The organism is Carnobacterium sp. (genome assembly GCF_049673005.1).
Taxonomy (GTDB): Bacteria; Bacillota; Bacilli; order Lactobacillales; family Carnobacteriaceae; genus Carnobacterium_A.
In genome coordinates this window covers 1-57,671 of sequence record NZ_JBATXB010000111.1, presented here as the reverse complement: position 1 = coordinate 57,671, position 57,671 = coordinate 1, and the positions used below count along the sequence as shown (strand labels likewise).

Sequence of the window (57,671 nt, the reverse complement as noted above, 5' to 3'; positions counted from 1 at the left end):
CAAACCAATCTTCTAGTTTATTAGATACAACTGGTTACAATCATACATTTTTTATGGAACAGTTAGAAGCAATAAAAAATGACGATTCTGTTAAAGGGATATTGTTATCGATAAACTCTCCTGGAGGAGGTACATATGAAAGTGCACAAATAAAAGATAAAATAGATGAGCTACAAAAAACTACTGAAATTCCATTATACGTTTCTATGGGGAATGTTGCAGCTAGTGGGGGCTACTACATCGCAGCATCTGCAGATAAAATTTTTGCTTCTAATGAAACGTTAACAGGTTCTATTGGTGTAATCATGAGTAATTTAAACTTAAGTGAACTATATAAAAAAATAGGTATTGAAGATACAACTATAAAAAGCGGACAGTACAAAGATATAGGCTCTACAAGTAAAAAAATGACAAAAGAAGACCAGCTTATTTTACAAAATTTAGTTGATGACTCGTATAATCGTTTTGTTACTGTTGTAGCAGAAGGTAGAAATAAGGATATTAAAGAAGTTAAAGAGTTAGCTGATGGAAGGATTTATGACGGAGCTCAAGCGAAAAAAGTCGGATTGGTTGATCAAATAGGTTACCAAGAAGAGGCATTAGAAGCATTAAAAAAAGACAATCAAATTGAAGATGCAGAAGTTTTTCAGTATTCAACTGGATCATTGACCTTTAAGTCTTTTATAAATTCAAAAGTAAGTCAGTTTAAATCTCAAAAAAACACATCAGAAAAAGTAATAATAGAAGTAGCAAAAGAACTTAGCGATGCTAAATCTCCAAGAATGATGTACTTATATGGAGGTGAATAGAATGGATAAACTCTCTAAAGCAACTGGAAAAAGTATAACAAAAGAATTGGATTTAGGTGAATTAAAACAATTTTTGGTGAAGGAAGAAGAAGATATTAGACAAAAAAAACGGTTAACTCAATTTAATAAAGAAAATGAAAAAGAAGCTGAAAAACTAGATAATGAAGAAGATAAAAAAGCAAAAGTAGAAAAGTCAATGAAAATTCGTACTCCTGAAGAATTAAGAAAGGAACGGAGATTGTATTGGCAAGAACAACAAAAGAAGCAACAATTAGAAAAAACGCCGTTTAATTTTTATCCTGCTTATTTTTACGGAGGTTTCTGGTTTAGATTATTTGCGTATCTCATTGATCTATTAGTTATTGGAAGCCTGAATCGGTTGATTATCTATTCTTATTTCACGCTAACTAATACAGAAACTAGCACAGAATTCTTTTCTTTATTTTCGATTAGCCAGTTAATTGTATTTTTATTGTATTTTATTCTAATGACAAAACTAACTAATGGACAAACAATAGGGAAAATGATTTTTGGACTTAGAGTTGTTTGTTTTAAAGAAGAAAAATTAAGCTGGGTAACCGTTATAGTAAGGGAAGGTTTTGGAAGGTTTATTTTAAAAACAATAAATATTTTATATCTATCTATTATTTTTACAAAAAGAAATCAGCACATCATTGATTTGCTTACTGATACTTCAGTTATTTCAGAAAAAACAGTTCATGCAATTGAGTGGTATAAATCTGAACATTCTATGAGTTTATATTAAACAATCTTTTTTTAAATTTGTTCTTTTGAGTAAACTGTCTTACAATGTAAAGGAGTTTAAAGAGAAGATAGGAGATTAGATATTATGGTATTGTTAGGATCGCATGTGTCGATGAGCGGGAAAAAAATGTTGCTTGGTTCGGCAGAAGATGCAGCGAGTTATAATTCAAGTACTTTTATGATATATACTGGAGCACCACAAAATACAAGAAGAAAAGCGATAGAGGACATGAACATTGAAGCCGGAACAGCCTTTATGAAAGAGCACGGTTTATCCGATATAGTTGTTCATGCTCCTTATATTATTAATTTAGGCAATACTTTAAAACCTGAAAATTTTTCTTTTGGTATTGAGTTTCTTAAAGCAGAAATAATACGAGCCGAAGCACTAGGTGCAAGGCAGATAACAATGCATCCGGGAGCTCATGTTGGTGAAGGGGCCTCAGCAGCGATTAAACAAATTATTAAAGGATTAAACGAAGTACTACACAAAGATCAACTAGCACAAATTGCATTAGAAACAATGGCAGGAAAAGGAACAGAAGTAGGTCGTACGTTTGAGGAGTTAGCTGAGATTATTTCCGGAGTAACAATGAATGACAAATTGTCAGTGACAATGGATACTTGTCACATCAATGATGCAGGATACAACGTAAAAAACGATTTTGATGGTGTCTTGCAAGAGTTTGATGAAATTATTGGATTAGAAAGATTAAAAGTCATTCATGTCAATGACTCTAAAAATCCTCAAGGTAGCCATAAAGATCGGCATGCTAATATTGGTTTTGGAACAATTGGATTTGATGCATTAAATGCAGTAGTACATCACCCGAAACTACAATCATTGCCAAAAATTTTAGAAACTCCCTTTGTTGGAGAGGATAAAAAGAATAAACTGGCTCCTTATGGTCATGAAATTAAGATGTTAAAATCTCAAACGTTTAATCCTAATTTGTTAGAGGATATACTAAATCAAAAAGAATGTTAATAAAATAACTAAGATAAAATGAATTTGATCCAAAAATATTAAATTTCTAATTTTTTTGGTTCTTTTCATTTTTTTAGTAGTTAATTTGTGGCATAATTGATTTGAAGGAAAAACAATGAGGTTTAGTAAAATGATAAGAAATATAAAATTTTCCTACTAAAGTCTCATTTATTTTTTTACTTTTTCAAGTATGATTAAGAGGAGTTAAAATTAACATAGGATATAAACTAATCTATTTAAGAAAGAGGGAGTTTAAAAATGAAAAAAGGAATGAAAATAGCTATTGGTGTTGTAATAGCGCTGTTACTATTAGTGGTACCTTTTATTAGTTCATATAATGGGTTGATACAAGAAGAAAGCAATGTTGATGTTGCATGGTCTCAAGTTGAGTCACAATTGCAAAGAAGGAATGATCTGATTCCAAATCTAGTTAATTCAGTTAAAGGAGCAATGGAACAAGAGAAAGCTGTGTTTGGAGATATTGCTGATGCACGAGCAAAATTAAGTGGAGCTGGTTCTGTTGAGGAAAAAATTGATGCGAACAACGAAATTTCTTCAGCTTTATCACGTTTATTAGTTGTCGTTGAGAATTATCCTGACTTAAAATCGAATCAAAATGTTACTGCTTTAATGGATGAATTGGCTGGAACAGAAAATCGAGTAGCTGTCGAAAGACAACGCTACAATGAGTCCGTTCAAGGCTATAATAATAAAGTTAAACGTTTCCCAGGTTCTATAATAGCTAGTATTACTGGTTTTGAAGAGAAGCCTTACTTTAAAGCTGTAGAGGGTGCTGAAACTGCTCCAGAAGTAAATTTTGAGTAGGTTAAAATATTTCATTAAGTCAAATTGTTTATTTAAAGGAGGAAAATATGTGAAAACAGACAAGAGAAGTAAGAAAATAATTTACTTTCTAGTCGCATTCAGTTTAACTTTTCTTTACTTTAATCCATTAAAAACAGTAGCGGTTTCTAATTTACCAGAACCCACTAAAAATTTTTATGTTTCTGATGAAGCTAACATGTTGTCACCAGACACTGAGAAATTTATAATTGATGTAAATAAGCATTATGAAGAAACTGAAGAAAAACCACAACTTGTCGTAGCAACGATTGATACTCTTGATGGCGATACTATAGAAGATTATAGTGAGAAGCTATTCCAAAAATGGGGTATTGGTGGTAGTGAACTGGACAATGGAGTTTTGATTTTGATGAGTAAGCAAGAACGTGAAATTCGGTTCGAGGTGGGTTATGGATTAGAAGGAGCGTTAACGGATAGTGGTACTGGAGCTATCTTAGACCGGAACATAGATGATTTAAAAAACAATAATTTCGATAAGGCTTTAAAAAATATTTTTACAGAAACTTCGGTTAAGGTAAATAAAGAATATAATTTTGATAATGATGTCATATTTTCAGGTTATAATGTAGACGAAACAGCCTATGAAGATGAAAGTGACGGTGGTATATCTACTGTCTTTATTATTTTAATTATTTTTTTCCTTGTAAGTAGTTTCTTTTCGGGCGGCAGTGGTGGCGGTCGAGGTGGACGTCGTTCAAACATACTGCCATTCCTAATTGGTATGTCTGCTGGTGGACGTGGCGGACGTGGCGGCGGATTTGGTGGTGGCGGATTCGGCGGTGGCGGTGGATTTGGCGGCGGCGGAAGCTCTGGCGGCGGCGGTTCTAGTCGTGGATTCTAGTAAGAAAACCCAAAAAAAGAGAGATAATAAAAAAATTATCTCTCTTTTTTTTCGATTTATATTTTTTTTCGTTAATTAGAATGTTCTCTTTTTTGAATCTAATTGTAGTGTATTAACAATAATAGCTGCAGTTTCTTCAATTGATTTAGTTGCTACATTTATAACTAAACAATTTAATTCATCATATAACTTTTTAGCAAAAGCTAGTTCTTCATCAATACGATCAATTTTTGAATAGCCTGTTTCTGGATTTAATCCATAAGCAATCATTCGCTCACGTCGGATAGAATTTAGTACACGTCGGTCATTTGTTAAGCCAACTATTTTTTTGGGGTTCACTTTCCAAAGAGTATCTGGAATATGAGCCTCAGGTACTAAAGGTAGATTTGCAACTTTGTAGTTTTGATTAGCTAAGAACATACTCAATGGTGTTTTAGAAGTGCGAGATATTCCCAATAATACGATATCAGCTTCTAGAAAACCTTTCGGATCTCGTCCATCATCATATTTCACTGCAAATTCGATTGCACTTATGCGGTCAAAGTAATTATCATTTAATTGATGCAATATCCCTGGTTCTTCTAAAGGTTTAGTATTTGTACGTTGCTCGATTTCTTTAACAACAGGATTTAATACATCAAAACAGAATAAATCATTATTTTGACAATAATCAACAATTAAACTAGATAATGTTGGTGAAATTAAAGTGTGAATAACTAATGCATTATCTTTTTTAGCTTTTTCTAGAATCGAATAAAGAGTGTCCTCTCCTCTTATGAAAGGGTAAGCAGACACATTAGCATCTACTCCAGGGAATTGCGACATTGCTGCTTGCCCTAATGTGTTAGCTGTTCCGCCAACAGAATCTGAAATAATATAAAGGTTAATTTTTTTTTGCTTTTCCAATACGTTATCCCTCATTTCTTATAGAAACTCTCAATAAAATACAATTTAAGTAGTTAGTAACGATTATAACTGATTTGAGTAAATAAAAGAAGTAAGTTACAAACAAACAATAAAAACAGGCTGTTTGCCTAATAGAATAGAAATGAGTTATACTGATTTGTAGTTACGATCCAAGGGAGATGTTTAGAAAATGACAGCAGTTGAAAAAGCCATTAAAATTTTAAAAAAAAATGGTTATAAGTACACGGATAAACGCGAACAAATGTTATCCATTTTCGTCAATGAAGATCGCTACTTGCCAGCTAAAGAAGTGCATTTGATGCTAAAAAAAAATTATCCAACTATCAGCTACGATACTATCTATCGTAATTTATATACTTTTGTTGACTTAGGTGTATTAGAAGAAACAGAATTAAATGGAGAAAAAATGTTTCGTTTTGGATGCATGCACCAAGGACATCATCATCATTTTATCTGCACGAATTGCGGAATGACTAAAAATATTGAAATGTGTCCAATGAATTTTTTTGAAGAACAGCTTATTGGATGTGAAATTGAGTCACATCGTTTTGAAATATTCGGTAAATGCAAAGAATGTTCCGCTAAAAATAATCTTTAAATAAATTTTAATAAAAATAGTGTCTAAATAAAGCGTTTTAAAGATGTTTTTTCATTTTTTTAAAGAAAAATCAAATACTTTGTTGACGTAAAAAAATACATTCGATATAATAAGGAAGGACGGTTCTTAGTTTGTACGATAATAATGGTGTACAAACAAATGACGGTTACTTTTAAAAGCACGGAGGGAGGGAATTTACTATGTCAAAAACAGTTATTAAGAAAAATGAATCTCTTGATGATGCTCTTCGTCGCTTCAAACGCTCCGTTTCCAAAACTGGTACTTTGCAAGAAGCCCGTAAACGCGAATTCTACGAAAAACCAAGTGTGAAACGTAAGAAGAAATCTGAGGCGGCTAGAAAACGTAAGTTCTAATCAGATAACGCATAGGAATTGAGGGTGAGAAAGTCTTGTCACTTCTAACAACCATAAACGATGATATCAAAACTGCTATGAAAGCTAAAGATAAAAACACTTTAGCTGTTTTACGCATGCTAAAAGCAGCGTTTCAAAACGAAAAAATTAAGACAGGTAATGAATTAAGTGAGGATGAAGAATTAACACTTCTTTCTCGCGAAATGAAACAAAGACGTGAATCTCTAGTTGAGTTTGAAAAAGCTAATAGAGAAGATTTGGTTGAGCAAACAAATAATGCAATCAAACTCGTTGGAAAATATTTGCCTCAACAACTTTCTGAAGAAGAATTGCAAGTGATTATATCAAAAGCTATTTCTGAAGTAAATGCTACGTCAATGAAAGATTTTGGTAAAGTTATGGGTGTTATTATGCCGATAACAAAAGGCAAAGCTGATGGAAATACAATTAATCGCCTAGTTAAAGAGCAATTGAACTAAATACTAGTAAAAAAGTAAAAGATTATTCTTTTGCTTTTTTATTTTACATATAAATTAATATCTTACTTGTGGTAAAATGATAATGTATTTACTAATTTTATTAAAGATTAAACTAGTATCAAAAGGGGTGTTGACTATTTGTCTAATAAATCAGAGGAAACTTATAACTTTGAATTAAATGAAACAGAAGATTTACATGCTTTGTTTGGAGTTCAGGATAAAAATTTAAAGTTAATTGAAGATACGATGGATGTAACAATAAGTAGTCGAGGAAATAAAATAGAGGTTTTTAGTAAAGAGTCTCTAGGTCATACGGTTGAAAACATAGTAGCAAAATTACAAGAGTTAATAAATAAAGGCATTTCTATTAGCGACCCTGATATTATAACGGCTACTAAGATGGCGAAAGATGGTACCTTAGATTATTTTTTAAGTATGTATGATAAAGAAATCGGTAAAAATTTTGAAGGAAGTCCCATACGTGCAAAAAATTTCGGGCAACGCAACTATGTTAAATCAATTACAGAACATGCAGTTACTTTTGGTATTGGCCCTGCTGGGACAGGTAAAACTTATTTAGCTGTTGTTATGGCTATTAATGCTTTGAAGAACGGGGAAGTAAAAAAAATTATTTTAACTCGACCGGCTGTAGAAGCGGGAGAACATTTAGGGTTTTTACCAGGAGATTTAAAAGAAAAAGTAGATCCTTACTTAAGACCTATTTATGATGCTCTATATAATCTTTTTGGCTTAGAGCATACAAATCGTTTGATGGAACGTGGAGTAATTGAGATTGCACCTCTTGCTTATATGCGTGGGCGTACATTAGAAGATGCTTTCGTAATTTTAGATGAAGCTCAAAATACGACTGTTTCACAAATGAAGATGTTTCTAACGCGTCTGGGATTTGGATCACAAATGGTAATAAATGGAGACATTACTCAAATTGATCTTCCTAGAGGAACGACTAGCGGTTTAATTCATGCTGAAAAAATTTTGTTTCAAGTTAAGAATATACATTTTGTTTATTTTGATTCTAAAGATGTTGTAAGGCACCCAGTTGTTGCGAGTATTATAGAAGCATATGATGAAAAAAAGAAACTTGATTAATCATTAAGGTATGATTGGTTTCAGTTAGGATGTGAATAAATGCGAGAACGTTTGATAGCTATGCAAAATAAAATGGGAAAGATGTATGTCCCTGTCGTGTTATTCCTTTTTTCTACTGTTCTTTTTTTAATTATGTTCAGTAGTGTAGAACCAAAAGTATTAGATATCAAACTTTACCAAGTTGCAGATGAAACGATTCGTGCACAGTCCACTGTTGAAAACACTGAGAAAACGATTGAGAATCGACAAATAGCAGCTGATAATGTTGCTCCAGTTTATTCTTATAATGCTGACCTGAATAGTATCCAAACTGAAAAAATACATGTTTTGTTTGCGACAATTAGAGAAACAAATAAGTTAGCTGAAGAACAATACCAAAAAAAAGTAAAAGAGGAAAAAGATAAGGCTGAATCTAATAAAAAAACAGATAGCGAAACACCTGCTGTTAATACAAAAAGACTAACACCGAATGAAAAGATGACTATTTTTAACGCTAGTTTAATAAATAACGATGAAGAAACAAGAGAATTTATTTCTTCATTGCCAGAGTGGTCAATATTAGAACTACTCGGAGCAACTGAAGGAATAGTCAACCAGATTGAAAAAGCAACAACCCAAACTCTTTCGGAGGTCATGTCAACATCTATCAGAGTTGATGAGTTACCAAGAAAAAAACTAGAAGCAACTGATAGTCTTGATTATTGGGCATTTACAGCTGACCAGCAAAGGATAGCAAGTTTAATCTTGGACAATTCACTAGTAGAGAATAATGTGTACAATAAACAAGAAACAGAAGAACAGCGTGAGAGTGCAAGGAATTCTGTTCAACCAGCCTTAATTTTGCAAGGTCAAGTGATTGTGCAAGAGGGTCATGTTATTGATAATAATGTTATGAAACAAATTGAATTGCTCGGTCTATTAGATAATAAATCCTCTTATCATCTGTATTACAGTTTATTTCTAATTTTGCTAGCACAATCAATTGTTTTACTTTATTTTGGGGAAAATAAAAAAAAATCTGTATTACAAAAAGGTCAAGAATTAACTTTGTATGCCTTAGTTACAATTAGTGCATTATTAATTTTGAAATCGTTGTCGCTAATACAACAATCTGGTTTATCGAATATCAGCTTATTGTTTCCAGCTGCATTAGCGCCAATCTTATTAACTACCTTTACAACTAAGCGGTATGGAATAATTTCAAATTGTTTTTTAGTCGCCTTTTCATTGTTTTTATTTAGAGGGAACTCAGGGGCTAGCAGTACAATTATTTTAACGTTATTTTATTTATTTAGTGGTATGATAGGGACGATGATAACCAAAAGAAGAATTTTTGATCAGTTTTTTAATACACTTATATGGATATCATTAGTTAATTTATTGTTTATCAGCTCTTTTATTTTCTATTTAAATTTACCATATTTCTCTAAGGACTCTTTATTCATTATCTTATTTTCTTTAGGTAGTGGCTTACTTTCTTATTTTTTAGCTGTTTTATTAGCACCGTACATTGAACTTATTTTTACGGAGAATGCTATTTTGACCTTAATGAAGCTAGAGAACCCTGCTAATCCTTTGCTAAAAGAACTTGTTACTAAAACTCCGGGGACATACCATCATAGTTTAATGGTCGCCAATCTTAGTGCTAATGCCGTAGGAGCGATTGGTGGAGATTCGTTATTTGCGAGAGTTGCTAGTTATTACCATGATGTTGGTAAACTTAGGCATTCTCTTTTCTTCGTAGAAAATTTATCTTCAGGTATGGAAAATCCTCATAATTTGTTAACGCCGTTTGAAAGTAGAGATATCATTTTTGGACATGTTAGTGAAGGTGTAAAGATGTTACAAGAAGCTAGAATGCCACAATCAATTATAGATATCTGTGCCCAACATCATGGAACGACATTAATGAAATTCTTTTATGTAAAAGCTAAGGAATTAGATGAAACGGTTCAAGAATCTGAGTTTAGGTATCCTGGTCCTAAACCACAAACAAAAGAAGCGGCCGTGATAAATATAGCTGACAGTGCAGAAGCGGCAGTAAGATCAATGCCAAATCCTACTAAAGAAACAATAGAAAAATTTGTTCATCAGCTGATTAACAATAGAATGACTGATGGACAGTTTGATGAATGTACAATATCAATCAAGGAACTAAAACTAGTAGAGAAATCAATTTCAGAAGGACTAATAGGCACATTTCATTCGAGAATTGAATACCCTAGTTTGAAATAAAAAGATATCCCGAAAAATAACGAGTGAGTTTTAATGCATTTAGGAGGATAAGTACCATGGAAATCGATTTATTCGATGAAACAAATAAAATTACTAAAGAACAAAAAGGAATGGTTGAATCAATCTTAGAATTTTCTGGGAATTACATCCATTTAGAAAAAGAGACTGAAATGTCTATATTATTTGTAGACAATGAAAAAATACAAGAGATTAATCGAGAATTTCGTTTTAAAGATCAACCAACAGATGTTATTAGTTTCGCTCTTGAAGATGAGGTTGAAAATGATTTTGTATTAGATATAGCGAGTTTTGAAGGAATAGTAGCTAGAAATATTGGTGATATTGTTATTTCTGTTGATAAAGCAATTGAGCAGGCTAACGAGTATGGACATTCACTCGATCGTGAGCTTGGTTTTCTTGCTCTTCATGGATTTTTACATTTAAATGGATATGATCATATGGAGCTAAACGATGAAAAAGAAATGTTTGGCTTGCAGAAAGAGATACTGGACGCCTATGGCCTGGAAAGATAATAAAGAGGTGTGTAAAAACTCAAGGTTTATCGATTCGTTTAAATATGCGTTCAAAGGAATTCAAACAGTATTTCAAGAAGAGCGGAATATGCGTACTCATCTTATTTTAGGGATTGCTGTATTGCTAATTTCATCTGTTTTAGATTTAACACAAAATGAATGGCTATGGATAATATTAAGTGTTTTTTTAGTTTTAGTCATGGAAATACTAAATACGATTGTTGAAAATGTCGTAGATTTAATAACAAATAACCAATACCATCCCTTAGCCAAAAAAGCTAAAGATATGGCAGCGGCAGCAGTTCTAACGACTGCATTTTTTTCGATTATTACAGCATCTATTATTATCTTACCTAATATTTTAGAACGATTCATTTGAAAAGGAGAATTAAATTATGGAAAACAATGAAAAGATAACACTACAGTTAGTAAAAGAAGCTACAGAAATGTTAAATAATGCCTATGTTCCTTATTCAAAATTTCCAGTAGGAGCATCGCTTGTAACAGATGATGGGACCATCTATAGTGGGTGTAATATTGAAAATGCTTCTTATGGACTAAGCAACTGTGCTGAACGTACAGCTATTTTTAAAGCCGTTTCTGAAGGAAAAAAATCATTCAAAAAACTGGTTGTTACAGGGAAAACAGCTGGTCCGATATCTCCTTGTGGCGCATGTAGACAAGTTATGGTAGAATTTTGTGAACCGGATATGCCGGTATTACTAACAAACATAAATGGAGATAAATATGAAACTACGGTAAAAGAACTTTTACCTGGAGCGTTTCAATCGGAGGATATGGTTTAATGGAGAATAATAGAGAACACACATCAGGATTTGTTTCGATTGTAGGACGTCCAAATGTAGGTAAATCAACTTTGCTTAACAGAGTGGTTGGTCAAAAAATTGCTATCATGAGCGATAAAGCTCAAACAACAAGAAATAAAATTCAAGGTATTTATACAACAGACGATTCACAAATTGTTTTCATTGATACTCCTGGAATTCATAAACCTAAACATCGTTTAGGAGATTTCATGGTAGAATCTGCTTTAAGTAGTTTAAGAGGAGTAGATGTAATTCTTTTTATGGTAAGTGCAGTAGAAAAACGTGGTCCTGGAGATAATTTTATTATTGATAAATTAAAAGAAAGCAATACTCCTGTATTTTTATTGATAAATAAGATTGATGAAATACATCCTGATAAGTTGCTTGAAATTATTGATGATTATCGAACTCAAATGGAGTTTGAACAAATTATTCCAATATCAGCTACCGAAGGGAATAACGTGGAAACATTACTTTCTGAAATTCTTAAGTATTTGCCTGAAGGACCTCAATTTTATCCTGAAGACCAAGTTACAGATCACCCTGAGTACTTCATTGTTTCTGAGTTAATACGCGAAAAAGTATTGCAATTAACACGTGAAGAGGTTCCTCATTCTGTTGCAGTAGTGGTTGAAAGCATGCAAAGAAATGAACTTGGCAAAGTCCAAGTACATGCAGCAATTATTGTTGAACGTTCGAGTCAAAAAGGGATTATTATCGGAAAAGGCGGTAAGATGCTAAAAGATGTTGGGATTCGTGCTCGTCGTGATATCGAGGTCCTATTAGGAGATAAAATTTATTTAGATCTTTGGGTAAAGGTTCAAAAAGATTGGCGTGACCGTCAAACGAATTTACAAGATTTTGGTTACCGCAAAGAAGACTACTAACCTTATTTTTATTCGTATTAAGTAAAATCTCACTTATTTTAGTGAGATTTTCTTTTCTACTTAGATTATGGGGTCTAAAGTTGATCAGGAAGGAGATAGTAGCTTGTCTGAATTACAAGAAACAGAAGGTATTGTTATCTCAGTTCGTAATTATCGAGAAAGCGATAAGCTTGTTAAGATTTTCACATCACGTCTCGGAAAAAGAATGTTTTTCATTAAAGGTTCTAGAAAATCAAACAGTAATTTAAAAGCTGCTATACTCCCTTTTACGATGGCAACTTATATTACAGATATTAAAGATACTGGCCTTGGTTTTATTAGAGATGCTAAGGACTTGGCTCACCTTAATCAATTGCACACAGATATTTTTTTGAATGCATATGCAACTTATATACTTAGCCTAACTGATATTGCTATAGAAGACGGTGTGCCAGATCCAACCTTATTTTATAAGGTGAAACAATTACTATTAGAAATAGATAGCGGCACAGATCCTGAAATACTAGTGAATATCTTTGAAGTGCAAGTTTTACCTTATTTTGGAGTTGCTCCTGAGTGGAGAGGCTGTCGTGAGTGCGGAAAAACAACAGGCTTGTTTGATTATTCTGGGAGTTATGGAGGTTTACTTTGCCAAGCGCATTGGAGCTTGGATAAGCATCGTTATCATGCTAGTCAACGTGCGATTTACTTCTTGCGTTTATTCTCAATTGTTTCAATGGATCATTTAGGGACAATAAAAGTAAAAGACGAAACGAAAAAAGAAATTAGAGTTGTTCTAGATATGATTTATGATGAATCTGTAGGTATAAAACTTAAGAGTAAACGATTTATTGATCAAATGTACCAATGGGGAGATTTATTGATAGATAGAAAACCAGAATAGACTAATTCACTTCATTAATTTTTTTAAAGAAAAGATTGACAAATGTTTCTCTAGAAGGATATGATGGTATTAATAAAATAAACAGCGTAGAAAGAAAGAAGTAGATTTTTAATCATCTTGTTTAGCGATTCTGGGATAGTGGAAGCCAGGACTAGTGAGAAATCGAAAGGCATTCTTGAGCTGTCTAATAAAGATGCTAGTATTTATTACTGGAATTAGGGTGGAACCGCGATGATAAGTCGTCCCTATGTTGATGTTTGTCAACATAGGGACGACTTTTTTTATTTTATATTAAACTATTTGAAGGAGTGTTTTTAATGAAAAAAGAATCGTTAACATTTCAAGAAATCATTTTAACTTTACAAAATTATTGGTCAGATAAAGGTTGTTTACTAATGCAGTCTTACGACACAGAAAAAGGTGCGGGAACGATGAGTCCTTACACATTTCTAAGAGCAATTGGTCCTGAACCATGGAACGCTGCTTATGTTGAACCTTCAAGACGTCCAGGAGATGGACGTTATGGCGAGAATCCAAATCGCTTATTTCAACATCATCAATTCCAAGTAGTTATGAAGCCTTCTCCTGAAAATATTCAAGAACTTTATTTGGATAGTTTGGTTTTATTAGGTATTGATCCTTTAAAACATGATATCCGATTTGTAGAAGACAACTGGGAAAACCCTTCAATGGGTTGTGCTGGTTTAGGTTGGGAAGTATGGCTTGATGGAATGGAAATTACTCAGTTTACTTATTTCCAACAAGTTGGTGGTTTAGAATGTTACCCAGTTACTAGTGAAATAACCTATGGACTAGAACGTTTAGCTTCTTATATTCAAGAAGTAGACAGCGTTTATGATATTCAATGGACTAAAGGAGTAAAGTATGGCGAGATCTTTATTCAACCTGAATATGAACATTCAAAGTATGCGTTTGAATACAGTAACCAAGATTTGTTGCTACAATTATTTGATGATTATGAAAAAGAAGCTACTGTTCAAATTGAAGCAGGCTTAGTTCATCCGGCATATGATTATGTTTTGAAATGTAGTCACACATTTAACTTATTAGATGCACGTGGAGCGGTCTCTGTTACAGAGCGTGCGGGCTATTTAGCACGAATTCGTAAGATGGCAAGAGCAATTGCTCAAGCCTTTGTTACTGAACGAGAAAAATTAGGTTATCCATTGTTAAAAGTGAAAACCAATTCTATTGAGGAGGTAAATTAATATGACTAAAAATTTATTGCTAGAAATTGGCTTAGAAGAAATACCGGCACATATTGTATCACCAAGTAGCCAACAATTAGTTCAAAGAATGAAACAATTTTTAGATGAAAATAGACTGAGTTACGGTGAGGTTTTGCCTTTTTCAACACCCAGAAGACTAGCTGTTATTGTTAAAGAATTGTCTGATAAACAAGCGAATATAGAAGAATCAGCTAAAGGTCCTGCAAAAAAAATTGCGTTAGATGCCCAAGGAAACTGGAGCAAAGCAGCAATGGGATTTGTTCGTGGTCAAAATTTAAGTACGGAGGACATTTATTTTAAAGAAATTAATGGCGTTGAGTATGTTCATGTCGATAAATTTATTGAAGGTCAAGCAGCTAAATCTATTTTAACGGGCTTAGATAAGGTAATTACATCAATGTCCTTTCCTGTAAGCATGAAGTGGGCTGACTACCACTTTAATTACATCCGTCCGATCCACTGGATTACAGCGATGTTAGATGATGAAGTTATTCCATTCTCATTACTGGACATTCATACTTCCAACACTAGTAGAGGTCACCGTTTCCTTGGTGAAAACGTAACATTCGCTACTGCCTTAGACTATGAAAAAGAGTTAGAAAAAGAGTTTGTCATTGCTGATAGCACTAGACGCCAAAGGATGATTGTATCTCAAATTGATACCATTGCAAAAGAGCGTGATTGGTCTGTTTCTGTTGTTCCCGACTTATTAGAAGAAATAACTAATTTAGTCGAATATCCAACCGCTTTTTATGGGGAATACAATCCATCTTACTTGGAAATACCAGAAGAAATCTTAATTACTTCTATGAGAGATCACCAAAGATATGTAGATGTTGCTGACCATGCAGGTAATTTATTGCCTTATTTTATTTCTGTTCGAAATGGAAATGCTGAATACATTGATAATGTAGTTAAAGGGAATGAAAAAGTTTTAACGGCTCGCTTAGAGGATGGATTATTTTTCTATGAGGATGATAAAAAATTAACAATAGAGGAATGTGTAAATCAATTAAAAAACGTAACTTTTCATGAGAAAATCGGTACGGTTTATGAAAAAATGCAACGCGTTCGCTCTTTTGCATCCGTTATCGGCACAACAGTCGGTCTGACAAAAGACCAATTAGCTACCCTTGATCGTGCAGCAGAAATATATAAATTTGATTTAGTCACGAACGTCGTTGGAGAGTTTCCAGAACTTCAAGGAATTATGGGAGAAAAATATGCCTTATTACAGGGCGAGAGCCAAGGGGTTGCGACAGCAATACGGGAGCATTACTTACCTATCTCAAGTGATGGAGAATTACCTGGAAGTTCCATTGGTGCTGTTTTAGCTTTAGCTGATAAATTAGAAAGTATTATGTCCTTCTTTGCCATTGGAAAAATACCAACAGGATCTAATGATCCATTTGCACTAAGACGTCAAGCATATGGAATAGTTCGTATTGTTGAAAATAAAAAATGGTTTTTCCCAATGAATACACTGAGGAAAGATATTTTAGATAAACTATCAACTAATTCAAAATTAGTGATTCCGGATTATGAAAATACAAGCTTAGAGTTAGTTGATTTTATAAAAGCTCGCTTGCAACAATTTATGCGTAAAGAAGAGTTGCGTTATGATATTATTGAAGCATCTTTAAATTCAGACCAAGAAAATGTGATGGATATTTTAGAAGCAAGTCATTCTTTAGAAAAGCACCTGAAAGATGAGTCTTTTAAAGCTACTATAGAATCATTAACACGTGTTTTGAACTTATCAAGAAAAAATAAAGGATCTATTGATTTGTTAAATTATAAGATTGATTCTTCTTTATTTGAAACAGACTCTGAAATTAATTTGGCTACTCAAATTGAGAAAACGAAAAGTGTGTTTTATAAATTAAAAACAGAAGATAAATTTGAGCGATTAGAAAGCTTGCAGCCTTATATAGATGCTTTCTTTGATGAAAACATGGTTATGGCTGATAATGAAAAAGTTCGAAATAATCGTTTGGCTTTGTTAGGGGAAATGGCTATATTTACTCTTTCCTTTGCAAGTATCGATAAATTAGTTGTTAAATAGAAAAATCGAACAAAAATTAAATTTTTGTCCCACTAAAGATATACTTTCTTTAGCGGGATTTTTTTTAATCAACTTTTATTATTTTGATAGGAGGAAGAAATATGCTGAAGAGAAAATCTATTTATGAAGATGTCGAAAAGCACGATTACTTTCGAGTGTTAGTAGATCATATTTGGCCAAGGGGTGTTTCTAAAGAAGAGGCTTAACTTGATGAATGGAAGATAACGCGCTCTTATGAAAAATTAAGCAGTGTAAAATGAAAAGAGAGTCGTTTTACCTTTCATTTACGCTGTTTGTTACTTATAATAGATAAAGGAATGAATAAAGGAGGATTTCATGTTAAAACAATTTTTTGATTATTACCGCCCTTATAAAAGATTATTCTATCTTGATTTTAGTTGTGCTATTTTAGCTGCAACGTTGGAGTTGGCTTTTCCGGTAGTTGTGAATCGTGTAATAAATGAATTACTCCCTACAGGAGATTGGGCGTTGATTGTAACAGTCTCGCTTTTGCTGTTATTTCTATACATGGTAAATACAGTTCTCCAATACATTGTCGTCTATTTTGGTCATACATTAGGAGTAAATATTGAAACGGATATGCGTCGAGAACTTTACACGCACCTTCAAAAACAACCTTTTAGCTACTATGATAATAAAAAGACTGGGAAACTAATGACACGATTGACAACCGATTTATTTGAAATATCAGAGGTTGCACATCATGGACCAGAAGATATTTTTATTACTTTAATAACCTTAATCGGGGCTTTTGGTATTATGTTAACCATTCATGTTAAGTTAGCTTTGGCTACAGTTGTTATGATTCCATTTATTATGATTGCGTTAATCATTTTTAATAAGAAGATGACAGCTGTTAATATAGAAATTTTCCAAAACTTAGGACGATTTAATGCAGGGATTGAAGCTTCTGTCAGCGGTATTCGCGAAGTTCAAGCTTTTGCGAATGAAACATACGAAGCTGGACGTTTTGAAGTGCTAAATCAAACGTATAGGAAATCAAAAATTTTGTTCTATAAAATGATGGGTATTAGTTCTTCGTATAATTACTTTCTCATTCGTTTAATTAATTTATTTGCTTTATTTTTCGGAGCTTTTTATACAATTAGAGGAGAAATCAATTATGGGGACTTTGTTTCATTTATATTGTTAGCAAATATTTTTGTTCGTCCAATTGAAAAAGTGAATACAATGATAGAAAGTTACCCTAAAGGGATTGCGGGATTTAAACGTTTCCGAGAAGAGTTAGGGAAAAAACCGATGATACAAGATAAAGAGGATGCTAGAGTTCTGCCGCTAGTAAAAGGAAATATCGAGTATAAAAATGTTTCATTTTGGTATGACTCATCAAATAAAGTCTTAGATCATATTAATTTATCAGTTACTGCAGGAGAAACGATAGCATTTGTAGGACCTAGTGGAGCAGGTAAGACGACTATTTGCAATTTATTGCCTCGTTTCTATGAAATTAATGCAGGAGATATTTTGATTGACGGAATAAATATTCAAGATGTGACGATGGAATCATTGAGAAAACAAATAGGCATTGTACAACAAGATGTATTCTTATTCCCGGGAAGTCTTCGTGAAAATATCCTATATGGCAAGTTGGATGCGAGTGAAGATGAAGTGAATGAAGCAGTTCGTTTAGCACATTTGGAACAAGTTGTTTTAGAAATGCCTGAAGGATTAGATACAATTATAGGAGAACGTGGTGTTAAGTTATCTGGAGGACAAAAGCAGCGTGTATCTATTGCTCGAATGTTTTTAAAAAATCCAGCCATACTAATATTAGATGAAGCAACATCTGCCTTGGATACTGAAACAGAACAAGCAATCCAAGATTCACTAAATTCTTTGTCTGTTGGAAGAACGACTTTGGTTATAGCTCATCGATTAGCGACGATTAAGCATGCTACAAGGATTATTGTTGTGAATGAAACAGGAATAGCTGAAGAGGGGAGCCATCAAGAACTGATGGCTTTAAACGGATCCTACCGTAGACTTTATGAAGCACAATTTTTAGCTTAACTGGGTATAACATAAAGCACAAAAAAATCGAGCCAAGTGAAGTTAGTAGAAACTTATTTAACCCGTTCATTTAATTACTTATTTAAGAAGCAATAACTTGATAATAGCGTTGTTGCTTCTTAAATTGAAAGGAATGAGAATATGGAGCCTATTACAAGAAGAAATAAAATCGTAGCTGCTTTAAAAAAAAACAAAACACCCGTAAGTGCTTCTGTGCTAGCAAAAAAATTACACGTTAGCCGTCAAATTATCGTTGGCGATATTGCTTTAATTAGAGCTACAGGAATTGATATTACAGCAACACCAAAAGGATATATTCTAACGGTTGAAGAAAGTATAGATGAACGGTATATAAAGAAAATTGCCTGTGCACATAAAGCCGAAGAAACAAAAAAAGAATTATACGCAATAGTGGATAATGGTGGGGAGTTATTAGATGTTATTGTTGAACACCCTATTTATGGTGAATTAAAAGGACAGTTGAATATTAGCTCACGATATGATGCCGATCTTTTCCTTGAAAAAATTAGTAAATCACAAGCCTATTTGTTATCTGCTCTTACACAAGGGATACACCTTCATACAATTGCTTGTAAAGATGAGAGTGTTTTTGAGCGAATTTCTGAACAGTTATCGGCTGAAAGGTTGTTATATCAAGCTTAAATTGGTGTCTGTCAAGCGAAAGTTAAATTGGTGTCTTGACATCTAGTTCAATTCCGATATAATATAGTTGTACAGGTGTCTTGACACCTAAAAATTATACAGAGTTGGAGATGTTCAAATGCAAACAAAAAGTGTCCATAGATTAACCATTTCTGCCTTACTTATAGCAATCGGTATTATGATTCCCATTGTTTCCCCTGTTAAAATTATATTAGAACCTGCTTCTTTCACTTTAGGAAGTCATGTAGCAATATTTATCGCTCTATTTATTTCGCCTGCTATAGCAGTTTTCGTTGCGCTTGGTACGGCTATTGGTTTTATGATTAGTGGATTTCCTTTAGTTGTTGCTTTAAGAGCTTTGACTCACGTGATATTCGCGATAGTGGGAGCATTTTGGGTACAAAAACACCCTAATATGCTTGAAAACCCATTAAAAACTCAACTATTCTCTTTTTTTATCGGCGTGGTTCATGCATTAGCAGAAGTAGCCGTTGTTTCATTTTTCTACTTTGGCGGGAATGTAACAGATACATACTACAATCAAGGATTTATACAATCTGTTTTCTTTATGGTAGGTATTGGTACAATCGTGCATAGCATGGTTGATTTTGGGATTGCTTCTCTGATATGGAAATCTTTAAGTACAAGAAAAAGTTTTATTTCGTCTATTATGAAAGTTAAAAATTAAAGCGAGTCGATAAGTTGTTTACACGTGTTTTTTATGATATAATAAATATTGAATATTTCTGTCTACTGACAATGGATAAACCGAGTCGCACTGATGTATTCAGTGCGACTCTTAATGACTTGTCTAGGTAAGCAGAAAGTACGCTTTATCTGACTGAAGAGGTGAGTGGTTTGGCAACAAGGATTCCTGAAGAAACCGTCAATAAAATCAGAAAAGAAACCAATATTACTGATATTGTCAGTCAATACGTACAACTTAAAAAAAAAGGTAAAAATTTTTTTGGTTTTTGTCCATTTCATGATGAACGAACGCCATCATTTTCTGTAACAGAAGAAAAGCAAATTTTTCATTGCTTTAGTTGCGGGCGAGGTGGAAATGTTTTTTCTTTTTTAATGGAGGTAGATGGCTTAACTTTTCCTGAAGCTGTACTAAAAACAGCTGAACTAAGTCAAATTGAGATTGATGAATCATTAGTTATCGGGGGACAATCAGACTCTCGAAATAAAGACACGAAAAAAGACTTTCTTCTTAAAATTCATGAAGAAAGTCTTGAATTATTCCATCATATCCTATTGCAAACCACTGCGGGCGAGGAAGCTTTAGCTTATTTGTTAGGACGGGGATTAACTCAAGAAACAATCGAAACTTTTGGTATTGGTTTTGCTCCACATGAGCGAACTTTGTTGCAACAATATTTAGTGGGTAAAAAATATCCAGAAGAATTGCTCAAAGAATCAGGCTTATTTATTGAAAAAGAGAATGGAGATATAATTGATCGGTTTTTTAATCGGATAATGTTTCCAATACGCAATCAACAAGGGAAAGTCGTCGGTTTTTCCGGTAGGCTGTTTGAAAAATCAGATTTCGAAACAGGACCTAAATACTTAAACAGTCCCGAAACGTATCTTTTTAACAAACGAAACGTATTATTTAATTTTGATAAAGCTCGACCTGCTATTAGAAGAGAAAAAGAGGTTGTTTTATTTGAAGGTTTTATGGATGTTATTGCTTCTTGGCAAGTAGGAATCCAAAATGGTGTAGCGTCGATGGGAACCAGTCTGACGAATGAACAAATTCTTATGCTTGGAAGAATAACGGATGAAGTTTTAGTTGCTTATGATGGGGATGAAGCGGGTGTTGAAGCTGCAAAAAGGGCAGCTGATTTACTAAGTGAACAATCAGATTTCGATTTGGCTATTTTATCTTTTCCAGAAGGAATGGATCCTGATGACTTTATCAAAGAAAAAGGCGCTACAGCTTTTAAAGAACTTATTTCTCATGGGAGAGATACACTATTCAGCTTTAAGATGAAATATTATCGACGCAATATTAACTTAAAAAATGAAAGTGAGCGGCTTGGATATATAGAGAAGCTGTTGACTGAGATGCTGACAATTACTTCTGCGGTTGAGAGAGAAATGTATATGAAGCAGCTAGCAGCTGAATTTGATATCTCAATAGATTCTTTGAATGAGCAATTTCAAACAAAGTTCTATGAGCAGCAAAAAAAACGCTCTTCTAAAGAACCTAAAAAGATTATTCCTAGTCCTGATATTCGTTCAACAGTTTTTCCTCAAGTACATCACCAGAGAGAAAAATTAAATTCAATCGAAAGAGCGGAACAATTGTTGCTCAATCGATTGTTTCATTTCGAAGAAGTTAGGATCCAAATTAGAAATCTATCAGAAGATTTCCATTTCGTTCATGATGACTACCAAATGTTGTATTTGTATTTTGAAAATTTTCAAGAGCATGCGCAACAAGCATCATCCGATACTTCTACAGAGGCGTTTATTGATTTTGTGAAAGAGCCTAGTTTAAAAAACAAAATCGTAGAAATCGAGTTTCAATCTCTAGGTGTTGAGATCAGTTCGCAAGAGATAAAAGACTATATTGATGTGATATCAAGAAAATCATTGTTGGAAACACAGCTAAAAGAAACAAAAAACGCAATGACTGAGGCTGCTAAAAAAGGCGATCAAGCTCAATTAAGAATATTGATGATTGAGATTGTCAATCTGTCCCGCTTATTAAAAAATGGATAGTATAAAGAATAAAAGTGAGACTGAAAAAGGGGAGGCATTTTTTTATGGCTGAAGAAAAAAAAGTACCAACATTATCTTATAAAGATGCAGTAAAGGCATTTATTAAAGAGTTTAAACCTAGTGGAACGGTTCATTATGATGAGCTAACAAATACATTAGCGACTCCTTACACGCTAGATGCGGATAAAATGGATGCACTTATTCAACAAATTGAAGACAGTGGAATTGGTGTTGTTGGAGATGACGGCGGTCCGACAGTTCGTCAAATGTTAGCTAAAGAGCGTAAAGAAGAAGCTGAGAAACCAGAAGATTTAACTGCTCCTCCTGGGGTTAAAATTAATGATCCCGTCCGCATGTATTTGAAAGAAATAGGGCGAGTGAATCTATTAACAGCTGCTGAAGAAGTTATGCTAGCTAAAAAAATTGAAATAGGCGATCAAGAAGCTAAACAACGTCTAGCAGAAGCTAACTTAAGGTTAGTTGTTAGTATTGCTAAACGTTACGTAGGTCGTGGCATGCAGTTCTTAGACCTGATTCAAGAAGGAAATATGGGTTTAATGAAAGCTGTAGAAAAATTTGATTATACAAAAGGATTCAAATTCTCGACGTATGCTACTTGGTGGATTCGTCAAGCTATAACACGAGCTATCGCTGACCAAGCTCGGACAATTCGTATTCCAGTGCATATGGTTGAAACTATTAATAAATTGATTCGTATTCAACGTCAATTATTACAAGACCTAGGTAGAGAACCTACACCTGAGGAAATCGGTGCCGAAATGGATCTTCCTACAGAAAAAGTACGTGAAATCTTAAAAATTGCTCAAGAACCTGTATCGTTAGAAACTCCAATTGGAGAAGAAGATGATTCACATTTAGGAGATTTTATTGAGGATCATGACGCTACAAGTCCGGCAGAGAATGCAGCTTATGAGTTATTAAAAGAACAACTTGAAGATGTATTAGATACTTTAACAGACCGAGAAGAAAATGTATTGCGTTTGCGTTTTGGTCTTGATGATGGTCGTACTAGAACTCTGGAAGAGGTTGGCAAAGTATTCGGTGTAACTCGCGAACGTATTCGTCAAATTGAAGCTAAAGCTTTACGTAAATTGCGTCATCCAAGTCGTTCAAAACAGTTGAAAGATTTCTTAGAATAAAATTTATAGCTAAACAGCCAAGTTTATGGATATTCCATTTGCTTGGTTTTTTGTTTTACAATAGTAAAGCGCGGTTTCAAAAAAACTGTTATAATAAAAAAGTAGGATAGTTTGAGAGGATGAGATATATGTTATCGTTTGAAGAAAAGAAAGCTCTATTTGTGGAGTATAAAGAATTAACACCCGTTCCTGTTTCGATGAATAGGATCAATTATCATTTTGAAAGTAGTGCAGTTGATAAAACGGTTATTGTCCGTTTTCTCCATCAAAATGGAAATGCACTTATTTATGCAGGATATTTACCTAAAGAAGAAACTAAAAATGGGTATATTTCAGTTCTAGATGCTAATGAAAATGAAATTAAACGTCTGCTTGATAAAGCAATAGATTTTTTGAAAAAGACCACTGATGGTTACGAAGAAGGCTATTCTGAATTGTGGTTTGATCATAATGGAGATGTTTTACGTTTAGTATATGATAATCCAATGTGGTCAGTTAATTTACCAGACGGGAAAATGGAAGCTATCTTTAAAACAAAAGAAGCTGCAGAGGGCTATTTACTAGATGAAGCTTTCTTTAAAAATTAATTTTATAATGAAAGAAGTGACAAGAAGTTAATGAAGCTAAAACAATTATCGTTACGCTTAGAAAGGGCAGCTAGTTATGTGCCAGAAGGATCTAGGTTAGCAGATATCGGATCAGATCATGCTTATCTACCTTGTGTTCTTGCGGCGGAGGGCAAGATTGAATTTGCGGTCGCTGGCGAAATTATTGAAGGACCTTTTAAAATTGCTGAAAATCAAATTAAACGATTAAATTTGCAAAATGAGGTACACGTTCGATTAGGAGATGGATTAGAAGTTATCAATCCGGACTTAGATAATATTTCAGCAATTTCAATTTGTGGTATGGGTGGAGTCTTAATTGCAACAATTTTAGATGAAGGCTATCAAATGGGAAAATTAACCGGGAAAGAAAGACTTATTTTACAACCAAATAAAGATGAAATAGAATTAAGAACGTGGTTAATTGAACACGGCTATCAAGTAATAGCGGAAGAACTAGTTGAAGAAAACACTAAAATATATGAAATCATGATTGCCGAAAAGTCTAATGAAGAGTGCATTTCTTTTTCAGAGAAAGATCTTTCTTTTGGTTTTTATTTAAGAAAAGAATTAGCACCATTATTTATTAAAAAGTGGACAGGTGAATTAGCAAAAAATAAAATAATACTCGCAGACTTACCTAAATCTTCTACAGATCAGTCCGATAAAATACAAGAATTTAAAATTAAAATTGCTGCTATTGAGGAGTTGTTGAAATGAAAGACATCAAAGGGTACGATTTAATTCGAAAATTTGAAGAATTTGCACCAACATACTTAGCTGAAGAAGGCGATCCTGTTGGTTTAGCTATTGGGACTCTGAATAAACCAATAAAAAAAGTACTTGTAACATTAGATGTTCGTCCAGAAGTTGTCAAAGAAGCCATTTTAGAAAAAGTAGATTTAATTATTGCTCATCATCCACCAATTTTTCGTCCCACTAGAAATCTTGTAACGGACGATCCGCAAATCAATATGTATGCTGATTTATTAAAAAATGACATCGCTGTTTATGCAGCTCATACGAACCTTGATGTGGCCACTAATGGTATGAATGCTTGGTTAGCGAAAGCAATTAACCTTAAAGATACGGAAATCATGACCGTGACAAAAAAAGAAAAGTATAAAAAGTTAGTTGTCTTTGTCCCAATTTCGCATAAAGACAGTATGATTGAGTCATTAACTCAAGCAGGCGCAGGAGAAATTGGACCTAACTATAAAGATTGCACATATACCGTTGAAGGAACTGGAAGTTTTACGCCAGTTAATCAAGCCAATCCTCATATTGGGAAACTGAATAAAATAGAAGAAGTTAAAGAAGCTCGCATTGAAGTGCTATTTCCTGAAAAATTAACATCGGAAATTGAGAAAGCTTTATTTACCGCTCACCCATATGAAGAACCAGTTTATGACGTTTATACAATAGATAATTACGTAGATGTCTACGGACTAGGACGTGTTGGTAATTTAGAAAAAGCAATTTCAATTGAAGATTTTGCAGAAAAAATAAAACATACTTTTGGTGTTTCTGGCTTACGTTATATTGCAAAAGATCCTTCTCAAATGATTCAACGCATTGCTATTTGTGGAGGAGATGCTGGGAAGTTTTATCCAGATGCTATTAATAAAGGTGCGCAAGTGTACATTACTGGAGATGTTTATTACCATGCAGGACATGATATGCTTGCATCAGGGTTAAGCGTTATCGATCCTGGACACCATATCGAAAGTATTTGTAAAGATGAACTGGTCAAATTATTTACTGGTTGGAGTAAAGAAATGAACTGGAATCTAGACATTATTCCATCTAAATTAAACACCGATCCCTATCGTTTTATTTAACCATTTAAAAAAAATTAAAACTAACTGATAAAAAGGAGTTTTTTTATGTATACAAATTTAGTTCCTCGTTTTGTTCGTTATATCCAAACTGAAACTCGTTCTGATGAAACAAGTACAACTGTTCCATCAACACTTTCACAAGTGTCTTTTGCTAAAACTTTGATGACTGAATTAGCTGAAATTGGGTTAAGTGATGTTTCTTACAACGAAAAAAATGGATATGTGACAGCTACATTGCCATCTAATATGGATAAAGAAGTTCCAACAATTGGTTTTATTGCTCATATGGATACAGCTGATTTTAATGCTGAGAATGTTAACCCACAATTCCATGAAAACTATGATGGAGAGACCATTATTTTAGATGAAGCAAAAAATATCGTTTTATCTCCACAAGATTTCCCTAATTTAAAAAATTATATTGGCAAAACGTTGATTACTACTGACGGTTCTACTTTGTTAGGAGCTGACGATAAAGCCGGTATTGCTGAAATTATGACTGCAATGGAAATTTTAGCAGCTGATCCAACGATTAAACATGGTACAGTACGCGTTGCTTTTGGTCCGGATGAAGAAATCGGAATTGGAGCTAATTTATTTGATGTTGAAGAGTTTAATGCTGATTTTGCTTACACAATGGATGGTGGTCCTGTAGGCGAATTAGAATACGAAAGCTTTAATGCAGCTTCAGCAATTGTAAATATCCAAGGAGTAAACGTTCACCCAGGAACGGCGAAAGATACAATGATTAATGCCTTGAAAATAGCGTTTGCTTTTGATGCAGCACTACCTCAAGATGAAGTTCCTGAAAAAACAAGTGGTAGAGAGGGTTTTTATCATTTAGTGGGTATGAGTGGAGAAGTAGAAGAGGCTCGAATGGACTACATCATTCGTGACCATGATCGTGCTAAATTTGAAGAACGAAAAGCATTTGTACAACAAATTGCGAAAAATTTAAACAACCAGCTCGGAGCAGAACGGATTACAGTTGATTTAAAAGATTCGTACTATAATATGGGTGAAATCATCGAAAAAGATATGACTGTTATTGAACTAGCTGAGCAAGCGATGAAAAATCTAGACATCAACCCAATCATTGAACCGATTAGAGGCGGAACGGACGGATCTAAAATTTCATTTATGGGATTACCTACACCAAACATATTCGCAGGTGGAGAGAATTTCCACGGCCGTTATGAATTTGTTGCAGTAGAAAGTATGCAGAGAGCTACAGATGTCATTGTTGAAATTATTTCTTTAAATGGAAGAAAAGCTAAGTAATGTTTCTTTATTTATTAGGTTACGCATTTGCTACAAACGGATATTTATTTATTTTAATGGGCATTGATAAAAAGAAAGCTCAACAACATAAATGGCGCATTCCTGATAAAAGACTGCTACTTCTAGGCATGGTAGGCGGAGGCCTTGGAGGTCTAATTGGAATGTATGTGTTTAGACATAAAACGAGAGAAGTTAAATTCAAATTAGTTTATTCTTTAGGAACAGCCTTAATGGCTAGTGTTTTTCTTTATTTTTTATATCTTAATTGATTTATCCTTTTTTATTCAATCATAAGCACTTCAAAAATTAGATTTAAAAACCTAACTTTTGAAGTGTTTTTGTTATACTTAGTTATAAAATACGTGATAATGACTTTTTTTAGAAATAGATTCATTAAAGGATTTTCTGAAGAACACAAATAAATTTAGATGAGGTGAACGCACTATGGGTTTACAGTTTATTTTAGGCCGAGCTAACCGTGACAAAAGAGGATTTATGCTAGATGAAATAGCTGGAATATTAGCCACAAACAAAGAAGCAAAAGTATTTTATTTAGTTCCAGATCATATTAAATTTGAAGCTGAAATGACTGTCCTTGAAAAAATTGGAGAACTTCCTCCATTTAATAAGAATAAGATGATGGGTATGATGAATCTTCAAGTTTTTAGTTTTAATCGCTTAGCTTGGTATTGGCTTCAAGATACCGATACTTTTATTAAACCTCAATTAACATCATCGGGATTATCGATGCTTGTCCGTAAGTTACTGATGGATTATGAAGAACAATTAGTTATTTATCGTGGAGAAGTAAGAAAATCAGGTTTCGTTCAGCAATTAACAGAATTATTCTTAGAGTTAAGGACAGGCCGAATTACTCAAGATGACTTAGTTGTGTTGGTTAATCATTTAGGATCAAGTCCACAAGAAGTTGATTTTCAATTAAAACTAAAGGATATTTCTTTGTTGTATCAAGCTTTTGATGCTGCTTTAACTGGAAAATATATTGAAACAGAGGATATTTTGACAGCTTTTATCAAAAAACTACAAGAAATAGATCTTTCAGACACCACTATTTATATTGAAAGCTACTTTCGATTTACTGCTCAAGAGCAAGCGTTAATTCAAGCTTTGCTGCACTCAGCTAAAAAAGTCACCATTTCTTTGACACTAGATAAAGGATACCCTAACGCTAAACCAGAAATGCATGAATTATTTCAAGCAGCCGGAGAAACGTATTATAAATTATATCAATTAGCTCGTTCTGAAAATATTCCTATTGCTCCTGATCGTATCATTAAACAAGTTAATGCTACTTATTGTGAAGAATTAAATCAGTTAGAAAATTTTTGGGTGGAATCGAATAAATTAAGCCCTGTTGATTTTAGTCTTAAAAAACAACAAATTCCAATGGATGATTGTATTGAAATTTGGGCAGCGGAAGACAAACAAGCAGAAGTAGCCCACGTGGCGAAAGAAATTCGAAAAATGATTAAAAGTGAGCGATATCGATACAAAGATATTTTAATTTTGACTCGAAATATCAATGATTATTTAACTATTTTAGAACCAGTTTTTTCAGAAAATGGAATTGAGACGTTTATCGATAGCGCTGACTTAATGAACCAACACCCGTTGGTTGAATTTATTGACGCCTTATTAACAATCAAGTGGAAAAATTGGCGTTATCCTGATGTTATGCGCTTATTGCGGACAGAATTATTTGTTCCGCAACTTTCAGAAGATTTACCAGTTGATAGAAAGTCACGAATTCAGGCGATTCAAAGTCAAGTGAATGAATTTCGGAATAAAATTGATGTTACTGAAAATGTTGTTTTGGCATATGGCTATGAAGGATTCCAATGGACGATGAAAGATCCTTGGCACTATACTAAATTTTATTATGAGGATACTGATTTTCAATCTGATTCAGATCAATTAATTGAAAAAATAGCTAATCAAGTTAGATTTTTATTAAAAGATAACTTATTGCTTTTCTTTACTCAATTGGAAAAAGCTAAAACAGGAGCAGATGCTGCGAAAATAATGTACCTCTTTTTAGAAAAAATGGGTGTAGATAAGCAATTAACTTTTTGGAGAGATCAAGCCATTGAAAAAAATGATCTAGAGACGGCTAAAAAACATGAACAGATTTGGTCGGTTCTTTTGCAACTATTAGATGAGTACGTAGAAGTTTTAGGAGAACAAGATTTTGAAATGGAGAGTTTTCAAGCTATCTTAGCTGCTGGTTTTGAAAATGCTTCGTATAGTATTGTGCCTCCTAATATCGACCAGGTCATTTTTTCTGGCCTTGAAGGAACTCGTATTGGAACAGCAAAAGCAACATTTTTACTAGGTATGACAGATGTTCATTTACCTGCTAAAAGTGAAAATAAAAGTATGTTAACAAATGAAGATCGTTCTTTTTTTGCAGCATTTTTAGATTCCGGAAAATATTTAAAGCCTTCAACAGAAGTATTAATGGCATCTGAACCCTTTATTGCCTATAATGCCTTTTTAGATTCCTCAGAAAAGCTTATTTTTTCCTACCCGCTGAGTACGGATTCTAAAGAAGCTTCAAAATTATCTCCTTATGTGGATCGAATAGCCAAAGAATTTTCTCTTCCTATTCAATTCAAAGGAGCAGAAATTAGTTCACTAGAACACCCTACTCAAAGAGAAACATTAAGCTTTGTTGGAACGAAAAAAAGCACCATGAGTCAACTATTATTGATTCTTCGTAAGGAACAAGACCAAAAAGGACAGTTATCTCCTTTTTGGACAGGCATTTACCATTACTTTAAACGAGATAAATATTTAGCACCTGTTTTTCACCATTTGTTAACAAGCTTAGTGAAAAAAAATATTCCCCATCCACTAAAAAGTGAAATTGCTACAGATTTATACGGAAAAGATTTGTACTTATCCGTTTCTCGTTTAGAAACCTTTTATGCGGATCCGTTTAATCATTTCTTACAATATGGACTTAGGTTAAAAGAGCGAGACAGATTCGGTTTGTCACCTGCTGGAACTGGAGAATTTTTTCACGATGCTTTAGACCAGCTCTTTAAATCTTTATTAACCAGAGATTTAACTTTAGCTAATTTGGATTCTCAAACAGTTGAACTCATTACAGATGAAGTTCTAGCAGTTTTATTTAAGAAACCCAAATTCTCTATTTTATCCGCTTCTAACCGTATGAAATTTATCCGCAGTCAATTAAGCCAAACCATTAAAAGAATGGTGTGGGCACTGGGCAATCAGAGTAGGAGAACAAATATGAAGACCGTTCAAACAGAAGTGCTGTTTGGTCAGTTAGTAAATCAAAAGGGCATTGAAGGTCTATCCTTTCCTTTGAAAAATGGTGGCAACTTATTTATAAGAGGTAAAATTGACCGGGTTGATTCGTTAAAAGTAGATAATCAACACTATCTTAGTGTGGTTGATTACAAATCAAGTGCACATAAATTTAATTATTTTGAAGCTTATTATGGCTTAGCTATGCAAATGATTACGTATCTAGACACGGCTTTATTAAACGCTATTGAATTAATTGGAAATCCAGCGAAACCAGCAGGAGCCTTTTACGTTCATGTAAAAAATCCGTTTATAAAGAATACACAGGTAAGAAATGAAGAAGAACGGGCACTAGAATTTTTAAAAGAATTCAAACTAGATGGGTTACTTTTGGAAGATGAAGAACTGTTACTGGCATTAGATCATACGATTGAACCAACAACAACTTCAATGGTGTATCCATTTAAGCAACTAAAAAACGAATCATTAAAGTCAAGTAAATTTGTAACACTAGAAGAAATGGCTGCATTAAGAATGCACAATCAAAAATTAATCTTAGATGCTGGAAATGCGATTACAGAAGGGGTTACAACTCTTTATCCTTTCTATGAAAAAAGACAACACATCTCTACTGTTAGCGGTGAATTTAAAGCCGTTTCTCAATTTGACTACATGTTACCTGAAAATAACTACCGAAGAGAAGAAAAATTGACACGAGAAGATATCCTTAAACTAATTTTAGAAGAAAAGGAGGGAAATGAATGAGTCAATTGCCGATTAAACCTTTGAACAGCCGATTTACAGATGGCCAATGGCAATCTATTTATGAGTCAGGGCACAATATTTTGGTCTCTGCTTCAGCTGGATCTGGTAAAACAACGGTTTTGGTCCAACGAGTTATTGAAAAAATAAAAGCTGGTGTCAATGTTGACGAATTATTGATTGTTACCTATACAGAAGCTGCAGCTAAAGAAATGAAAGAACGAATAAAAAAAGCAATTCAACAAGCGGTTACTAGCGAAGGAAATACAGAACAAAAGCAACACTTAGTCAGACAAATGAGTCTCTTATCGCAAGCATCTATTAGTACCTTACATGCTTTTTGTTTACAAGTTATCCGCCGTTATTATTATTTAATTGACCTAGATCCCGTTTTTAGATTATTGACAGATGAAACAGAAATCATCCTTTTAAAAGAAGCTGTTTGGGAAGAGGTTAGGGAAATTCTTTACGGTGATGAAACAAGTTCATTTATTGACTTGGCACGTGCGTATTCTAACGACCGTAGCGATGAAGGAATGACAGATCTTATTTTTTCACTCTATGAGTTTTCTAGAGCCAACCCTGATCCAGAGTATTGGTTAGCAAATTTATCCGATCTGTATAATACAAATATTAATTCTTTTTCACAAGGAACGTTATATCAAAAATTAATAAAGCCACAACTTTCTGATAGTTTAATTGGATTAGTTGAACTAGATTTAGCAGCGGCTAAAATTGGAGAAGGTGCTGAGGAGTTAGAAAAGCAAGTTGGAATTGTTGCTCTTGAAGCCAACCATTATAAAGAAGTCCTTACTCTTATTCAAAATGACTTGTACCAAGAAGCCTATCAAGTAGTGCAATCCTTTGAGTTCATTCGATGGAAAGCCGTAAAGAAATCAGCTGATGATAGCTTAAAAGAAGTGGGCATTGAGATGAAGGCGTTGCGAGACCAAGCAAAGAAAAGTTATGTGGAAATGAAAGAAGAATACTTTAATACACCTTTAGAAGAACAGATGGCTATTCTATCAAAAGCTGTGCCACTAGTTCGAGAAATGGCTCGAGTAACGATTATTTTTACTCAAGCCTATCGTGAAAGAAAAAATGAACGGAATTTATTAGATTTCAATGATTTAGAACATCTTACTTTGCAAATTTTAGCTAAAAATGAAGAACAAAAGTGGACACCTACAGAAGCTTCTACTCATTATAGAGAGAAGTTCAAAGAAGTAATGATTGATGAATACCAAGATATTAATAAATTACAAGAAAGTATTATGCATTGGTTAACTCAAGATCATACTAGAGAAGGCAATTTATTTATGGTAGGGGATGTAAAACAATCCATTTATTCTTTTAGATTGGCAGATCCTGGTTTGTTTTTAGAAAAATATGAAGAATATGGTGGAAATAATGGTGGAGAACGGATTATTTTAGCTGAAAACTTTCGTTCACGTGGTGAAATTTTACAATTCACAAATTTAATTTTTGAGCAATTAATGGATAAAAGCGTTGGACAAATGAATTATGATGAACCTGCTAAATTAATTCAAGGATTTAATGGGTTCCCTGAAACAAATCAACACGCCACGGAGATCCTTATTTATGAAAAAGGAAAAGAATTACTATCTGGCACAGATGATGAGTCAGAACGAGAGTCGCTAGATTTCGATATGCAAATAGAAGATAAGACTCAGGGCGAATTGTTGATGGTTGGACAAAAAATTCAACAACTGGTTCAAGAAAAATTCCCAATTTATGATAAAAAATTAAAAAGCAATCGTCCTATTCGGTATCAAGATATCGTCTTATTAACACCCACCAAAAAGAATAATTTAGTTTTACTTGAATTGTTTAACCGTTTGTCGATTCCCTTACAAGTAAACGATACCCAAAATTATTTTCAAACAACAGAAATTACTATTATGGTGTCTTTGTTAAAAATAATTGATAATCCTTATCAAGATATTCCTTTAGCTGCCGTCTTACGTTCTCCAATTGTTGGGTTAAATGAGAATGAATTGGCTTCTATTCGGATTAGTAAAAAAACAGGAGACTACTATGAGGCACTCAAGCAATTCTATACGTCTTATCCAGGTGAAGATAAAGCTAGTGCATTTACAACACAGTTATTTTCTAAAATTGATTTGTTCTTAACACGTTTAAGCAACTGGCGAGAGGAAGCGAGAAGAAACCATTTGGTCGAATTGATCTGGTCTATCTATAAGGATACTCAATTCCTTGATTATGTAGGTGGTATGAGTTCCGGACGTCAACGCAAGGCAAATCTTCATGCACTGTACGAAAGGGCAGCAAGCTATGAAAAAACAAGTTTTAAAGGACTTTTTCAATTTGTCCGTTTTATTGAAAAAATGCAAGAAAAAGACAAAGATTTAGCAGAACCGAAAGCGATTGCTGCAGATGAAGATGCCGTACGTGTGATGACCATACATGCAAGTAAGGGATTAGAATTCCCAGTTGTTTTTGTTTTAGATTTGACTAAACAATTTAATTTACAAGATATTAAAAAAAGCTATTTATTTAATGAAGATTATGGTGTTGGAACAGAATACAAAGATCAAGAAAGTCGCATTCGTTACCCATCTTTACCAAATACAGCATTGAAAGTTGAACGGAAATCAAAGTTGTTGTCAGAAGAAATGCGGAAATTATATGTAGCCTTAACACGTGCGGAGGAGAAACTTTTTTTAATCGGTTCTTACAAAGACGAAGAATCTGCTTATAAAGAGTGGGGAATAATAGCAAATCACGAAGCGACTGTTTTACCTAATGCCGATCGTCTGAATGCAACTAGTTTAATGAAATGGATTGGACTTTCACTGATGAGGCATTCAGATGGAGCAAATGATTTTATTTCCATAACATCTCATAACGGATACATTAAAAATCATCCGGCTAAATTTTCTATCCATTTTTATAACGAAAGTATGATTCAAGAACAATTGATTCAAGAAAATAACGATACAGATGAAAACTGGATTGAAAAACTAGACGAGTCTGTCTCTAAAAATGACCTAGTTATTGAAGAACAACTGCTATTAGATGAAGCGCTGGCTTTAATGGATTACTCTTACCGCTACGAAAAATCAACTCACACCACGAGTTACCAATCTGTTTCAGAAATTAAACGGTTATTCGAAGAACCAGAAGATGAGTTGATGGTAAAAATAGATGTCAATCAACCACGAAATCAAAATCGTTATGTTGAAGATAAATTGAGGCGTCCAAGATTTATGGCTGAAATGACCGCCCCTACAAGTGCAGAAATCGGAACAGCGACCCATTTAGTGATGCAATCTATTAATCTTTTTTCACCTGTTACGCTTGTTTCTGTTATAGAATTAATAACCGATTTAGTCAACCGTGGGATGTTACAAGCAGAAGTAGCTGAAAAAATCGAAGCAGATAAAGTTGTCGGTTTTTTTGAAAATACATTAGGCCAATTGTTATTATCCCACCCTCAACACGTTAAAAGAGAAGCTCCTTTTTCATTATTAATAAAAGCTGACAGAATATTTACAGATTTAGATCCCACTGCTGAAGATAACGTCTTAATTCACGGAATCATAGACGGATATCTAGAGTATGAAGATGAGGTTATTTTATTTGATTATAAGACAGACCAAGTAGATCGATATGGATTTGCAACTGGTGAGAAAATGTTGGAAAAATATAGAGGTCAAATGAATTTATATAAAAAAGCTCTAGAAATCACTTTGAATAAGCCTGTTACAAAAGTATATTTATGTTTATTAGCAAACAATAAATTGGTTTTAGTAACAGAATAAAAAATAATGGAAAGCCTGTTTATTTCGTATGTTCTTAATAGATATGAATTAAACAGGCTTTTTTATAACAAAAAGAAGGTCCCTTTCTTTGTCTTTTTTGATAAGACGAGAAAGGGGCCTTTAAGTTAATCGAAGAGATTTACTATTTCAAGTTGTACTCGACACCAGGAGTGTAACTATTATTCGCATCCCATAATAGGAACTCATCTACACCAGCTTCATGCAATGCACGTACTTGATCAGAAACTTCAGGTGCACCATAATTTAGGTAGTTACCAGTACCAAGATAAGATGCTGTAAAGTCTTGTAACCAAGGTCTTGACTTAGGAGGTGTTTTTAAAGAGCCTAATAATTCATTTTCAACTTTCATGTACTCTTGTACCAATTTATAGGGCTCTAAATCTGGTTTTGCAATTCCAAAGTATGAACCCCAGTGACTAGGGTAGATCATAGAAGAAATGACATCAACATTTTCAGAAATTTTACTGAAGTTTTGTCCAATTCCTGGAGCTTCAGGAACAGTAGCAGCATAACCAAAAATATCTACAGAAACTTCCACGCCATATGGACGTAATTCTTCACGAGCATATTCAACAAAATCTGTTACAGCAGAAACGCGCTGTTGCACTTCATCCAATTCGCTGTCTTTATAATCGCCACGAGTGTACGTTAAGCTATCGCTTTGAGTTTCAAATCCTTCTGGAAAGCGAACATAGTCAAACTGAACTTCTTTAAAGCCCATCTTAGCAGCTTGTTTAGCTACTTCAATATTGTAATCCCATACTTCTTTAGAGAACGGATTTACGAAAGCATCGCCGTTGCTATTTTTCCAAACACTTCCATCAGCTCGTTTGAACGACAATTCAGGTTTTGCCTCTGCAAGTACGGTATCTTTGAAAACGACTACACGCGCAATGGGGTAAATTTGATTTTTCTCTAAGTTTTTCATCATTGATTCTGGATCAGCGATATAGTTTTTAGTGCTTTTTTTGATAATCTCATTTTCAGATTTAACATCTGTAGTAAGGTGACCAACATCATCTTTTACATCAATAACCATCGCATTTAAACCACTTGAAGTAACAAACTCAGATAATTCCGCCATCCTTTTTGGTGCACCAGCAGAATAGGCGGTTAGATAAACGCCTTTAACTCCATTTTCAGGATAAGCAATTTCAATTCCACTATCATAAGCAAATTGTGAGGGGAACTGTTTTGGAACACTTAAAAGAGGGTGCTCATTAATATCGATAGCTACATTCTTAGCAGATTCTTCTGCATTGGTTGTTAAGGGAAAAGATGTAAGGAGTAAAACACCTAATAATAGGCTACTTGTTATTTTTTTATAGTGTATCATTCAGCAGATTCCTCTCTTTCGGGTGATGCAATAAGTGATGGATCAATTAATGTGTATCCTTTTTCTTTCAAACCTTCTGCAATATCTATAATAGCATCGTTTGTCCAAGGACGGTCATGCATTAATAAGTTCGCTCCGTCATTTAAATATTCCGTGTTCAGCATGATATCCGTTAAGGCTTTGGGAGTTTGGTAATCAGCCTCCCAATCGTATCCATAAGTCCAATTCATAAACACCATATCTTCTTGTTTAATGATTTCAGCAGAGGTATCGGTATTCACACCAAATGGAGCTCTAAAGAAACGAGGTTTTACTCCTATTGTTTCATAAACTAATTCATTCGTTCTGATGATTTCTTTGCGTTGTTCTTCTGGACTAATTTCACTTAAATTGGCATGGGTTTGAGAATGGTTTCCAATTTCAAAACCCATATCGTATAGTTGTTTCAGGGTTTCTTTTCCTTCATCTGATTCAATATACATACCGTTAATGAAAAAAACAGCGGGTGCATCAATAGATTTTAGTTTTTTTGCAATCTCAATTGCGTGCTGATCAGGAGCGTCATCGATCGTCAATAAAGCAACTTTTTTATTATCGTCTTTGTTTAACGGCTCAATTGTAAAAATAGCTGGATTAACCTGGTATGTATAGTCTACCGGTTGAGTTTCTTTGCCTTTATACGTTTCTTCAGAAGAATCATTCTCAGTTGAAGAGCTCATTTCATTCGAATTGCTTTCACTAGATTGCGTAAGAGAAGAGGAAGCTGAGTTTGTCTGAGAAGTAGCTGAATCGTTTGTCTGGCAGGCACTTAGAAGTAAGGCACTGATTATAGTTACCCCACAAATCGATAATGCTTGTTTCATTTTTTTATCACTCCTATTATTATTCTTTTGATTCTGATAATGATTTTAATGTCTTTTCTGCCTCGTTACGTTGGTTATTCAAGAGTTCAAACTGTTCATTTAATTTCTTTAATTGTTCTTTATTTGACGTGTCTGACTCATTAATAGCAATGATTCCATCTGTTAGTGTTTCATAAGTAGCTTCCTCAGTTCCGAGAGACTGAAAATATTTTTCTTCTTGTGCTAAATTTTTGCTATATTCTTTCGTGTAATTGGCAAGAGAAGTGCTTAATTCTTTCATTGCATTCGTTAAAGAATCTATTTCATCTTTAGGTAGCTTATCTCCATCATTTTCGGTTAAGCTCTTTTGGGTCGTTTTTAATTCATCTATTGACTCTTCAATAGTCTTCATTGAACTTTTACGTTCGTCTATATTTTTGAATACAGCAGAATCCTTATTCGCAAATGGTTTTACTTTTTTCTCTTCTGATAATGCCGATTCAAAGGTTTCCTGTAACCCTTTTTCTTTTTTTGTCACAGTATTTAATTCAGATACAATCTTTTGTTCAACTGGTTCAATAGTTTCAATGCTTTTTATAGCTTCTGAAATCCCATCATTGGTACAACCAGATAAAAAGAATGCTGCAGTCATAACATAAGCTGCTGTAGTACGCTTTTTCATTAGACAATCTCCTTTTTTTTCAAATATAAAACAATAGAGGACGTCAATCTTTAGAAGATAGAGTTCTATTAACGATTACCTAAAGTAGTATAACAAAAGTTAAGTTTTTTCCCAAATGATAACTGAGTTATATTTATTTTTATAAATATAGAAAAAAAGACAAAAAAAATAATCCTCATCCAGATAATGGAGGGGATTTAAAAAAAGGAAGACCGTAACTCTTATGGACGAATTACTAAGTCTACCTATGCGATAGAGTACAAACTTTTTTTTGCATCTTCTTTTCTAGTAAATACACAGAAATCTTTTTGATTGTAGCCGATTTCTAAATCATGGTGATAAGAAACAGAGTTGGGCTGGATAATGATGTAACGCATCTTCACACGATTCTCACTATCTTCTAGGTCTAGTGCCAATTGATAATCATCATTTTTAAACAATAATCCTTTAATCAACCAAACTTTTTCTATAGTTGGTTTTTCCATTAGTTCATTCATCTCCTTTCTTTATCCATCAGTAAGTATACACCCTTTTTATTATAAATGCCAATGAATCCTACTTAAAACAGATAAAAACAAGAAAAAACTATCCCTTATGAGTCTTATCATGTAAAATGAAATGAAAGTTCATATTCATATATTTTGATAAAGTGAGGTTTACGAATGTTTTTATATTATATTTTTGCTCTTTTAATTATAGGAATTGATCAGTACACGAAGTATGTAACGGTCGCAAATATAAAATTATATGAAGTGGTAGAAGTTTTCCCCAATATTTTATCGTGGATGTATCTTAGAAATACAGGTGCTGCATGGAGTATTTTAGAAGGTCAAATGTGGTTTTTCTATATCGTTACAGTTATTGTGGTTGTCGTGGTTGTTTATTATCTACAAAAATACGGCCACCAAAGTAAGTTGTTGTCTTTGTCTTTATCTTTTATCTTAGCAGGTTCCATTGGAAATGTTATTGACCGTGTAAGATTTGGGTATGTTGTGGATATGATACGACTAGAATTTATTGATTTTCCAATATTTAATGTTGCTGATATAGCTTTATCTGTTGGAGTGGCGTTAATGATTTTATATGTATTTTTAGATGAACAAGAAAAAAAAAGAGGGCTAAACTAATAGTTTACAATTAAAAAGGAGTTTTTACATGTCTCAAACTTATCAATTTAAAATAGAAAACGAGAATGGTCGATTGGATAAAGTGGTTGTTGAACTACTTCCAGCATTTACTCGTTCTCATGTTCAACAATGGATCAAAGATGGCGATGTTACAGTTAATAGTACTGTTGCGAAATCTAATTATAAAGTACAACCAGGTGATATTATTGATGTTACGGAACCAGAATTAATTCCGCTTAATGTTGTAGCCGAAAATATTCCTATTGAGATTGTTTTTGAAGATGAAGATATGTTGGTTATTAACAAACCACAAGGCATGGTCGTTCATCCTTCGGCAGGCCATCAAACGGGTACACTAGTTAATGCCTTAATGTACCATGTTAAAGATTTATCAGGAATAAACGGAACAATACGTCCTGGTATTGTTCACCGTATAGATAAAGATACAAGCGGTTTGTTGATGGTAGCTAAAAATGATTTAGCACATGAAAATTTAGCAGCTCAACTAAAAGACCACTCGTCCTTGAGAGAATACCGTGCACTCGTTCATGGCGTGATTCCTCATGACAAAGGGACAATCGATGCACCAGTAGGTCGTTCTAAAAATGATCGAAAAAAACAAGATATTATTGATGATGGACGTTCAGCTATTACTCATTTCCAAGTACTTGAACGATTTAAAGATTTTACATTAGTTTCTCTCAAGTTAGAAACAGGTAGAACGCATCAAATCAGAGTACACATGAAATACATTGGTTATCCCTTAGCAGGAGATCCAATATATGGACCAAGAAAAACCCTTTCAGGTAAAGGACAATACCTTCATGCGCGTGTTTTAGGTTTTAATCATCCTAAAACAAATGAGTTTCTAACTTTCGAGGCTCCACTTCCTAAATTATTTGAAGATACTCTTAATGAATTAAGAGAAACGCGTTGACTTTTTACAACTGACAAGGTAAAGTCTTGAATAGAAGTAAATGAAAGAAATCCTTTAATTCCGGTCCTGTGAGACTAAGAAGGAGCATACACGTTTGATTAAACAGTGAAGCTATATTAAGCTGTTTTCTCTGGATGCCCTCTTACTAAATAGGTGAGAGGGCATTTTTATAGTCTATTTCGTGCGGAAAAGTAAGACATTACATGATTCTTAAAGGAGACTAATAATGACGTTTAAATCAGAAGTAGAAGTTGTTGACGGTGCTGCGATGAAGCGAGCATTAACACGTATAACATATGAAATTATTGAACAAAACAAAGGATTAGAAGATTTGGTTCTTGTAGGTATAAAGACTAGAGGGATTTATCTTGCGCAACGAATTGCGACTCGAATGAAAGAACTAGAAAATGTATCTGTTCCGGTAGGAGAATTAGATATTTCACTATATCGTGACGATGTTCATACAAGTGATAATCGTGACCCAGAAATAAAAGGCTCTAGTATTCCTGTTGCCATTGAAGGGAAACAAGTCATTTTAATCGATGACGTACTGTTTACCGGGCGGACTATTCGTGCAGCTTTAGATGCCTTAATGGATATTGGAAGACCGATAAAAATATCACTAGCTGTTTTAGTCGATAGAGGCCACCGTGAATTACCCATTCGTGCAGATTTCGTTGGTAAAAATATTCCAACATCATTAGAAGAACAAATAAAAGTTGCTGTTCAAGAAATTGACGGAGAAGATCATGTATTGATTCAAAAATTAACGAACTAAATGTGAAACTTTAATTGGGTCCAGAGAGACACAAAAGGTCACTATCTTATTTTGCTACTGCTCATTTTATGATGCATAAAAGTAAACGGATAGAACCCAACAGTCTCTTTTGACTATTGGGTTCTTTGTTTTTTTAAAATAGAATGGGGGAAATTAAATTGGGAGGAACACTAAATAGAAATCAGTTAAATCATTTTGTTTCAGTTGAAGCATTAACAAATGAAGAGGTCCTTAGTTTAATACAACGATCTGAAGAACTAAAAAACGGCGCAACCCCTATACGTCTACATCACGAAGATAAATATGCCGTTAATTTATTTTTTGAAAATAGCACAAGAACACATAAGAGCTTTGAGATGGCAGAAACAAAGTTAGGTATGAAAGTTATTGATTTTGAGCCATCACTCAGTAGTCTTTCTAAAGGAGAAAGTCTTTACGATACAGTTTTAACTTTATCCGCTATCGGACTTGATGTGGCTGTGATTCGTCATAGTTCCCAAGATTTTTATCAAGAACTTATCGATAGTCCGTCGATAACGTGCTCAATTATTAACGGAGGAGATGGTGCAGGCCAACACCCCAGTCAATGTTTGTTGGATTTAATGACAATTTATGAAGAGTTTGGTTATTTTGAAGATTTAAAAATAGCCATCGTCGGAGATCTGACGCATTCACGTGTAGCACGCTCTAATATGCAAATGTTGAAGCGTCTAGGTGCTACAATCTTTTTCTCAGGACCACTTGAATGGTATGATGACTCATTTAATCAATATGGACAATACGTTCCTTTAGATGACCTTATTGATAAAGTGGACGTGGTGATGCTATTAAGAGTACAGCACGAAAGACATGAGACCTATGGCAATTTCTCGAAAACAGCCTATTTAAATAGGTATGGATTGAATGAAGAAAGAGAACGAAAGATGTTGGATCATGCAATTATTATGCACCCAGCTCCTGTAAATCGTGGTGTTGAGCTACAAGGTTCCCTTGTAGAGTGCGCTCGGTCAAGAATAGTTACACAAATGACCAATGGTGTGTATACGAGAATGGCAATTTTAGAAGCAGTATTAGAAAAATAAAAGTGAAGTGAGTGTGAGATAGTTATGACAATAGGAATAAAAAATGCTGTTATGTTAGATCAAAAGGGACAACTCGTTCCAACAGAAATAATGATTGATAAAGGGATTATCCAGTCCATTAGATGTGGGGAAACGTTAGTTCTAGATGGAAATCAGGGTACAAACGAATGGATTGATGCGAAAGGGGCTTTAGTAACACCGGGATTAATTGATGTTCATGTCCACTTAAGAGAGCCTGGATTTTCTGATAAAGAAACAATCAAGTCAGGAACCATGGCAGCAGCAAGAGGTGGATTCACAACAATATGCGCGATGCCTAATGTAAATCCAGTACCCGATACCGTTGAAAAAATGATAGCTATTCAAGAAAAAATAAAAAAAGATGCTGTTATCAAGGTCTTGCAATATGCACCGATAACTAAGGGTCTAAAAAGTGATTATCTTACCGATCAACAAGCTTTGTTAGATGCGGGAGCATTTGCTTTCACAAATGATGGGGTAGGTGTTCAAACGGCAGGAACGATGTATAAAGCTATGGTAGAATCTAAAAAGAACGGCACAACTATTGTAGCTCATACAGAAGATGATTCACTTTTGTTTAGTGGTGTGATGCATGAAGGAACTCGCAACAAGCAATTGGGCCTTCCTGGAATACTAAGTATCACAGAAGCCAGTCAAATTGCTAGAGATGTACTCATTAGTGAAGCGACTGGTGCTCACTACCACGTATGTCATGTCTCAACAAAAGAAAGCGTTCGAGTTATTAGAGATGCTAAGCGCGCGGGAATAAATGTAACTGCTGAAGTTACGCCACATCACTTATTGTTATCAGAAGAAGATATACCTGCCGATTCGAGTATTTACAAAATGAATCCACCGTTAAGAGGAAAAAAAGATCAAGAAGCTCTGATTTTAGGTTTGTTAGATGGTACAATTGATATGATAGCAACTGATCATGCGCCGCATACAAAGGCAGAGAAAAGTAATGGAATGGTAGGTTCGCCATTTGGTATTACAGGAAGTGAAACAGCTTTTTCTTTACTTTATACGTACTTAGTAGAGCCTGGCATAGTAACATTAGCTCAATTAATTAGCTGGTTAACAGTTAAACCGGCATCGGTTTTCAGATTGAATACGGGTATACTTGAAGAAGGCTATCCAGCAGATATTGCCTTATTTGATCTAAAGACAGAAAAAGAAATTCTTGAAAAAGAATTTTTATCAAAAGCTACGAATACGCCATTTATTGGATGGACAGTAAAAGGAACAACAGTATTGACCATCGTTGATGGAAAAGTGGTTTATAAAAGGGAGAGTTAAGTATGGATCGGATACTGCTACTAGAAGATGGTTCCGTTTTTAAAGGGAAAGGATTTGGTTCTTTAATTGATACTATTGGAGAAGTGGTCTTTACAACAGGGATGACCGGATACCAAGAAATCATTACCGACCAATCTTATAATGGACAAATGATTGTTTTTAATTACCCTTCAATTGGAAATACGGGAATTAATCGGGATGATTATGAGTCAATTGAGCCAACCTGTAAAGCTGTTATCGTTAAAGAATTTGCACGAGTGCCTTCTAATTGGCATAGTCAGATGAACTTAGATGAGTTTTTAAAAAATAAAAAAATTCCAGGAATCGCTGGAGTTGATACTCGAAAACTAATGCATCTTCTTCAAGAAAAAGGTGTTATGCGTGGAACGATTGTTGATGCTCAAGATGATTTTGCTCATGCATTTGATCAGTTAAAGGCAACGGTTTTGCCTATTCAACAAGTAGCTCAAGTATCTACTTCAAGACCATATGTAAGTCCAGGGAATGGGCGAAATATTATTGTGATAGATTTTGGTTTAAAACATAGTCTGTTAAAAGAGCTAAATAAAAGAAACTGTCAAGTAACGGTTTTACCTTTTGATACAACCGCCGAATCTATTTTTAACTTAGAGCCAGATGGAATCTTATTAACAAATGGCCCTGGCAATCCCAATGATTTACCAGCAGTTCTAAAAATGATTCAAACGATTCAAAGTAAAATCCCTTTATTTGGAACCGGGCTAGGCTACCAGCTCATGGCATTAGCCAATGGGTGTAGCGTTGTAAAAATGAAAGTTGGACATAGGGGTTTAAATCATCCAGTTAAAGAACTCGCTTCTGGAGATTTTTATTTAACTACACAAAATCACGGATTTCTAGTTGAGCATGATTCTATTGATCAGAACAATTTAGCGGTGACTCATGTTGAATTAAACGATGGATCTGTGGAGGGGATAAAGCATCGCCAGTTTCCTTCATTCAGTGTTCAGTTTAACCCAGATGCTGCACCAGGACCTCATGATGCAAGGCATCTATTTGATCAATTTATGGATGTAGTTGATCATTGGAAGGAGGATGAAAGGATATGACAAAGCGGACAGATTTAACTAAAATAGTGGTGATTGGTTCCGGTCCGATAGTTATTGGTCAATCTGCAGAATTTGATTACGCTGGTACTCAAGCTTGTCTATCTCTTAAGGAAGAGGGGTATGAGGTTATCCTAATTAATTCTAATCCATCTTCCATTATGACAGATAAAGGAATTGCTAATCGGGTTTATATTGAGCCATTAACTGTAGAATTCATTTCAAAAATTCTAAGAAAAGAACGACCGGATGCACTTATCCCAACTTTAGGAGGAAGAACATCTATAAACGCGACGATGGAATTAGTTGATTCAGGACTGCTAGAAGAATTAGGAATTGAATTGCTAGGAACAGAACTACAATCCATTAAAACAACCGAGTATCCAGATTTATTCAAACTGTTTTTAGAAGAACTAAATGAACCAACGTTAGAAAGTAGTGTTGTTCACACTATAGAAGAGGCTCTCGCTTTTTCTGAGAATGTTGCTTTTCCTTTATTAGTCAGACCAATGAGCCATAAAATTGGATCGGTCAAATTAAGTTGCAACAATCTAGAAGAACTAACTTCAGCTGTTAGCAAGAGTTTGGTTCGTTCGCCCTTAAATAAATGTTTAGTTGAAAGGCATGTTTTAGGCTATAAAGAAGTTGAGTATGAAGTGATTCGTGACAACAAAGATCAAGCTATGGTTAGTTGCCACCTAGAGCATTTTGACCCTGTTGGAATACATTCAGGAGACTCGATTGTATTTTCCCCATGTCAAACACTAACAGACAAGCAACATCAAGTACTTCGTGATGCTTGCTTAACGATTATTCGTGCTTTAAAAGTCGAAGGAAGTTGTACTATTCGAATGGCTCTAGATCCTATGTCTTCAGATTATTTTATACTAGGAGTCAACCTATGTGTAAGCCGTTCGACTGCTCTAGCTAGTAAAGCAACGGGCTACCCTATTGCAGGAACCGCGGCTAAACTAGCAGTAGGATTAACCCTCGATAAAATAAAAAAACAAGGAAGCGATAACTTCATAACAGAATTCGAACCCGCTATGGACTACATTGCAACAAAAATTCCGCGCTGGCCATTTGATAAGTTTGAAAAAGGAGTCAGAGAATTAGGTTTGCAGATGAAATCTACTGGAGAAACAATGGCATTTGGACGGACGGTAGAAGAATCCTTACTCAAAGCTGTTCGTTCTTTAGAAATAGGGATAACTCATGTTTTTCTTGAAGAAACAGCTTTTGCGACAGACGAAGAAGTCTTCCAAAAAATTCTTCATGCTCAAGATAATCGTTTGTTTTATTTAGCAGAAGTAATTCGCAGAGGTTATCCTATTGAAAAAATTGCCAAAGATACAAATATTGACTTGTTTTTTTTAGATAAATTAGCTCATATTGTTGAAATCGAAAAAGAGTTAAGAAATCATTTCTTTGATAAGGATAAACTAGTATACGCTAAATCTTTTGGATTTTCAGATGAATTTATCTCCTTGCTATGGGAAACTACTACGGAAAAAGTTGTAGCTTTTCGCTATGATAATGGAATTGTTCCTGTTTATAAACAACTAGGAACCTACTCACTGGCAGGAAAGGACAAGTCACCTGGTTTTTATAGTACTTACGAGGAAGAAAATGAAAGTATTCCAACAAACTCTAAAAAATCGGTTGTCGTTTTAGGGTCTGGACCAACTCGTATCGGACAAGGAATAGAGTTTGATCATGCAATCTTCCATTCCGTTAAAGCTATTCAAAAAGCTGGTTATAAAGCCATTGTTGTAAACAATAATCCTGAAACAGTTTCAACGGACTTTTTAATTTCAGATAAGTTGTATTTTGAACCATTGACCTTAGAAGATGTTATGCATATTATTCGTTTAGAAGACCCTATTGGAGTGATGATACAGTTTGGTGGTCAATCTGCTTCTAAGTTAGCAGAAGCGTTACATGACTTGTCAATTCCGATTTTAGGAACAGCTATTTCTGACATTGTTCAAAGTGAAAGCCCAACCTCTTTTGAAGAAGCCTTGGCGGATTCAGGAATTCCCAAATCAAATAGTGCTATAGTATCAAATAAAAAAGATGCTCTTTCAAGTGCAAAAAATATAGGTTATCCAGTATTAATAAGACCTGTTTCAAAATTTAATGAAAAAAAGCTTGAAATTATTGAAAGTCAATTTGATTTAGAAAACTATATGAATCATTCACAAAACCTTTCGCCTTATTCAGCATTGTTGATTACTCAATATATGAATGGTATCGAAGTTGAGGTCGATGCTATAAGCGATGGAGAAGATATTTTAATTCCTGGTATTGTTGAATACATCGAACGATCAGGAATTCACTCAGGTGATTCGATGGCTGTTTACCCACCGCAATCATTAAATTTAGAAATAAAAGAAAAAATTATTCAATACACTATGCAATTAGCAAAACACTTAAATTGTATTGGGCTAATGAACAGTCAGTTTGTTGTGTTTGAAGACCAAGTTTACATTAATAAAGTTCATTTTCATGCTAGTCGAACGGCTCCTTTTTTAAGCAAAGTAACCAATGTACCTATCGTTGAGTTAGCGACCAATGTTATTTTAGGACAATCGTTAAAAAGCCAAGGGTACAAAGATGGCTTAGTTACAGAATCAACCTATGTTCACGTTAAAGCTCCCGTATTTTCTTTTGCTCAACTACAAAAAGTGGATGCTGTTTTAGGCCCAGTGATGAAATCAACAGGAGAAGTGATGGGAAGTGACCGTACACTTGAAAAAGCACTCTATAAAGCTTTCGAAGCAAGTTCGCTGCATATGGCTGACTTTGGAACTGTTTTGCTGACATTAACAGATAAAGATAAAGAAGAGTCTTATTCAATAGCTCAGCGGTTTCATAGTATTGGTTATCAGATTATCGCTACAACTGGTACAGAAAAGTTCTTGAAAAGTAAACACATCCCTGTTCAATCGATAGCGAAATTAGATGAAACAAGAGATGAAAATATTTTAGATGTTATCGCAAGAGGTAAGGTTCAGTTGGTTATTAATACGATTGGTCGTACAAAAAAAGATGTAAAAGATGGAGAACTCATTCGTAAAAGTACTATTGAACATGGAATTCCGTTATTAACTTCATTAGATACAGCCAGAGCTATTTTAAGAGTTTTAGAAGCTAGAACGTTTATGACTCAATCATTATAGACTTTGTTGCAAAAATTTTACTTTACCTATTTTTTAATATAATCTAAAAAAGATTTATTAGGAGGAACAGGAATGAATCAATTAGGTGTTACTTTACCCGGTCTTAATCTTAAAAACCCAATAATGCCAGCTAGTGGTACATTTGGATTCGGAGAACTTTATATGGATAATTTTGATTATAATTTATTAGGCGCTATTATAATCAAATCAACAACGAGTCAAGCACGTACTGGAAACCCAGAACCTTGTTACCACCATTTAGATACGGGTGTATTGAATGCGGTTGGATTAAAAAATCCAGGTGTAGACGTTATTGTGAATGAAAAATTACCTGCATTAAAAAATTTTGACACACCAATTATCGCTAGCGTAGCCGGTTCAACAACTGAAGAATTTGTTGAAGTAACAAAAAAATTATGTCAGTCACCGTATATAAGTGCACTTGAATTAAATGTTTCATGCCCAAATGTTGAGGAAGGTGGATTAACATTTGGCTCTAGTCCAGAAGCTGTTCGCTTAATGACTGAGGCAGTCAAAAAAGTGGCTACTGTACCCGTTTACGTAAAGTTGACTCCAAACGTAACAGATATTGTTGCTATCGCTCAGGCAGCCGAAAAGGGAGGTGCAGATGGCATCAGTATGATTAACACTCTTTTAAGTATGGCGATTGATTTAGAAACAAGAAAACCTTACCTTTCAAACAAAACTGGGGGATTATCTGGAAAAGCCCTGAAACCGTTAGCGATAAGAATGATTTATCAGGTTTCTAGAGCAGTTTCCATTCCAATTATTGGAATGGGTGGCGTCACTACTGCTGATGATGTTCTTGAGATGATTATGGCTGGGGCAAGTGCCGTTGCTATTGGAACAGCTCAGTACAAGAATCCGCTAGCGTGCAAAGAGATTATTGAAGCACTTCCAATTCGAATGAAAGAACTTGGGATAAAGAGTATCGAAGAGTTAATAAAAGAAGTAGAAAAGGAGAGGCAGAATGAAAAATAAACCAATTATTGCACTAGATTTTTCTACAAGCTCGGAGATAAAAAGTTTTTTACATGAATTTAAAGAAGAGTCATTATTTGTGAAAGTTGGAATGGAACTCTATTACCAAAATGGTCCCGAGATTGTAAACTATATAAAAAGTCTTGGTCATAATGTTTTTTTAGATTTAAAATTACATGATATCCCGAATACAGTAAAACGTTCTATGCAAGGATTAGCGGCATTAGACATTGATATGATAAATGTACATGCTGCAGGTGGTAAAGAAATGATGGAAGCAGCAATGGAGGGGATTTTTGCTGGGACTCCAGCTGGAAGAGAGCGTCCAAAATTGATAGCTGTTACACAATTAACTTCTACCACGCAAGAAGCGATGCGCTCAGAACAGCTAATTGAAGTTCCTTTATTAGAAAGTGTCATTCACTACGCACAACTAACCAAAAATTCGGGCTTAGATGGTGTCGTGTGCTCAGCATTGGAAGCTCGTTTAATAAAAGAACAGACATCTAATGATTTTTTATGTGTTACACCTGGAATAAGATTGAAAACAGATAAGCAAGGAGATCAAAAAAGAATTGCGACCCCAAATTTCGCTAGAGAAAATGGTGCGAGTTATATCGTTGTAGGACGTCCAATCACAATGGCAAAGGATCCTTTAACGGCTTATCATTCAATCAAAAACCAATGGAACGGAGTAGAAAACTAAATGACTACAAAAAAAATGATTGCAAAACACTTATTAGATATCGAGGCAGTTAGTCTAAGTCCAAATCATCCATTTACTTGGGCTAGTGGAATGAAAAGTCCTATTTATTGTGATAATCGTATCACAATGAGCTACCCAGTTATCCGGAAAGAAATTGCTCAAAATATGGCTGAGTTAATAAAAACAACTTATCCTGATGTAGATGTTATTGCGGGGACAGCTACCGCGGGCATACCACATGCAGCGTGGGTTGCAGATATTTTAGGTTTACCTATGATTTATATTAGAGGCAAAGCTAAAGATCATGGTAAAGGCAATCAAATTGAAGGCAGATTGTTAGTGGGTCAAAAAGTAGTCGTTATAGAGGATTTAATTTCGACGGGTGGAAGTGTTCTAGAAGCAACTCATGCACTCAAAGAAAATGGAGGCGTCGTGTTAGGGGTCGCTGCTATTTTCACATACGAATTACCAAAAGGAATGGATAATTTTAAAAATCAAGGAATCATTTTAAAAACGTTAACAAATTATACATCATTGATTGAAGTAGCACTAGATGCGGGAGCAATTACCAAGGAAGATATGATTCTTTTAAAAAAATGGAAACAAGATCCTATCCATTGGAATGATTAAAACCTGAAAAAATACACACTATAGCTTATAAATAAAAGCTATAGTGTGTATTTTTTTCATTGTTAATTTAAAAATCACGAAGATAGAGTGGCAAAAAAAACGTTATTTTTGTCCTTTTAACTGGTTAACTAGTTCTCTATCAGGAGTTACAAAAACAGTTTGTTGTCCTTCATAGATAACGAATCCTGGTTTTGCACCATTTGGTTTTTTTATTTTTTTGACTTCTACAACATCAACTGGAACAGAAGCCGATAACTGTGATTTAGAAAAATAAGCAGCAATGTTAGCAGCTTCGCTAATAGTTTGTTCAGAAGGGTTATTATTTTGAATGATAACATGAGAACCCGGAATATTTTTAGCATGTAGCCAAATATCAGACTTTCTAGCTGTTTTCATCGTCAACAAGTCATTTTGCAAGTTATTTTTACCTACTAAAATAATGTCTCCATCACTTGAAACATACTTATCAGGACTACTCGCCTTAAGTTTTTTTTGTTTTTTCTGATTTTTTTTGTATTTTTTTCTTAAATAACCTTGTTGAACTAATTCTTCTTTTATTTCAGCAATATCTCTAGGTGTTGCAAGCTCTAACTGAGTAGAGACAGAATCTAAATAATTAATTTCCTCTTTGGTTATCTGAATTTGTTCCGTAACAAAAATAATGGCATTCTTTAATTTTTGATACTTCGAGAAAAATTTTTGCGCATTTTGAGAGGGTGTACTTCTAGGATTTAAATTAATTTTTAAAGGTTGATCATCGTCATAAAAATTCGGTAAAGTAGCTTCCTTTTGACCTTTGTGTAGTTCATGAAGATAAGCAGTGAGGATTTCTCCTCGTAAACGATAATCATCAGCTTGTTCAGTTTCTTGCATTGTTTTCTCAAGTTTTTTCATTTTTTTAATGTTGCGTTGTAGTTCTACCTGGACAATATGGATTAAGTCAGAAGCTTGTTGTTGAACTCGATCTTTCTCAGCTTTAACTTGATAATATTGATCTAAAAGAATACTTAAAGTAGCATAACTTTCAGATTCTCCATTTAAACTAAGATAGGGAATCGGTGTGAAAAATATTTTTTTATTAAGAGTAGTCAAAGTAGGTTTAAGATTTTTTGAATCTATACTTTCGACAAAAGATTCCATTACTCTTTTTATTTTTTCTAATTGCCCTTCGCTACGATAGGCTATTTCTTTGGCTGTTTCAGAACCAATGCCTTGGTATTTTTTTTGAATAAGTTGTTGTAAAGATACTTCTTCTTTTTCTTCATAAAGTTCTTGCATTGCTTTTATATTTCCAGTTTCAAAAGGATTTATTTTTTCCTGATAAGGCGGATTAACATATGTTGATCCAGGCATGATAGTGCGGAAAGTATTTTGACTTACTGGAACGTGCTTAATTGTATCAATAATTCGTTTTGTGTCTTGTTCAACTAAAAAGAGGTTACTGTGCCTACCCATTAGCTCAACAATCAACATAACGTTTTGAATATCTCCTAATTCATCACGACTCTTGAATGTAAAATGAATTATTCTGTCATTTCCTATTTGTTGAATATCTTCTAATACTGCTCCTTCTAGGTGTTTACGCATAACCATACAAAAATTAGGTGGCGAACTAGGATTCTCATAAGGGATGTCTGTTAGTTGGATTCTAGCATAACTAGGATGTGCAGATAATAATAATCTGTGATTCTTTCCGTTGGCCCGCATGACAAGAACAATTTCATTTTTATAAGGTTGTTGCACTTTTGATACACGGCCATTTTTAAGACCTACTTTTAATTCATCAACCATTGCATGAGTGAAGACTCCATCAAATGACATATTTTTATCCTTCTTTCTATAACTTAAGCGAAAAGAGCTTAGTCTATTTTCACTACTATCATTCTTATCTTATCAAAATACTAAACAATCAATTGCATGTTTTTCACAGCTTTCATTGTAACATTTTTCGTACAAAAGATAAATTAGTTGAAAAAACCTGTATAAAAAAGGTATTATTTACTTAACTTGTTTTTATAAATTTAAGATAATGTAGGTGAAATTAATGGATTGGTATTATGAAGGAGATCGAAAACCAGAGAACTGGAGAAATATTTGTGAAGCTTTTAAAAAAGCAGAAGATGAAAGTTTACAATCTCCCATTCAATTATGTGATCAAAACGCTAAAAAAAGTGATTTTCATAATCTATTCAGTACAAGGTATCATTTAACTCAATTTGAGACGTCATTTTTTAATCACACTGTTCATTTGACACCGCTAGCTAGTGAAGAACTAAATGTGCTTTTTTTTAATCATAAAAGATATATCTTAGATGACATTCATTTTCATTTACCTAGTGAACATCAAATAAACCAAAAATCATTCCCACTAGAAATGCATTTAGTACACAGGTCTAAAGATAACGAACTTTTAGTACTGGGTATTACGGTTATACCTAATAAAGAACCCGCTAATTTAGAGAAATCTCGGATTGATAGCCTAGCTCTAGATCCAAGAATTTCAGGTAGAGGTCTGCTAGTTCCCGTTGATGTTGCAAAGTTATTACCCATTAGGAAACAGTTTTTCCATTATACAGGGTCTTTAACAACACCTCCAACGATAGGTCCTGTAGATTGGATAGTTTTTAAAAATCAAACTTACATGCGTAAAGGATTATTACAAGCATTTAAAGAAAATATCGGGAAAACAAATCGACCTATTCAACCATTGGGAGATAGAATTGTTTATTTATCAGATTAGTTTCTAACTGTATTCCATAATTTTTGCTTGACTCTTATGAGAACAACCAGTAGACTAATTGAAATAGCTTAAAAAACCAACATAAAGGAGTGTCTGTTATGATTAAATTCGTTGATGCAAGTAGTACATTAAATAGCCGTTGGCAAAATCAAGATAGACAGGTTGATTTATGAAATGATTTCATAGATACAACCTTCAGGAAGTATTCTGAATGAGTATCTATGTTGGTTTATTTAAGCAATCGGGAAATAACTCCACATAGAGTAGACTTTTATTTATTCTGTGTGGAGTTGTTGTGTCTAAACAGCTACCACAAGTACTTTTTGTGGTAGCTGTTTATTTTTTTAGGATTTTTTAATCGGTAAAAAGATAGCAAAAATAAGTCTAATAGTTAAAAAAACTGGAGGCAAGAAATTCATGAAAAAAATGATGGGCTTTATTGGTTTATTAAGTATCGTATTAACATTCGCTTTTTTTAAAGAAAAAGGTGACTCAATGGAGAATAAAATTGAAGGTTTGCCAGTTGTAGGAATCTTGCAACTGACAAGTCATCCAGCATTGGATATTATTTACGAAGGTATTGTTGACGCGTTAAACGAAGAAGGCTTTGTAGATGGCGAAACAATTGAAATAGATTTTCAAAATGCACAAGGAGACCAAAGTAATTTGAATTCAATGAGTACGCGTTTTGTAAATAAGAATGCATCTTTAATGATTGGTATTGCAACACCTTCTGCTCAAGCATTAGCGAATAGTTCAAAAGAAATCCCTATTATTCTCGGTGCAGTAACGGATCCAAAGGGTGCTGGATTGGTGAAAAACAATGAAAAACCAGGTGGGAATATAACCGGAGTAAGTGATTTAACGCCTATAAAAGAACAATTCAACTTAATAAAGCAAATTCTTCCAAACGCAAAAAATATTGGGATTCTCTATTCATCAAGTGAAGATAATTCTATTGTTCAAGCTAAACAAGCAATAGAGATAGCTGAATCAATGGGGTACGAAACGACTGTTTCGACTGTTTCTTCCACTAATGATGTTTCTCAAGTAAGTTCTTCATTAGTTAATCAAGTAGATGCTGTTTGGGTTCCTACTGATAATACTATTGCTAGCGCTATGAGTACTCTAGTAGCTGCGGCAGATGAAAATAATATCCCTGTATTTCCAGCAGTTGATACGATGGTCGAAGAAGGTGGTTTAGCTACGGTTGGGTTAAACCAATATGAGCTCGGTATACTAACAGGTAAAATGGCTGCAACCGTACTCAAGGGCGAAAATAAACCTCAAACGATGCCAATACAATATTTACAAAAAGGCGAGATTATTATCAATCTTGAAAAAGCAACAGAATTGGGAATTGCTATCCCTGAAAATATATTAGAGAAAATAAAAAATCAATAAATTATAGAAGGCAGGAAGAAAAATGAATTTAATTACAACAGCTACTGCACAAGGATTAATGTGGGGAATAATGGCACTAGGAATATTTATAACTTATCGAATCTTAGATTTACCAGATATGACCGCCGAAGGCTCATTTCCTTTAGGGGCAGCCGTATGTGCGCGCTTAATAATAAATGGTGTTCATCCATTATTAGCTACCGGTTTTGCGTTTATTATAGGAGCATTAGCTGGATCAATTACTGGATTTTTAATTACTAAGGCTAAAATACCTGGTTTACTTGCTGGGATTTTAACTATGACTGGTTTATACTCGATTAATTTAAGAATTATGAATCGCGCAAATCTAAGTTTGTTAGGAAAAGATAGAATAACAGATTTTTTCAAGAATTTTTCTTTACCAAATCAATTTGATACGATTTTTATGGGTCTCATATTCGTTTTTCTTATCATTTTATTTCTTTTTCTCTTTTTCCAAACAGAATTTGGTCAAGCTATTATCGCTACTGGAGATAATGAAAAAATGGCACGCTCACTTGGAATATCTACCGATCACACTAAAATAGTAGGATTAATGCTTTCAAACGGTATTGTAGCAAGTGCTGGTGCTTTAATTGCCCAAGACAATGGATACGCTGATATAAGTATGGGAATTGGAACAATTGTTATTGGTTTAGCTTCAGTTATTATTGGTGAAGTTATCTTCGGAAACTTAACATTTGTTAATCGATTAATCTGTGTTGTTTTAGGGGCAATTATTTATAGATTTATCATTACATTTGTATTGCTTATTGGGCTACAACCTAACGACTTAAAACTAATATCAGCCATAGTCTTAGCGCTATTCTTAGCATTACCTAGCTTGAGACAAAGGTTCAATTTAAATTTCTTTAATAAGAAGGAGGCTTAATCTATGACACCGGATACTATTTTAACTTTAAAAGGTATTTCAAAAACATTTTATCTTGGTACACCAAATCAGAATAATGTTTTAAATAACCTAAACTTAACTGTCAAAAAAGGAGATTTCATTACTATTATTGGTGGCAATGGCTCAGGGAAATCAACGTTGTTAAATAGTATAGCTGGAACATTTTTGATTGATAAAGGTTCAATCAAAATCAAAGAAAAAGAAATGAATAAGTTAAAGGAAGAAAAACGTGCGAGTTTGATAGGAAGAGTCTTCCAGGATCCATTGATGGGCACTGCACCAAGAATGACCGTTAGTGAGAATCTTTCTATTGCTTACCGTCGTGGCCAAAAAAGAACTCTTAAAAAAGGCAGTACTTCTAATGAACGACTTTATTTTAAAACTCTTTTAAAAAAATTAGATTTAGGTTTAGAAAAAAGATTAGATAGCGAGATGGGTTTACTGTCTGGAGGTCAAAGACAAGCAATTGCACTTTTAATGGCAACAATGAATCAACCAGAATTACTTTTATTAGACGAGCACACTGCAGCCTTAGACCCTAAAACGGCAAGTGTCGTGTTAGAACTTACTCGTAAAAGAATCGAAGAAGAAAACTTAACAGCCTTAATGATTACTCATAATATGCAAGATGCTCTTAATTATGGGAATCGATTAATTATGTTAGATAAAGGACAGGTCATTATTGATCTTTCTGGGGAAGATAAACAAGATTTAACAGTAGCGGAAGTACTAGGTTTATTTCAAAAAAGAACAGAAAATCGATTAGTAAGTGACGAAATGTTATTCAATTAAGACTCTCTCTACTTTTTTAAAATCGTCTAATTATTAGAGTTTATGATTAAGGGATAGTTGATTTAAAAGCCTTTACGTGTTATGTTTCATTATGAAACTATATTTGTTTCATAATGAAACATAATAATAAAAAGGAGTTTTTATATGGATACTAGTATATCTGCCTATGAACTTGTCAATCAGCTGAACGAATTTCAAAAACTTTACTCTACAATTGAGAAAAAAGTATTGAAAAAGAATAATCTCAATCAATCATCGTTTACTATTATGAGTCAACTTATTGAAGGGCCTTTAACTTTAAAAGAATTAACAACACTATTCTCTTTAGACAAGTCAACATTGAGTAGACAGATTAATGCACTAGTTCAGAAAGGTTTCGTCATTAAAAAAGAAGGTAAGGATAAACGTATTTTTCTTTTGAGTATTTCTAAAGAAGCCAATCAATTGATTAATGCCGTGAAATTTGAAATCGAATTTTATGTAACAGACTTATTTAAATCTTGGCCAAACGAAGAAAAAAAACTATTATTAGTACTTTTAGGTCGTATAAACCGAAGAATTCGTTTAGAAAATGAATTAAAAATAGATTGATTATTTTAGTAACTTTTTTTATCATACAGATAACATTGTTTTCAATTCTCATGATTAGTTGTTACACTTAGTTAATAATGTATGAATTGGAGTGATTAGTATGAGTTTAATAAACAAAAAGATACTTGCTTTAGTGAGTGACGATTTTGAAGATTTAGAATTATGGTACCCTGTTTATCGCTTACGGGAAGCTGGAGCAACCGTTAATCTAGTTGGAGATGAAAAAAATAAAGAATATATTGGGAAATATGGCGTTCCGGCAGTATCTGATTTTAATTTTTCGGAAATAAAAAAAGAAGAATATGATGGTATCTTAGTTCCCGGTGGATGGTCTCCTGATAAACTAAGACGGTATCCTGAAGTTATTGATTTCATCATATATTTTAATTTAAAAAAGAAACCAATCGGTCAAATTTGCCATGCTGGATGGGTTTTAATCTCTGCTGGTATCTTACAAGGTGTAAATGTTACAAGTACTCCAGGGATCAAAGATGATATGACTAACGCTGGAGCAATTTGGCATGATGTACCGGCTATTACGGATGGGCATATTATATCTAGTCGCAGACCACCTGATTTACCTGAATATATGAAACAGTATATTGCAGCTTTTGAGAATGCCAAAAATTAAGTTAACTAAGGCCGGTTTATCATTTTTTGATTTCCGGCTTTTTATTTTTATAATGCAAAATGATTATACTTAGTACGATCTACAATTTTTTAAACGATAATTTTTTGCTAATGTTATACTCTAGTTTATGATCGTTCTGCCGCAATTTTATGACTAAGAATAGAGATACTCGCGAATAAAATAACGTTAAGTGGGTTCTATAAGAAGGCAATATGTATTCTCTAAAAAGAATTTATAATAAGATTGAGATAAAGCAAGTGAAAGATTTAATCAATTTTATTTATTAGAATTATAGTAGGAAAGAAATTTAATAAATTAAAATTTTATAAAAAATTACACTTATTTTTAATGCTATTCTATTTCTTATACTGTAAACTACTAAGTAATTGACTATAGACTATATTTTAGAAAGAAGGGATACAAATGTATCAAAGAAATAGAAAAGCTTATCGAATATCTATTTTAGGAATTTTATCTGCTATCATTTTAGTTCAAAACTTTGTTCCACTTTTAGGTTACATTCCTATTCCACCACTAAATCCTACAATCATACATATCACTGTTATCGTTGCAGCATTGACATTGGGAACAAAAGACGGGATGGTTATAGGTGGGGTTTGGGGAGTTAGTCGTTTGGTCAAGGCGTTTATAGCACCGACTTCACCGTTGGATTTGTTGTTGTTTACTAATCCTATTATTTCTATTGTACCGCGTATTCTTGTTGGCTTTATTGCTGGTTATGCTTTTCATCTTCTCAAAAAAAAGAATGGAAAAGAGTCAATAGCCATGATTATTTCTTCCGTTTTAGCCTCTTTAACAAATACAATACTGGTTTTATTCTTTATCTATATATTCTATAAAGATGATTACGCAGCGGCTCTAAATATTGACGTTTCTACTTTGGCCAAAGCTTTAGGTGCGATTGTAATGACTAACGGGGTTGCTGAAGCGATTGCTGCTGGTATTATTGCACCAATTGTAGCTAGGCCACTTAAGAAATTTAAATCAAATTAAAAAAATAACACCATTTTCTTTCTCTGTAGAAAGAATTGGTGTTATTTTTTATTTTACGAAAAAAGGTAAAGGATTTATTTCGTAAATTTCAAGTTTAAGTTAGCCACCCTATGCAACTGTTTATTGCCAGATGTTATTAATTAATGAACCAGTTGAATTTGTTGGTGTGGAATTAACTCCCTACGGGCTCTAATGGCTTATTTCCT

The 57,671-nt window shown here is 33.9% G+C and carries 52 protein-coding genes and 1 pseudogene (1 of these 53 running past the window's edge); 47 read left to right on the top strand and 6 right to left on the bottom strand.

Annotated elements, in window-relative coordinates:
* The 5 genes from sppA to WBF61_RS08310 all read left to right on the top strand — a co-directional run.
* Nucleotides 1–809, top strand: partial view of a signal peptide peptidase SppA gene (sppA, locus tag WBF61_RS08330; protein ID WP_424255578.1) — the 3' portion only. The gene continues 229 nt to the left of window position 1, outside the view; only the last 809 of its 1,038 coding nucleotides appear in the window; its start codon lies off the left edge, out of view; it ends in the stop codon at nt 807–809.
* A gap of 1 nt (nt 810) precedes the next feature.
* Nucleotides 811–1,575: an RDD family protein gene (locus tag WBF61_RS08325; RefSeq protein WP_424255577.1), complete on the top strand. Its 765-nt coding sequence runs from the start codon at nt 811–813 to the stop codon at nt 1,573–1,575.
* Nucleotides 1,576–1,659: 84 nt separating this feature from the next.
* On the top strand, nt 1,660–2,562 hold the full coding sequence (locus WBF61_RS08320) for a deoxyribonuclease IV (protein ID WP_424255576.1): 903 nt from the start codon (nt 1,660–1,662) through the stop codon (nt 2,560–2,562).
* A gap of 258 nt (nt 2,563–2,820) precedes the next feature.
* Nucleotides 2,821–3,387: a LemA family protein gene (locus WBF61_RS08315; RefSeq protein ID WP_424255574.1), complete on the top strand. Its 567-nt coding sequence runs from the start codon at nt 2,821–2,823 to the stop codon at nt 3,385–3,387.
* Between the two features lie 49 nt (nt 3,388–3,436).
* A complete protein-coding gene (locus tag WBF61_RS08310) occupies nt 3,437–4,267 on the top strand; it encodes a TPM domain-containing protein (protein WP_424255572.1) in 831 nt (276 codons plus the stop codon).
* Nucleotides 4,268–4,342: 75 nt separating this feature from the next.
* Here WBF61_RS08310 and WBF61_RS08305 read toward each other — a convergent pair whose 3' ends face one another.
* Nucleotides 4,343–5,188: a pyruvate, water dikinase regulatory protein gene (locus tag WBF61_RS08305; protein WP_424255571.1), complete on the bottom strand. Its 846-nt coding sequence runs from the start codon at nt 5,186–5,188 to the stop codon at nt 4,343–4,345.
* A gap of 175 nt (nt 5,189–5,363) precedes the next feature.
* Between WBF61_RS08305 and WBF61_RS08300 the strand changes: the two genes are divergently transcribed.
* The 25 genes and pseudogenes from WBF61_RS08300 (at nt 5,364) to addA (ending at nt 34,632) form a co-directional block, all read left to right on the top strand.
* Complete coding sequence (locus WBF61_RS08300) at nt 5,364–5,792, top strand: Fur family transcriptional regulator (protein ID WP_424255569.1); 429 nt, start codon at nt 5,364–5,366, stop codon at nt 5,790–5,792.
* Nucleotides 5,793–5,992: 200 nt separating this feature from the next.
* Entirely contained in the window at nt 5,993–6,166 is a 174-nt protein-coding gene (gene rpsU / locus WBF61_RS08295) for a 30S ribosomal protein S21 (protein ID WP_007725241.1), read from the top strand.
* A 35-nt stretch (nt 6,167–6,201) separates the two neighbouring features.
* On the top strand, nt 6,202–6,645 hold the full coding sequence (locus tag WBF61_RS08290) for a GatB/YqeY domain-containing protein (protein ID WP_424255568.1): 444 nt from the start codon (nt 6,202–6,204) through the stop codon (nt 6,643–6,645).
* Nucleotides 6,646–6,783: 138 nt separating this feature from the next.
* Entirely contained in the window at nt 6,784–7,755 is a 972-nt protein-coding gene (locus tag WBF61_RS08285; protein ID WP_424255566.1) for a PhoH family protein, read from the top strand.
* A gap of 39 nt (nt 7,756–7,794) precedes the next feature.
* The gene (locus WBF61_RS08280) at nt 7,795–9,990 is read left to right on the top strand and encodes an HD family phosphohydrolase (RefSeq protein ID WP_424255564.1); all 2,196 of its coding nucleotides are present in this window, start codon (nt 7,795–7,797) and stop codon (nt 9,988–9,990) included.
* 56 nt (nt 9,991–10,046) lie between these two features.
* Nucleotides 10,047–10,523, top strand: coding sequence for an rRNA maturation RNase YbeY (gene ybeY / locus WBF61_RS08275; RefSeq protein WP_424255563.1), 477 nt, complete (start codon nt 10,047–10,049; stop codon nt 10,521–10,523).
* A complete protein-coding gene (locus WBF61_RS08270; RefSeq protein WP_424255561.1) occupies nt 10,507–10,902 on the top strand; it encodes a diacylglycerol kinase family protein in 396 nt (131 codons plus the stop codon). Before ybeY ends, WBF61_RS08270 begins: the two co-directional genes overlap by 17 nt.
* Before the next feature lie 16 nt (nt 10,903–10,918).
* On the top strand, nt 10,919–11,329 hold the full coding sequence (locus tag WBF61_RS08265; RefSeq protein WP_424255559.1) for a cytidine deaminase: 411 nt from the start codon (nt 10,919–10,921) through the stop codon (nt 11,327–11,329).
* Nucleotides 11,329–12,237 carry a GTPase Era gene (era, locus tag WBF61_RS08260; protein WP_424255558.1) on the top strand — a complete coding sequence of 303 codons (909 nt, stop codon included), beginning with the start codon at nt 11,329–11,331 and terminating at the stop codon, nt 12,235–12,237. Before WBF61_RS08265 ends, era begins: the two co-directional genes overlap by 1 nt.
* A gap of 103 nt (nt 12,238–12,340) precedes the next feature.
* Nucleotides 12,341–13,120, top strand: coding sequence for a DNA repair protein RecO (gene recO, locus WBF61_RS08255; protein ID WP_424255556.1), 780 nt, complete (start codon nt 12,341–12,343; stop codon nt 13,118–13,120).
* Nucleotides 13,121–13,437: 317 nt separating this feature from the next.
* Nucleotides 13,438–14,349, top strand: a complete 912-nt coding sequence (glyQ, locus tag WBF61_RS08250) for a glycine--tRNA ligase subunit alpha (protein WP_424255554.1) — start codon at nt 13,438–13,440, stop codon at nt 14,347–14,349.
* Between the two features lies 1 nt (nt 14,350).
* A complete protein-coding gene (gene glyS / locus WBF61_RS08245) occupies nt 14,351–16,435 on the top strand; it encodes a glycine--tRNA ligase subunit beta (protein WP_424255552.1) in 2,085 nt (694 codons plus the stop codon).
* Nucleotides 16,436–16,536: 101 nt separating this feature from the next.
* Nucleotides 16,537–16,638, top strand: a pseudogene (locus tag WBF61_RS08240) (DUF488 domain-containing protein); the annotation flags it as partial.
* A gap of 133 nt (nt 16,639–16,771) precedes the next feature.
* Nucleotides 16,772–18,487 carry an ABC transporter ATP-binding protein gene (locus WBF61_RS08235; RefSeq protein ID WP_424255550.1) on the top strand — a complete coding sequence of 572 codons (1,716 nt, stop codon included), beginning with the start codon at nt 16,772–16,774 and terminating at the stop codon, nt 18,485–18,487.
* A 141-nt stretch (nt 18,488–18,628) separates the two neighbouring features.
* Nucleotides 18,629–19,150: a transcription repressor NadR gene (locus WBF61_RS08230; protein ID WP_424255549.1), complete on the top strand. Its 522-nt coding sequence runs from the start codon at nt 18,629–18,631 to the stop codon at nt 19,148–19,150.
* Between the two features lie 118 nt (nt 19,151–19,268).
* A complete protein-coding gene (locus tag WBF61_RS08225) occupies nt 19,269–19,838 on the top strand; it encodes a hypothetical protein (protein ID WP_424255547.1) in 570 nt (189 codons plus the stop codon).
* Between the two features lie 170 nt (nt 19,839–20,008).
* Nucleotides 20,009–21,883, top strand: coding sequence for a DNA primase (gene dnaG / locus WBF61_RS08220; protein ID WP_424255546.1), 1,875 nt, complete (start codon nt 20,009–20,011; stop codon nt 21,881–21,883).
* 44 nt (nt 21,884–21,927) lie between these two features.
* Entirely contained in the window at nt 21,928–23,043 is a 1,116-nt protein-coding gene (gene rpoD / locus WBF61_RS08215) for an RNA polymerase sigma factor RpoD (RefSeq protein WP_424255545.1), read from the top strand.
* 128 nt (nt 23,044–23,171) lie between these two features.
* A complete protein-coding gene (locus WBF61_RS08210) occupies nt 23,172–23,630 on the top strand; it encodes a hypothetical protein (RefSeq protein ID WP_424255544.1) in 459 nt (152 codons plus the stop codon).
* Nucleotides 23,631–23,660: 30 nt separating this feature from the next.
* A complete protein-coding gene (locus WBF61_RS08205) occupies nt 23,661–24,368 on the top strand; it encodes a tRNA (adenine(22)-N(1))-methyltransferase (RefSeq protein ID WP_424255542.1) in 708 nt (235 codons plus the stop codon).
* On the top strand, nt 24,365–25,489 hold the full coding sequence (locus WBF61_RS08200; RefSeq protein WP_424255540.1) for a Nif3-like dinuclear metal center hexameric protein: 1,125 nt from the start codon (nt 24,365–24,367) through the stop codon (nt 25,487–25,489). The genes WBF61_RS08205 and WBF61_RS08200 overlap by 4 nt, the downstream gene beginning before the upstream one ends.
* A gap of 45 nt (nt 25,490–25,534) precedes the next feature.
* Nucleotides 25,535–26,770, top strand: a complete 1,236-nt coding sequence (gene pepT / locus WBF61_RS08195) for a peptidase T (RefSeq protein WP_424255539.1) — start codon at nt 25,535–25,537, stop codon at nt 26,768–26,770.
* Nucleotides 26,770–27,039 (top strand): DUF1294 domain-containing protein, encoded by a 270-nt coding sequence (locus WBF61_RS08190; protein ID WP_424255537.1) that lies wholly within the window; start codon nt 26,770–26,772, stop codon nt 27,037–27,039. Before pepT ends, WBF61_RS08190 begins: the two co-directional genes overlap by 1 nt.
* Nucleotides 27,040–27,214: 175 nt before the next feature.
* Nucleotides 27,215–30,829 carry a PD-(D/E)XK nuclease family protein gene (locus WBF61_RS08185; RefSeq protein WP_424255535.1) on the top strand — a complete coding sequence of 1,205 codons (3,615 nt, stop codon included), beginning with the start codon at nt 27,215–27,217 and terminating at the stop codon, nt 30,827–30,829.
* The gene (gene addA / locus WBF61_RS08180) at nt 30,826–34,632 is read left to right on the top strand and encodes a helicase-exonuclease AddAB subunit AddA (RefSeq protein ID WP_424255533.1); all 3,807 of its coding nucleotides are present in this window, start codon (nt 30,826–30,828) and stop codon (nt 34,630–34,632) included. The genes WBF61_RS08185 and addA overlap by 4 nt, the downstream gene beginning before the upstream one ends.
* 142 nt (nt 34,633–34,774) lie before the next feature.
* Here addA and WBF61_RS08175 read toward each other — a convergent pair whose 3' ends face one another.
* The 4 genes from WBF61_RS08175 to WBF61_RS08160 all read right to left on the bottom strand — a co-directional run bounded on the left by WBF61_RS08175 (nt 34,775) and on the right by WBF61_RS08160 (nt 37,998).
* On the bottom strand, nt 34,775–35,989 hold the full coding sequence (locus WBF61_RS08175) for a putative glycoside hydrolase (protein ID WP_424255531.1): 1,215 nt from the start codon (nt 35,987–35,989) through the stop codon (nt 34,775–34,777).
* On the bottom strand, nt 35,986–36,852 hold the full coding sequence (locus WBF61_RS08170) for a polysaccharide deacetylase family protein (RefSeq protein WP_424255529.1): 867 nt from the start codon (nt 36,850–36,852) through the stop codon (nt 35,986–35,988). The genes WBF61_RS08175 and WBF61_RS08170 overlap by 4 nt, the downstream gene beginning before the upstream one ends.
* 19 nt (nt 36,853–36,871) lie before the next feature.
* Complete coding sequence (locus tag WBF61_RS08165; protein ID WP_424255527.1) at nt 36,872–37,513, bottom strand: YkyA family protein; 642 nt, start codon at nt 37,511–37,513, stop codon at nt 36,872–36,874.
* A gap of 245 nt (nt 37,514–37,758) precedes the next feature.
* Entirely contained in the window at nt 37,759–37,998 is a 240-nt protein-coding gene (locus WBF61_RS08160) for a hypothetical protein (RefSeq protein ID WP_424255526.1), read from the bottom strand.
* Between the two features lie 177 nt (nt 37,999–38,175).
* On the opposite strand from WBF61_RS08160, the gene lspA reads away from it, so the two are divergent.
* The 10 genes from lspA (at nt 38,176) to pyrE (ending at nt 49,362) form a co-directional block, all read left to right on the top strand.
* Nucleotides 38,176–38,640 carry a signal peptidase II gene (gene lspA, locus WBF61_RS08155; RefSeq protein WP_424255525.1) on the top strand — a complete coding sequence of 155 codons (465 nt, stop codon included), beginning with the start codon at nt 38,176–38,178 and terminating at the stop codon, nt 38,638–38,640.
* A 28-nt stretch (nt 38,641–38,668) separates the two neighbouring features.
* Nucleotides 38,669–39,577, top strand: coding sequence for an RluA family pseudouridine synthase (locus WBF61_RS08150; protein WP_424255524.1), 909 nt, complete (start codon nt 38,669–38,671; stop codon nt 39,575–39,577).
* A 226-nt stretch (nt 39,578–39,803) separates the two neighbouring features.
* Nucleotides 39,804–40,355 carry a bifunctional pyr operon transcriptional regulator/uracil phosphoribosyltransferase PyrR gene (pyrR, locus tag WBF61_RS08145; protein ID WP_424255522.1) on the top strand — a complete coding sequence of 184 codons (552 nt, stop codon included), beginning with the start codon at nt 39,804–39,806 and terminating at the stop codon, nt 40,353–40,355.
* Nucleotides 40,356–40,513: 158 nt separating this feature from the next.
* Nucleotides 40,514–41,437 carry an aspartate carbamoyltransferase catalytic subunit gene (locus WBF61_RS08140; protein ID WP_424255520.1) on the top strand — a complete coding sequence of 308 codons (924 nt, stop codon included), beginning with the start codon at nt 40,514–40,516 and terminating at the stop codon, nt 41,435–41,437.
* A gap of 24 nt (nt 41,438–41,461) precedes the next feature.
* On the top strand, nt 41,462–42,757 hold the full coding sequence (locus WBF61_RS08135) for a dihydroorotase (protein ID WP_424255518.1): 1,296 nt from the start codon (nt 41,462–41,464) through the stop codon (nt 42,755–42,757).
* Nucleotides 42,758–42,759: 2 nt separating this feature from the next.
* Nucleotides 42,760–43,845 carry a carbamoyl phosphate synthase small subunit gene (locus WBF61_RS08130; protein WP_424255517.1) on the top strand — a complete coding sequence of 362 codons (1,086 nt, stop codon included), beginning with the start codon at nt 42,760–42,762 and terminating at the stop codon, nt 43,843–43,845.
* Nucleotides 43,842–47,024 (top strand): carbamoyl-phosphate synthase large subunit, encoded by a 3,183-nt coding sequence (gene carB, locus WBF61_RS08125; protein WP_424255515.1) that lies wholly within the window; start codon nt 43,842–43,844, stop codon nt 47,022–47,024. The genes WBF61_RS08130 and carB overlap by 4 nt, the downstream gene beginning before the upstream one ends.
* A gap of 72 nt (nt 47,025–47,096) precedes the next feature.
* Nucleotides 47,097–48,026 (top strand): dihydroorotate dehydrogenase, encoded by a 930-nt coding sequence (locus tag WBF61_RS08120; RefSeq protein WP_424255513.1) that lies wholly within the window; start codon nt 47,097–47,099, stop codon nt 48,024–48,026.
* Nucleotides 48,016–48,732, top strand: a complete 717-nt coding sequence (pyrF, locus tag WBF61_RS08115; RefSeq protein WP_424255511.1) for an orotidine-5'-phosphate decarboxylase — start codon at nt 48,016–48,018, stop codon at nt 48,730–48,732. Before WBF61_RS08120 ends, pyrF begins: the two co-directional genes overlap by 11 nt.
* On the top strand, nt 48,733–49,362 hold the full coding sequence (pyrE, locus tag WBF61_RS08110; protein ID WP_424255509.1) for an orotate phosphoribosyltransferase: 630 nt from the start codon (nt 48,733–48,735) through the stop codon (nt 49,360–49,362).
* A 102-nt stretch (nt 49,363–49,464) separates the two neighbouring features.
* Here pyrE and WBF61_RS08105 read toward each other — a convergent pair whose 3' ends face one another.
* Complete coding sequence (locus WBF61_RS08105; protein ID WP_424255507.1) at nt 49,465–51,183, bottom strand: NFACT RNA binding domain-containing protein; 1,719 nt, start codon at nt 51,181–51,183, stop codon at nt 49,465–49,467.
* Between the two features lie 223 nt (nt 51,184–51,406).
* On the opposite strand from WBF61_RS08105, the gene WBF61_RS08100 reads away from it, so the two are divergent.
* The 7 genes from WBF61_RS08100 (at nt 51,407) to WBF61_RS08070 (ending at nt 57,465) form a co-directional block, all read left to right on the top strand.
* Nucleotides 51,407–52,102 (top strand): carbonic anhydrase family protein, encoded by a 696-nt coding sequence (locus tag WBF61_RS08100; protein ID WP_424255505.1) that lies wholly within the window; start codon nt 51,407–51,409, stop codon nt 52,100–52,102.
* A 417-nt stretch (nt 52,103–52,519) separates the two neighbouring features.
* Nucleotides 52,520–53,506 carry a tryptophan ABC transporter substrate-binding protein gene (trpX, locus tag WBF61_RS08095; protein ID WP_424255503.1) on the top strand — a complete coding sequence of 329 codons (987 nt, stop codon included), beginning with the start codon at nt 52,520–52,522 and terminating at the stop codon, nt 53,504–53,506.
* A 22-nt stretch (nt 53,507–53,528) separates the two neighbouring features.
* Entirely contained in the window at nt 53,529–54,416 is an 888-nt protein-coding gene (locus tag WBF61_RS08090; RefSeq protein ID WP_424255501.1) for an ABC transporter permease, read from the top strand.
* Nucleotides 54,417–54,419: 3 nt separating this feature from the next.
* Complete coding sequence (locus WBF61_RS08085; protein ID WP_424255499.1) at nt 54,420–55,229, top strand: ABC transporter ATP-binding protein; 810 nt, start codon at nt 54,420–54,422, stop codon at nt 55,227–55,229.
* A 144-nt stretch (nt 55,230–55,373) separates the two neighbouring features.
* Complete coding sequence (locus WBF61_RS08080; protein ID WP_424255497.1) at nt 55,374–55,820, top strand: MarR family winged helix-turn-helix transcriptional regulator; 447 nt, start codon at nt 55,374–55,376, stop codon at nt 55,818–55,820.
* A 100-nt stretch (nt 55,821–55,920) separates the two neighbouring features.
* The gene (locus tag WBF61_RS08075) at nt 55,921–56,451 is read left to right on the top strand and encodes a type 1 glutamine amidotransferase domain-containing protein (RefSeq protein WP_424255495.1); all 531 of its coding nucleotides are present in this window, start codon (nt 55,921–55,923) and stop codon (nt 56,449–56,451) included.
* Between the two features lie 423 nt (nt 56,452–56,874).
* Nucleotides 56,875–57,465 (top strand): ECF transporter S component, encoded by a 591-nt coding sequence (locus WBF61_RS08070; protein ID WP_424255493.1) that lies wholly within the window; start codon nt 56,875–56,877, stop codon nt 57,463–57,465.
* Nucleotides 57,466–57,671 lie beyond the last annotated feature (206 nt).

Coding starts and splice junctions, on each gene's coding strand:
- WBF61_RS08325 (WP_424255577.1), top strand. CDS start 811: ATGGATAAACTCTCTAAAGCAACTGGAAAAAGTATAACAAAAGAATTG.
- WBF61_RS08320 (WP_424255576.1), top strand. CDS start 1,660: ATGGTATTGTTAGGATCGCATGTGTCGATGAGCGGGAAAAAAATGTTG.
- WBF61_RS08315 (WP_424255574.1), top strand. CDS start 2,821: ATGAAAAAAGGAATGAAAATAGCTATTGGTGTTGTAATAGCGCTGTTA.
- WBF61_RS08305 (WP_424255571.1), bottom strand. CDS start 5,188: ATGAGGGATAACGTATTGGAAAAGCAAAAAAAAATTAACCTTTATATT.
- WBF61_RS08300 (WP_424255569.1), top strand. CDS start 5,364: ATGACAGCAGTTGAAAAAGCCATTAAAATTTTAAAAAAAAATGGTTAT.
- rpsU (WP_007725241.1), top strand. CDS start 5,993: ATGTCAAAAACAGTTATTAAGAAAAATGAATCTCTTGATGATGCTCTT.
- WBF61_RS08280 (WP_424255564.1), top strand. CDS start 7,795: ATGCGAGAACGTTTGATAGCTATGCAAAATAAAATGGGAAAGATGTAT.
- ybeY (WP_424255563.1), top strand. CDS start 10,047: ATGGAAATCGATTTATTCGATGAAACAAATAAAATTACTAAAGAACAA.
- WBF61_RS08270 (WP_424255561.1), top strand. CDS start 10,507: ATGGCCTGGAAAGATAATAAAGAGGTGTGTAAAAACTCAAGGTTTATC.
- WBF61_RS08265 (WP_424255559.1), top strand. CDS start 10,919: ATGGAAAACAATGAAAAGATAACACTACAGTTAGTAAAAGAAGCTACA.
- era (WP_424255558.1), top strand. CDS start 11,329: ATGGAGAATAATAGAGAACACACATCAGGATTTGTTTCGATTGTAGGA.
- glyQ (WP_424255554.1), top strand. CDS start 13,438: ATGAAAAAAGAATCGTTAACATTTCAAGAAATCATTTTAACTTTACAA.
- glyS (WP_424255552.1), top strand. CDS start 14,351: ATGACTAAAAATTTATTGCTAGAAATTGGCTTAGAAGAAATACCGGCA.
- WBF61_RS08235 (WP_424255550.1), top strand. CDS start 16,772: ATGTTAAAACAATTTTTTGATTATTACCGCCCTTATAAAAGATTATTC.
- WBF61_RS08230 (WP_424255549.1), top strand. CDS start 18,629: ATGGAGCCTATTACAAGAAGAAATAAAATCGTAGCTGCTTTAAAAAAA.
- WBF61_RS08225 (WP_424255547.1), top strand. CDS start 19,269: ATGCAAACAAAAAGTGTCCATAGATTAACCATTTCTGCCTTACTTATA.
- rpoD (WP_424255545.1), top strand. CDS start 21,928: ATGGCTGAAGAAAAAAAAGTACCAACATTATCTTATAAAGATGCAGTA.
- WBF61_RS08210 (WP_424255544.1), top strand. CDS start 23,172: ATGTTATCGTTTGAAGAAAAGAAAGCTCTATTTGTGGAGTATAAAGAA.
- WBF61_RS08205 (WP_424255542.1), top strand. CDS start 23,661: ATGAAGCTAAAACAATTATCGTTACGCTTAGAAAGGGCAGCTAGTTAT.
- WBF61_RS08200 (WP_424255540.1), top strand. CDS start 24,365: ATGAAAGACATCAAAGGGTACGATTTAATTCGAAAATTTGAAGAATTT.
- pepT (WP_424255539.1), top strand. CDS start 25,535: ATGTATACAAATTTAGTTCCTCGTTTTGTTCGTTATATCCAAACTGAA.
- WBF61_RS08190 (WP_424255537.1), top strand. CDS start 26,770: ATGTTTCTTTATTTATTAGGTTACGCATTTGCTACAAACGGATATTTA.
- WBF61_RS08185 (WP_424255535.1), top strand. CDS start 27,215: ATGGGTTTACAGTTTATTTTAGGCCGAGCTAACCGTGACAAAAGAGGA.
- addA (WP_424255533.1), top strand. CDS start 30,826: ATGAGTCAATTGCCGATTAAACCTTTGAACAGCCGATTTACAGATGGC.
- WBF61_RS08175 (WP_424255531.1), bottom strand. CDS start 35,989: ATGATACACTATAAAAAAATAACAAGTAGCCTATTATTAGGTGTTTTA.
- WBF61_RS08170 (WP_424255529.1), bottom strand. CDS start 36,852: ATGAAACAAGCATTATCGATTTGTGGGGTAACTATAATCAGTGCCTTA.
- WBF61_RS08165 (WP_424255527.1), bottom strand. CDS start 37,513: ATGAAAAAGCGTACTACAGCAGCTTATGTTATGACTGCAGCATTCTTT.
- WBF61_RS08160 (WP_424255526.1), bottom strand. CDS start 37,998: ATGGAAAAACCAACTATAGAAAAAGTTTGGTTGATTAAAGGATTATTG.
- lspA (WP_424255525.1), top strand. CDS start 38,176: ATGTTTTTATATTATATTTTTGCTCTTTTAATTATAGGAATTGATCAG.
- WBF61_RS08150 (WP_424255524.1), top strand. CDS start 38,669: ATGTCTCAAACTTATCAATTTAAAATAGAAAACGAGAATGGTCGATTG.
- pyrR (WP_424255522.1), top strand. CDS start 39,804: ATGACGTTTAAATCAGAAGTAGAAGTTGTTGACGGTGCTGCGATGAAG.
- WBF61_RS08135 (WP_424255518.1), top strand. CDS start 41,462: ATGACAATAGGAATAAAAAATGCTGTTATGTTAGATCAAAAGGGACAA.
- WBF61_RS08130 (WP_424255517.1), top strand. CDS start 42,760: ATGGATCGGATACTGCTACTAGAAGATGGTTCCGTTTTTAAAGGGAAA.
- carB (WP_424255515.1), top strand. CDS start 43,842: ATGACAAAGCGGACAGATTTAACTAAAATAGTGGTGATTGGTTCCGGT.
- WBF61_RS08120 (WP_424255513.1), top strand. CDS start 47,097: ATGAATCAATTAGGTGTTACTTTACCCGGTCTTAATCTTAAAAACCCA.
- pyrF (WP_424255511.1), top strand. CDS start 48,016: ATGAAAAATAAACCAATTATTGCACTAGATTTTTCTACAAGCTCGGAG.
- pyrE (WP_424255509.1), top strand. CDS start 48,733: ATGACTACAAAAAAAATGATTGCAAAACACTTATTAGATATCGAGGCA.
- WBF61_RS08105 (WP_424255507.1), bottom strand. CDS start 51,183: ATGTCATTTGATGGAGTCTTCACTCATGCAATGGTTGATGAATTAAAA.
- WBF61_RS08100 (WP_424255505.1), top strand. CDS start 51,407: ATGGATTGGTATTATGAAGGAGATCGAAAACCAGAGAACTGGAGAAAT.
- trpX (WP_424255503.1), top strand. CDS start 52,520: ATGAAAAAAATGATGGGCTTTATTGGTTTATTAAGTATCGTATTAACA.
- WBF61_RS08090 (WP_424255501.1), top strand. CDS start 53,529: ATGAATTTAATTACAACAGCTACTGCACAAGGATTAATGTGGGGAATA.
- WBF61_RS08085 (WP_424255499.1), top strand. CDS start 54,420: ATGACACCGGATACTATTTTAACTTTAAAAGGTATTTCAAAAACATTT.
- WBF61_RS08080 (WP_424255497.1), top strand. CDS start 55,374: ATGGATACTAGTATATCTGCCTATGAACTTGTCAATCAGCTGAACGAA.
- WBF61_RS08075 (WP_424255495.1), top strand. CDS start 55,921: ATGAGTTTAATAAACAAAAAGATACTTGCTTTAGTGAGTGACGATTTT.
- WBF61_RS08070 (WP_424255493.1), top strand. CDS start 56,875: ATGTATCAAAGAAATAGAAAAGCTTATCGAATATCTATTTTAGGAATT.